The organism is uncultured Gilvimarinus sp. (assembly GCF_963972205.1).
GTDB classification, from domain to species: domain Bacteria; phylum Pseudomonadota; class Gammaproteobacteria; order Pseudomonadales; family Cellvibrionaceae; genus Gilvimarinus; species Gilvimarinus japonicus.
Genome location: NZ_CAXAUC010000013.1, coordinates 1 through 57,671 on the forward strand (window position 1 = coordinate 1; position 57,671 = coordinate 57,671).

41 protein-coding genes and 1 tRNA gene (1 of these 42 running past the window's edge) are annotated in these 57,671 nt (G+C 53.1%); 24 read left to right on the forward strand and 18 right to left on the reverse strand.

Features of this window, described 5'->3' with window-relative positions:
* Window positions 1–9: 9 nt before the first annotated feature.
* The 6 genes from AACY82_RS15205 to AACY82_RS15230 form a co-directional block, all read right to left on the reverse strand.
* The gene (locus AACY82_RS15205; protein ID WP_339617692.1) at window positions 10–315 is read right to left on the reverse strand and encodes an ATP-binding protein; all 306 of its coding nucleotides are present in this window, start codon (window positions 313–315) and stop codon (window positions 10–12) included.
* The gene (locus tag AACY82_RS15210) at window positions 312–629 is read right to left on the reverse strand and encodes an ABC-three component system middle component 5 (protein WP_339617760.1); all 318 of its coding nucleotides are present in this window, start codon (window positions 627–629) and stop codon (window positions 312–314) included. Before AACY82_RS15210 ends, AACY82_RS15205 begins: the two co-directional genes overlap by 4 nt.
* A 190-nt stretch (window positions 630–819) precedes the next feature.
* On the reverse strand, window positions 820–1,374 hold the full coding sequence (locus tag AACY82_RS15215; protein ID WP_339617693.1) for an ABC-three component system protein: 555 nt from the start codon (window positions 1,372–1,374) through the stop codon (window positions 820–822).
* Window positions 1,375–1,376: 2 nt separating this feature from the next.
* Window positions 1,377–1,646, reverse strand: a complete 270-nt coding sequence (locus tag AACY82_RS15220; protein ID WP_339617694.1) for a hypothetical protein — start codon at window positions 1,644–1,646, stop codon at window positions 1,377–1,379.
* Between the two features lie 898 nt (window positions 1,647–2,544).
* Window positions 2,545–5,148, reverse strand: coding sequence for an MMPL family transporter (locus AACY82_RS15225; protein ID WP_339617695.1), 2,604 nt, complete (start codon window positions 5,146–5,148; stop codon window positions 2,545–2,547).
* Window positions 5,149–5,276: 128 nt separating this feature from the next.
* Window positions 5,277–5,582: a SelT/SelW/SelH family protein gene (locus AACY82_RS15230; RefSeq protein WP_339617696.1), complete on the reverse strand. Its 306-nt coding sequence runs from the start codon at window positions 5,580–5,582 to the stop codon at window positions 5,277–5,279.
* Between the two features lie 173 nt (window positions 5,583–5,755).
* Between AACY82_RS15230 and AACY82_RS15235 the strand changes: the two genes are divergently transcribed.
* Together AACY82_RS15235 and ppa are read left to right on the forward strand one after the other, a co-directional pair.
* Window positions 5,756–6,586, forward strand: coding sequence for an FHA domain-containing protein (locus AACY82_RS15235; protein ID WP_339617697.1), 831 nt, complete (start codon window positions 5,756–5,758; stop codon window positions 6,584–6,586).
* Window positions 6,587–6,684: 98 nt separating this feature from the next.
* Window positions 6,685–7,215 carry an inorganic diphosphatase gene (gene ppa, locus AACY82_RS15240; protein WP_339617698.1) on the forward strand — a complete coding sequence of 177 codons (531 nt, stop codon included), beginning with the start codon at window positions 6,685–6,687 and terminating at the stop codon, window positions 7,213–7,215.
* Between the two features lie 126 nt (window positions 7,216–7,341).
* On the opposite strand, the gene AACY82_RS15245 is transcribed toward ppa, so the two are convergent.
* Window positions 7,342–8,049: a hypothetical protein gene (locus AACY82_RS15245; protein WP_339617699.1), complete on the reverse strand. Its 708-nt coding sequence runs from the start codon at window positions 8,047–8,049 to the stop codon at window positions 7,342–7,344.
* A 311-nt stretch (window positions 8,050–8,360) separates the two neighbouring features.
* Between AACY82_RS15245 and AACY82_RS15250 the strand changes: the two genes are divergently transcribed.
* Complete coding sequence (locus AACY82_RS15250) at window positions 8,361–8,582, forward strand: hypothetical protein (RefSeq protein ID WP_339617700.1); 222 nt, start codon at window positions 8,361–8,363, stop codon at window positions 8,580–8,582.
* On the opposite strand, the gene cysE is transcribed toward AACY82_RS15250, so the two are convergent.
* From cysE to AACY82_RS15270, 4 genes are read right to left on the reverse strand one after another with little or no spacing between them, the layout of a single operon-like run.
* Window positions 8,583–9,422 (reverse strand): serine O-acetyltransferase, encoded by an 840-nt coding sequence (gene cysE, locus AACY82_RS15255; protein ID WP_339617701.1) that lies wholly within the window; start codon window positions 9,420–9,422, stop codon window positions 8,583–8,585.
* A gap of 43 nt (window positions 9,423–9,465) precedes the next feature.
* A complete protein-coding gene (locus AACY82_RS15260; protein ID WP_339617702.1) occupies window positions 9,466–10,161 on the reverse strand; it encodes an HAD family phosphatase in 696 nt (231 codons plus the stop codon).
* Window positions 10,162–10,201: 40 nt separating this feature from the next.
* On the reverse strand, window positions 10,202–11,602 hold the full coding sequence (locus AACY82_RS15265; protein WP_339617703.1) for an MFS transporter: 1,401 nt from the start codon (window positions 11,600–11,602) through the stop codon (window positions 10,202–10,204).
* Between the two features lie 8 nt (window positions 11,603–11,610).
* Entirely contained in the window at window positions 11,611–12,288 is a 678-nt protein-coding gene (locus AACY82_RS15270; protein ID WP_339617704.1) for a M15 family metallopeptidase, read from the reverse strand.
* Window positions 12,289–12,553: 265 nt separating this feature from the next.
* Here AACY82_RS15270 and AACY82_RS15275 point away from each other — a divergent pair, with 265 nt between their 5' ends.
* The 5 genes from AACY82_RS15275 (at window position 12,554) to AACY82_RS15295 (ending at window position 16,558) form a co-directional block, all read left to right on the forward strand.
* A complete protein-coding gene (locus AACY82_RS15275) occupies window positions 12,554–12,832 on the forward strand; it encodes a TfoX/Sxy family protein (protein ID WP_339617705.1) in 279 nt (92 codons plus the stop codon).
* 225 nt (window positions 12,833–13,057) lie between these two features.
* Window positions 13,058–13,840 (forward strand): cyclic nucleotide-binding domain-containing protein, encoded by a 783-nt coding sequence (locus AACY82_RS15280; protein ID WP_339617706.1) that lies wholly within the window; start codon window positions 13,058–13,060, stop codon window positions 13,838–13,840.
* A gap of 402 nt (window positions 13,841–14,242) precedes the next feature.
* Window positions 14,243–15,133 (forward strand): protease HtpX, encoded by an 891-nt coding sequence (gene htpX / locus AACY82_RS15285; RefSeq protein ID WP_339617761.1) that lies wholly within the window; start codon window positions 14,243–14,245, stop codon window positions 15,131–15,133.
* A complete protein-coding gene (locus tag AACY82_RS15290) occupies window positions 15,126–16,211 on the forward strand; it encodes a trypsin-like peptidase domain-containing protein (RefSeq protein WP_339617707.1) in 1,086 nt (361 codons plus the stop codon). Before htpX ends, AACY82_RS15290 begins: the two co-directional genes overlap by 8 nt.
* Before the next feature lie 5 nt (window positions 16,212–16,216).
* Window positions 16,217–16,558, forward strand: a complete 342-nt coding sequence (locus AACY82_RS15295; protein WP_339617708.1) for a Rieske (2Fe-2S) protein — start codon at window positions 16,217–16,219, stop codon at window positions 16,556–16,558.
* On the opposite strand, the gene sfsA is transcribed toward AACY82_RS15295, so the two are convergent.
* Complete coding sequence (sfsA, locus tag AACY82_RS15300) at window positions 16,545–17,276, reverse strand: DNA/RNA nuclease SfsA (protein ID WP_339617709.1); 732 nt, start codon at window positions 17,274–17,276, stop codon at window positions 16,545–16,547. The genes AACY82_RS15295 and sfsA overlap by 14 nt on opposite strands.
* Before the next feature lie 277 nt (window positions 17,277–17,553).
* Here sfsA and dksA point away from each other — a divergent pair, with 277 nt between their 5' ends.
* The 9 genes from dksA to panB all read left to right on the forward strand — a co-directional run bounded on the left by dksA (window position 17,554) and on the right by panB (window position 27,810).
* Complete coding sequence (gene dksA, locus AACY82_RS15305; protein WP_339617710.1) at window positions 17,554–17,997, forward strand: RNA polymerase-binding protein DksA; 444 nt, start codon at window positions 17,554–17,556, stop codon at window positions 17,995–17,997.
* 97 nt (window positions 17,998–18,094) lie between these two features.
* Entirely contained in the window at window positions 18,095–18,994 is a 900-nt protein-coding gene (gluQRS, locus tag AACY82_RS15310; protein WP_339617711.1) for a tRNA glutamyl-Q(34) synthetase GluQRS, read from the forward strand.
* A gap of 15 nt (window positions 18,995–19,009) precedes the next feature.
* Window positions 19,010–19,180: a hypothetical protein gene (locus AACY82_RS15315; protein ID WP_339617712.1), complete on the forward strand. Its 171-nt coding sequence runs from the start codon at window positions 19,010–19,012 to the stop codon at window positions 19,178–19,180.
* Window positions 19,177–22,212, forward strand: a complete 3,036-nt coding sequence (locus tag AACY82_RS15320; RefSeq protein WP_339617713.1) for an ATP-binding protein — start codon at window positions 19,177–19,179, stop codon at window positions 22,210–22,212. Before AACY82_RS15315 ends, AACY82_RS15320 begins: the two co-directional genes overlap by 4 nt.
* A 7-nt stretch (window positions 22,213–22,219) precedes the next feature.
* Entirely contained in the window at window positions 22,220–23,617 is a 1,398-nt protein-coding gene (locus AACY82_RS15325; RefSeq protein ID WP_339617714.1) for a sigma-54 dependent transcriptional regulator, read from the forward strand.
* Window positions 23,618–24,414: 797 nt separating this feature from the next.
* Window positions 24,415–25,752, forward strand: a complete 1,338-nt coding sequence (gene pcnB, locus AACY82_RS15330; RefSeq protein WP_339617715.1) for a polynucleotide adenylyltransferase PcnB — start codon at window positions 24,415–24,417, stop codon at window positions 25,750–25,752.
* 13 nt (window positions 25,753–25,765) lie between these two features.
* On the forward strand, window positions 25,766–26,260 hold the full coding sequence (gene folK / locus AACY82_RS15335; protein ID WP_339617762.1) for a 2-amino-4-hydroxy-6-hydroxymethyldihydropteridine diphosphokinase: 495 nt from the start codon (window positions 25,766–25,768) through the stop codon (window positions 26,258–26,260).
* A gap of 43 nt (window positions 26,261–26,303) precedes the next feature.
* A complete protein-coding gene (locus AACY82_RS15340; protein WP_339617763.1) occupies window positions 26,304–26,978 on the forward strand; it encodes a deoxynucleoside kinase in 675 nt (224 codons plus the stop codon).
* Between the two features lie 10 nt (window positions 26,979–26,988).
* A complete protein-coding gene (gene panB / locus AACY82_RS15345) occupies window positions 26,989–27,810 on the forward strand; it encodes a 3-methyl-2-oxobutanoate hydroxymethyltransferase (protein ID WP_339617716.1) in 822 nt (273 codons plus the stop codon).
* Here panB and AACY82_RS15350 read toward each other — a convergent pair.
* Window positions 27,807–29,213 (reverse strand): hypothetical protein, encoded by a 1,407-nt coding sequence (locus AACY82_RS15350; protein WP_339617717.1) that lies wholly within the window; start codon window positions 29,211–29,213, stop codon window positions 27,807–27,809. The two genes, panB and AACY82_RS15350, sit on opposite strands and share 4 nt — an antisense overlap.
* A 47-nt stretch (window positions 29,214–29,260) precedes the next feature.
* Window positions 29,261–29,337: transfer RNA gene (locus AACY82_RS15355), tRNA-Pro, on the reverse strand.
* Window positions 29,338–30,321: 984 nt separating this feature from the next.
* Between AACY82_RS15355 and AACY82_RS15360 the strand changes: the two genes are divergently transcribed.
* Entirely contained in the window at window positions 30,322–34,563 is a 4,242-nt protein-coding gene (locus AACY82_RS15360; protein WP_339617718.1) for a CBM35 domain-containing protein, read from the forward strand.
* Between the two features lie 100 nt (window positions 34,564–34,663).
* Window positions 34,664–37,705, forward strand: coding sequence for a pectate lyase (gene pelA / locus AACY82_RS15365; protein ID WP_339617719.1), 3,042 nt, complete (start codon window positions 34,664–34,666; stop codon window positions 37,703–37,705).
* Between the two features lie 120 nt (window positions 37,706–37,825).
* On the opposite strand, the gene AACY82_RS15370 is transcribed toward pelA, so the two are convergent.
* On the reverse strand, window positions 37,826–39,013 hold the full coding sequence (locus AACY82_RS15370; protein ID WP_339617720.1) for an endonuclease/exonuclease/phosphatase family protein: 1,188 nt from the start codon (window positions 39,011–39,013) through the stop codon (window positions 37,826–37,828).
* A 329-nt stretch (window positions 39,014–39,342) separates the two neighbouring features.
* On the opposite strand from AACY82_RS15370, the gene AACY82_RS15375 reads away from it, so the two are divergent.
* Window positions 39,343–42,486, forward strand: coding sequence for a TonB-dependent receptor (locus AACY82_RS15375; protein WP_339617721.1), 3,144 nt, complete (start codon window positions 39,343–39,345; stop codon window positions 42,484–42,486).
* Between the two features lie 74 nt (window positions 42,487–42,560).
* On the opposite strand, the gene AACY82_RS15380 is transcribed toward AACY82_RS15375, so the two are convergent.
* The 3 genes from AACY82_RS15380 to AACY82_RS15390 form a co-directional block, all read right to left on the reverse strand.
* Window positions 42,561–44,234, reverse strand: coding sequence for a glycosyl hydrolase family 18 protein (locus tag AACY82_RS15380; RefSeq protein WP_339617722.1), 1,674 nt, complete (start codon window positions 44,232–44,234; stop codon window positions 42,561–42,563).
* A gap of 359 nt (window positions 44,235–44,593) precedes the next feature.
* Window positions 44,594–48,205, reverse strand: coding sequence for a di-heme oxidoredictase family protein (locus AACY82_RS15385; protein WP_339617723.1), 3,612 nt, complete (start codon window positions 48,203–48,205; stop codon window positions 44,594–44,596).
* 996 nt (window positions 48,206–49,201) lie between these two features.
* Window positions 49,202–49,741 (reverse strand): hypothetical protein, encoded by a 540-nt coding sequence (locus tag AACY82_RS15390; protein ID WP_339617724.1) that lies wholly within the window; start codon window positions 49,739–49,741, stop codon window positions 49,202–49,204.
* Here AACY82_RS15390 and AACY82_RS15395 point away from each other — a divergent pair.
* The 4 genes from AACY82_RS15395 to AACY82_RS15410 all read left to right on the forward strand — a co-directional run.
* Window positions 49,695–54,425, forward strand: a complete 4,731-nt coding sequence (locus AACY82_RS15395) for a family 16 glycosylhydrolase (RefSeq protein WP_339617725.1) — start codon at window positions 49,695–49,697, stop codon at window positions 54,423–54,425. The genes AACY82_RS15390 and AACY82_RS15395 overlap by 47 nt on opposite strands.
* A 519-nt stretch (window positions 54,426–54,944) precedes the next feature.
* Window positions 54,945–56,231, forward strand: a complete 1,287-nt coding sequence (locus AACY82_RS15400; RefSeq protein WP_339617726.1) for a 6-phosphofructokinase — start codon at window positions 54,945–54,947, stop codon at window positions 56,229–56,231.
* Window positions 56,232–56,292: 61 nt separating this feature from the next.
* Window positions 56,293–57,342, forward strand: a complete 1,050-nt coding sequence (locus tag AACY82_RS15405; RefSeq protein ID WP_339617727.1) for a class I fructose-bisphosphate aldolase — start codon at window positions 56,293–56,295, stop codon at window positions 57,340–57,342.
* Between the two features lie 300 nt (window positions 57,343–57,642).
* A protein-coding gene (locus AACY82_RS15410) for a TonB-dependent receptor (protein WP_339617728.1) crosses the window boundary here: on the forward strand, window positions 57,643–57,671 show its beginning. Its footprint extends 2,944 nt past the window's final position; only the first 29 of its 2,973 coding nucleotides appear in the window; the start codon lies at window positions 57,643–57,645; the stop codon falls past the right edge of the window.

Here is a 57,671-nt window from a genome sequence, read left to right on the forward strand (position 1 = left end):
AAAAACACATTAGCCTATGAAGCTAGTTGGCTGACACAGAGTTTTGAACACCCTCTCTGAAATATCTCTTTTAAGACAAACCTGAACGCCATTAATAAATATTTCCGCAACAACTGAGCTGCACAAAAGCTGCTCATCTGTCCAAGAAACTATCTCATATCCCAACACATAAACGAGAAAATCCATAATTGTGGACTTTCCGGTTGAGTTCCACCCGCGAATTATATTCACTCCAGGGTGGAAATCTTGGTCATATACATGATTTGAACCACGCAATACTATTAATCGACCAAGTCTTAATGTTGATTTACTCATACCAGCTCCACATCATAACGAAACTCCATTAACCCCGTTCTTGCCTTTAATCCTTTTTTTCCTTTAAATCCAATTGTTGGGAACTCGTTTACAAGCATCCTGAACCACTCCTCTTCAACAAGATCATTCTCTTTCAATCCAATTAAAATTTCGTCAGGAAGAACTATATTAGCTCGCTCCAATCTTCCCTCGCTAAAAGCTTCAAGGTCAATAAAATTCTTCGCCAATAAATTTTGTATTGCTGTAGTTTGTATGGGCTCTAGTTCATACATGATTCTTTTAATATTCGAAAGCCTTTCATATGGCTCGGGAATTTTTTTAACACTCGCTTGAACGCGGAAAGCTCAGCAGGGAAAGGTTTAATATTTTTCAACAAGCTAGGAAAAGTTGTATAAAAATCAATAATTCTATACAAATCGGTATCGATTGAAGGATGCTGCGTACTTTCAAGTATTAGCAGCAAACGATATACACAATGATTAACGTCATGAATTGGGTGGTATATTAGCATGTCTCATCCCACACCAAGTGACACTTCCCTGTAAGAAAAAAAAGCATACCAAGGATTAATTCTTTCGTTACCTCATCGTCAAACTCGATAATTGCACTATGTGCAGGCTCTATAATTCTATCAAAAACTATAGCGTCAACTTCTGACGCAGGCGCCTTCTCCCTGATTCTTGGGCGAACAAACATGTCAAAGCTAACAAGTATATGAGAGAGGATTTGCACAAACACCTTCTGTTCGGTTAGTGACATCTGCGACTTACATACCCGCCTAGCAAATCTACTCTTATACCGTATCGCGTTTCCAAGAAGATCTTCTCTGCCACCATTTTTTAGCTTGTTCTCAAGGCCAATAATTTCCCTGCATGGATGAGCCGTCACATATTCTGTGAGCTCCTCAATAATATCAACCAGCTCTTGATTTTCTTCTGCAGCTGTAAGGATTTTTTTTATAGTCTTTTCGAGTGCATTGGCTTTGGCCATAACCACATCTCCGAAGTAGTTATGGCCGTTATGACTTGCACTATCCTGATAAGAAACTCCCTTGGACATACTTAAAACCTGTTATCTCCTTGGTGCTTTGAGTCGTCACGATAGACAACTGATGGGCCTGTAGCGCCACGCTGTTTTCCTATCACTATTGCAAGTAATAAGGCCAGTCCGAATACGCCGATCACTAGAATAGCGATATAGAACATCTTATCGCTACCAAAAAGATCGATAATTTGCTGTTGAAAAAGAGCTTTTAGTAGCAAGCTGAAAAGCAGCCCTACCACACCCACAGCACCAGCAGTTTTCAATGCTAATTTCCAAATCGGATCCATCTTCTACACTCTGCTTAACACGTCAATGTTGTAATTGAATTTACTATTGTTCCTTTCAATCCTGCTATTACTACTTCATTTAATATAACCAAACCCCTATCCTTGATTAACCTTAATACAACCAACGTATAACAGCTTATTAGTGTGCGAGTTGAAAGACGCGCCCGGCAACCTAACTCATTAACAATAAACACAGCATCCGCAACGTAAGCCTTTGTTTTTAATTAAATTTTAAAACCAGTGCGAGTTATTTTTGCAATTTAAAAGTGAGCCGGCTCACAATAAACTCGCGGTTGCGCGCTTTGGTGATAAAGGAGAAGGGATAAAGGGACTTAAAGCAAAATTCCATTTAAACATTGCTCTCCGTTTTAATACGTGGCGATATTAGTAATCGCTTGTTATCCACCGATGGTAACCGATAATGATTTTCATGCCAAGCAGGGAACGCTGGTATGACGCTGTAGCCTAATAAATATAATACTCCACGGTCAGCAAGCTACGGAGTGAGGCTGTTAGATCCCCTGCAGCCAGCCGAGCGCAGACCTATTTTAGTGGGCAAGCAAACAGGACGTTTGCGCAAGCATCGCCAGGCCATGGAGAAGGTGAATGCCGGAGGCAGAGAGGCCGGCCTGGGCCGCTGCGTGTCGATGCGGCCCGCTAAAATCGGTCGGAGCGAGGGGACCCGTTAGGGCTGAGATGCCGGGGTGGCCTCTTTTGGTTACTTTTCTGGCCAAACAGAAAAGTCACTCGCCCGCCCGGCGACTGAGGGCACACAGAACAGTTACCAACCAATGTAATCGTATGGCAGGCACCCAAAGCACTCCGTAGCTAACAAAGCCACTAGATACCGGCTCAAAGCCGGTATGACGGAGAAGTCCGCGTTAGCGGCAACAACCCACTACCTTCCCCCATCCCCAACACCCGGCCCAAACGGCTTAGTCAACAAAATCAACTTAGGCAACAGGGTCAACGAGCCGAGTATCGCAGCAAACATAGCGAGCGCAGTTAACAAACCGAAGTAAATGGACGGAATAAAATTCGAGAACGCGAGAATCGAGAAACCGACAATAATAATAACAGCGGTGTAATACATCGCCCGGCCGATAGAGGCGTGAGAGCGGTGCATTGCCTCGATGTAATCGCCACAACGGGCGAGCTCATCGCGGAAACGGTATAAGTAGTGAATCGCGTGATCGACGCCAACACCGACGGTAATCGCGGCGATGGTAATGGTCATCATATCCAGCGGTACGCCGGCGAGCCCCATGCCACCTAGCACAACACCGGCGGCCAATAAGTTGGGCAGCAGGGAAATAATGGCCACGGTAAGCGAGCGGAACAGCACCAAGAACATAAACATAATGCCCAAAAACACCGCACCTAAGGTAACAATTTGCGAGCGAAACAAGCTTTGCAACATATTGTTGTACAGCACCAACATGCCGGTAAAGTGCACTTGCTCGGGGGCAAAGCCCACCTCATCGATGGCGTAGCGGCGGATTTTTTCGACCAGCTCGACCCGCTTTAAATCTTTGCTGGTTTCTTTTACCCGCAGCGTGATACGCGTTTGCTGATTGGCGTCCGAAATATAAGGCGTGACCAAGAAGCCGCGAATATCATCGGATAACATATTGCGCATCACCCCAAGCTCAAAGTTATTGAGGCGCCCACCGTTAATATCTTGTGCAACTTCGTACATGGTCGCCAGCGATTGCACTTTGCCCACTTCGGGCAGTGATTCCAGATAGCGATGCAACTGATCAATCGAGTCGAGCGACACAGTCGTAAACCACTCACTCTGCCCGCTCGACTGCCCCGCCTCATCCGCTGCGCCTTCGCCAAAAGGGTCGGCCTCGCCAAACGGGTCGTCGCCAAACGAGTCCTCGGCCGGAGCTTCGGCAAACGGATCGCCCTCACCAAATGGATCATCGCTTTCGCTTGGCTCGGCGTTGGCATTTTCACTGCTGTCAGTGGCTACCGGTTCAGGCGGCTGCGGCGCGTCGATAATAATATCTAAACTAACGGTGCCGCCCAGCTCGCGATCAATCACCGACATACCCTGATAAATCTCGGTATCCGAGTGGAAATAATCGATAAAGCGATTTTCCACTTTTAACAGCGAAATGCCGTAAGCACTCACCAAGGCGGCACATAACGCAATCGCTACCACGATACGGCCATGATGCTCTGCCATACGGGAAAAGATCATGGTGGTGGCCGCGGTTTTATCGCCGCTATCGCGCGGCTCACCTTTGGGTAACAGCATTAGGCCAGCGGGCAAGAGTAAAAACGCTAGCACTAAGGCTAGGCTGAGCCCCATGGTCATCATCCAGCCAAAGTCGATCACCGGGCGAATATCGCTCACCACCAGCGATACAAATGCCACAATAGTGGTCAGCGCGGTATAGAGACAGGGTTTGGCCATTTGGCTGGCGGTCGTCAACACCAGTTGCGCTTGCGACCAAGCGGGGTTGGCTGCGTGCAGCTCGCGGTAGCGCACCACCAAGTGGATGGTAATGGCCAGCGTCATTATCAGCAGTAATGCCACAAAATTGGATGAGATAACCGTTAGCCGCCAGTCGACCCAGCTGAGCAACCCCAGCATGATTACCACGGCCATCAAACACACAGACAAGGGCAAAATAACAAACCGAACCTGACGAAAGATCAGCGCTAACATTAAAATCACAAACACGACGATGGCGGTACCAAACACCACCAAGTCACTGCGGATAAACTCAATCATATCCGTGGTAATCATGCTCACGCCGCCGAGAAACAACTCAGCCTTATCGTCGTAGCCGGCGAGAATACCGCGAATCTCTTCGACACGTTGATGATCGCGCGCGGCCAAATCGGTGCGGTAGGCCAAAAACTCAGCGCTCACCTGCTCTAAACGCTCGGCCTCGGCATCACTCAGAGACTGTTCACGCATTTTCTCTCGCAGTGCATCGCGCTCACGGACCAGCTCAATGTAGCGATTATTGACGGTTAAGCTCAGCTGTATCGCCGTGGTCGAGCTGTCGGGCGAAAGTAGCGTATCGCGGTAAATCGGGCTGGTTAAAAACTCTTCACGGGCTTGCTCGCGATCGACCCCTTCGCTCATAAGTGTTCGGGTCGACTCTTTTTGCTCGGCCAAGCTGCGTACGGGGCTATACAGCAAAGGCACGTCTAAAATCGAGTTAATGCTGGCAACGCCCTCAACCGCCGCCAACTCATCCCGCAGAGATTTTAAGGTGCGCAGCGATTCATCCGATAACATCGGCGCTTTTGGGGTGTAGGTCACCACCAAAAAATCGCCGCTTTGGTAACGCTTGTTGATCTCGCGAAAATAGTCCAGCGAGTTATCGCTTTCCAATGTTAACGAGTCAGCCGAGGCATCAAGCTTAAAATTGGGTAATCCCAACGCGGCAAAAACCGTTAAAGCGGCCAGTACCACAATAACCAATAAAGGACGTTGAGTAATAAGATAGCGGTAAGCCGCAAAAAGCTTAGCTGACATGATTGAGTACAAACTCCTGTAACGAACAGCGACTTTTGCCGCTGTGGATAATTTGAGCAAAGCCATGGCAGACCATAACCGCTTGTTTGTATTGCGCCTTCTGGCTAGACGGCACTGTGTATGACGATTTAACGATCAGAATGCCCTAAATCTCGCTCGGGGCACACTAAATCTCGCAACCGTTGTTTAAGCTCCTTCGCCTCGGGGAAGCCGCCATCGCGCTGGCGCTCCCACACCAGTGTATCGCCCAGCCAAATCGCAAACACGCCACCATCGCCCGGGTGCAGACTTACTTCATCAATGTCATCGGGGAAGCTGCTAAGCAACTCCTGAGCTAGCCAGGCGGCGCGCAACATCCAGCGACATAGGTTACAGTAATGGATCACAATCCGTGTTTTCGCCACAGGCGGCGCCCTGAAATCATCAAAAGGCATGATAGTCACTCGCATCAATTAATAGGCACGACTCGCAACACAGCAGAGTCGCCCAAGCCGTACCGAATCTGCGCACAACCGGGTAAAAATGTTACTATGGCCGACTTCTACACGGCGTTGTACTGGCACTGTAATGGGCCCGACAACGAACCGAAACACTGTGGTAGGGAATCATGCTGAAATTACAGCGTAAGGACAAGCCCCAAGATCCAATTCTGGTGGTGGAAAAACTTTATAGCATCGGCAGCGCCAACGATAACAACTTGGTGCTCGACGAACCCGGTATCGACTCGATTCACGCGCGCTTAGTGGCCAGCGATGGCTATGTTACGCTTAAAGACAACACCAGTGCGCGGGGCTGTTTTGTCAACGGCCAGCGAGTCACTCAGAAACTGCTGCAAGCGGGCGATATTTTGCGCCTTGCGGATGTTGAGTTTGATGTGCACGATTTTGTCGCCGACCCCCAAGCGCCCGAGCAGAGCGCCCAATGTTGGCAGCTGGTTGCCGATGGCAGCTGGCTCACCGGACAAACCTTTATTATCCCCCCCGACACACGCTGCGTATTAGGCCGCAGCAGCGAGTGTGACATTACGATTGCGGGCTCTCACCTATCGCGGCGCCACGTCGAGCTCACAGTAATGGGTAGCTCGTTGCGAGTCCACGATCTAAACTCGGCCAATGGCACTTACTTAAATGATGAACTGATTGAGGACGATCTGGCCCACAACGGCGATCATCTGCGCATCGATGTCTACAGTTTTCGGGTGGTGAGCCCCGACAACGACTTAAAACGCACCCGAATCCGCACGCCTATCCCCGAAATCACCAAACCTATCGAACGTAAAAGCGCCCCCAGTGCGCCTAAACGCTGGAAGACCAAACCCACCTCACCGGGCAACCGCGACGAGCCTAAGCCAGCCTCTGCCACTGCCTGGGGTTTATGGTTAGGCATCAGCGCGCTAGCCGCCGTGGCCGCCGTGGCGGGCTTTATCTACCTGAGCTAAGTGAGTGTGGTAGAATCGCCCACCGAATTATTCGACTCTTTGAGCAGAAACCTTATTTTTAACAAACTATTTTAGCAATCTACTGTGGAAATCTGGCTATGAGCTTTGAAAAAGTCCCCGCCGGCAAAAACCTGCCGGACGACATGAATGTCATCATTGAAATCCCCATGAACGGCGAGCCGATCAAATACGAAGTGGACAAAGACAGCGACGCCATCTTTGTCGACCGCGTGCTCAGCACCTCAATGCACTACCCCTGCAACTACGGTTATGTACCTCACACCCTTTGTGGTGATGGCGACCCGGTTGATGTGCTGGTACTGATGACCCACGCCCTGATGCCCGGTTCAGTGATTCGCTGTCGCCCCGTTGGTGTTTTAAAGATGACCGACGAGTCTGGCGAAGACGCTAAAGTACTCGCCGTACCGGTGGATAAAATCACGCCACTGTACAGCGGCGTTAAAGACGTGACCGACGTACCGGAAATCACCCTGAAATCTATCGAGCATTTCTTTGAGCGCTACAAAGACCTTGAGCCCGGAAAATGGGTTAAAGTCGACGGCTGGGAAGGTGTTGAGGCCGCCCGCACCGAGATCAACGACTCAGTCGAGCGTTACAACAAGGGTTAATACAACCCCACACCATTAAGCCCGCTGGGCTTAATGGTACAAAAAAGCCGGCCCCGCAAAGGGCCGGCTTTTTTGTACCAGAGGGTTTAACCAGATAGAGGACTAACGGGCCGCAAAGCCCGCAGCTTAATCTGCCAAACTCAGTGCACTGGTATCCGGGTTAAGTGGTTTACGAGTATCGCGAATTTGCCCAAGTTCGCTGCCAACTGGCGCTAAATCCGCCTCTAAATCGGCTACCATCAACGGCAGTGGCGCACTGTGCTCTTCAGGTTTTAGCAAGTCCTCGCCCACGGCCGATAACTCCCAGTCGGCAATTTCAACGGGCACGGCGGCCGGAGCCACTCGCTCACTGGCATTTAATACATCGGCGCCAACCGGTGCCACATCAAGCTCAGGCACCGCGACCGGGGCAACCTCGGCGGCGGCGATCTCCGCATGTGTCACCAACGGCCCTTCGGACGGGCTTAAACTCAGGTTTGAGGTGTCTACAACCACCGGCGCCCGTTGTACGCGCTCGGTTACCCGCAGTAGGTTTGCGCCGACCGGGGCCAAGCTAAAGCCTCGCGCGGGTGCGGCTCGCGGTGTACTTTGAGAGCCTGCGGGTACCACACTCACGTCGGCGCCCGCTTTGGTTAACACGGCTTGATATTTTTTTGCGGTTGCCGCCTCCAAGTTACGCTTAAGCGGCACCGGCCGGCCGCAGAACAGGGCATCGACCCGATCGCTATCGACCTTGAACAACTGGGCAAGGCGCGCTTTTACCTCATCGAGTTGATGACCTAGCACAATATCGCCACGAAACACGATATCAAACTGCTGTTCGGTATCGGCCATGGGCCACCTCCGACTCTGCTAATGGGTGTTTAAACGTATCTTAACACAAGCCCGTGGCCGTGCTCGCCGTGTTAACCCGCACCAACGCTGGCTCAGAATTAAACCGCCCGTAAGGCTACGCTTTTAGTGAAAAAACGTTATGGAACACAGCTGGAGCCCGACGATCTTAGCCCCCATACTGAAGTTTCTCTGCCGAAGCGCGCATGACGCCACGCTAGCTCTGCACTCAGGTGTTAGCTGACCAGCATTAGGGTAAAAGAGACGGCTAGCCCCATGCGCACCGGTCCCGACAATGGATACGGGTGACGATAATGCAAAGAACTGCCTTAGCCAGCTTGCCGCCAGAATCGGCCAAATTCTCGGTCATGCACCGGGTAGAGAATGATATTGTCAGCATAAGCCGCAAGATTCAGCGGCTTGAACACGAGCCACGGGGTAACGCTCAGTTACTTGCGGCCTATCGTTTAATGTTACAAACGCGCACTGAAGTGCTGGCCTGTTTACTTGAAACCTTAGAGCGCGACACGCATTAGTTAGTGCTCAGACGCCTTGGGCGGGCTAACAGCCGCATCCCCCAGCGGTGAATCATCCATTCCGTGCGTCATCTCCCGGCCCGGCTCATCGCGCACGCTTTGCTTAATGACTCGCGCCGGTACCCCTACCGCTGTTTGATGCGCAGGCACATCCTCCAGCACGACACTTCCGGCACCAATACGAGCGCAATCGCCCACGTGGATATTGCCGAGTATTTTAGCGCCGGCGCTAATCAAGACACAGTGGCCAATTTTGGGGTGCCGATCCCCCTTGCTATTGCCGCTGCCGCCCAAGGTTACCGAGTGCAGCATCGAGACGTTATCGCCAACCACCGCCGTTTCGCCAATGACCACACCGGTGGCATGGTCAATCATAATACCGCTACCGATGCGCGCGCCGGGATGAATATCCATATGAAACGTTTGCGAAATTTGATTTTGCAAATACAGCGCCAACGCCCGACGATCCTGCCCCCATAGCCAATGGGCTAAACGATGCGCCTGCAGCCCATGAAACCCCTTAAAATACAGCAGTGGCATCAAAAACTGGTTGCACGCTGGATCGCGCTCACAATAGGCCTCGATATCGCGACACAGGGCCTGTTCGATACCAGGCTCTTGAATCAGCGCCTGCAAAAAAACCTCGCGGATCGACATCGCCGGTACCGCTTGGCTATCAAGCAGTGTCGCCAAGTGATAACTCACGGCGTCGGCCAAGGTATCGTGATTTAAAATACTGGCGTGATAAAAGCTCGCCAAAGCGGGTTCACAAGCGGCCAGCTCGGCGGCCTCGCGGCGAATATGCTGCCAGATTTCTGAGGGGGAAAGCGGTGTGCTCAACCGAGCCTCCGTGCATAACAAAGGTTAGGGAGCGCACATGCTCTCACAATAGCGTCAGTAATTCATCCATGTGCCGAAACAGTTTAGCGCCTTCGGCCCGCATCAAATCATCGGTACCGGCGCGAGGCAACAACGGCTCTGCCGGGCAATACCCCAACAGCGACATACCGGCTAAGCGGGCGGCGCGAGCACCACTGGGCGAATCCTCGACGACAATACACTCGCTCGGTCTTGCCCCCATTTTGCTAGCCGCGTACAAAAATAAATCTGGCGCGGGCTTGCCTTGCGCCACATCGGTCGCGCTAAAACGGTTGGCGGACGGAAAATAATCGGCTAACGCGGTGTGCGTTAAGGTCATTTGCATTTTTTCATGCCGGCCGTTAGAGGCGACACAAAAAGCTACGCCTTGCTCACGCAGCGATTGCAACACATCGCGCACCCCGGCAATAGGTGCAACGCCGGATTCAAACGCCACCAGCGTCTCCTGTTGTACTTTGGCCCAAAACTCCTTGGCAAAAGCCTCGCGCTCAAGCACCGGCCAGCTCTGGTAGGGCTCACTATCGGCCAGTAGTGCCGCCACTTGCTCGGCGCATACCGCGATGGATTTACCGCGAAAAAGCGTCAAGACCTCGGCCACGCTTACAGCAATACCAAGCGGCTGCAGGCAATCGCGCAACACCTTGGCACTAACGGTTTCGGTGTCGACTAACACCCCGTCACAATCAAAAATCACCAGCATTTATAGGCCTTTACGGTCGCGTAAAATTTCTCTAGCACGCTTACCTATCAGCCTCTTGGCGCCGCTCTGCGGAGTGTAAAAAACGCCTTTTTACTCGCGTCAAAAACAGCGGCTCACGCGCTAGTATCAGTATTATTATGCAGCAGTGCAGTAACATCGTGAGCATAAAAAAGTGTGGAATTGTAAAGTCCAGCACACCTAAAAAAACCACGGCAAAAATAGCGGCAGCCACCATAAAAAGCGCATTCAACACATTGTTAGCCGCGATAATTTGCGCGCGATACTCGGGCTTGGCCTCGGCTTGCATTAACGCTTGCAGTGGTACTGTGTACAACCCCGCCGAGCCACCCAATAAAAACACCGCTAAAACCACCGCCCAAAAACCCAGCTCGGCGGTCAGCTCAAAGATGCTCAACAATGCCTCCGTTGTTTGCGAAGATTGAAAGCTGGCCCCGGCCAACGCCAACCCGCCCCCCCCCAAACCAACCAGCAAGGCCCCCAAAGGTACCAGGGCTGGTTCAATTTTATGTTTACTTAGCTTCTCACACAGCAGCGAACCCGCCACCACCCCCACTAAAAACAGCACTAACAAAAAAGTAACCGCCGAGGCGCTTCCGCCCAGTACTTCGCGGGTAAAATTAGGTAACTGCGTGAGATAAACCGAGCCTAAAAACCAATACCAAGAAACGCCGACCAAACACCAAAACACGGTTTTATTTTGTCGTGCATAGCCCATGGTTCGAGCCATTTGGCGCAGCGGGTTAGGCTGAATAGGCGGCGCATTGGGCAGCGCTGGCGCCGGCGGAATTTTGCGGCTAAAGCGCCAACCTGCCCACGCAATTAAAATACCGCCGGCGGCCACGACCCACTGGCCAGAGCTCCACTGCATTGCCAACGTACCGGCAATCAAACCCAAAAATACCGCCAGCGAGGTCCCGGTATGAAACAGCGCATTGGCCCCGGTTAGCTCATCGCCATTCACATGCTGCGGTAATATTGCATATTTAAGTGGACTAAAGCAGGCCGACTGAATACCTGTAGCAAAAATCACCGCCAGCAACATGGCCGAACTGCCCCTGACAATCGCGATCGCACCACACACCATGACGGCAATTTCAAGCAACTTGATACGCCGCGTTACCTGCGCCTTATCGAGTCTGTCGGCGTACTGCCCAGCACTGGGCGCGAACAAAAAAAACGGGATAATTAACGCCGCCGCCACCAGGTTATTAAGCGTATCAATACTTAAACCCCAACGCTCAACACCGCCGTAGGTAAACAGCATCATCAGCGCGCTTTTGTAAAAATTATCGTTAAAAGCACCGCCAAACTGTGTCCAAAACAGCGGGTAAAAACGCCGTTGACGCAGCAGCTGAAATTGACTGTCGGTGGCAGAGCCAGTTGGTTTAAGCTGAGTTTCCTTGGGGCTCAATGATTCCATTAAGGTTCCTAAACGCACACGTAGCGTTGATAGATGGTTGGTATATTCTCAAGCACCACATCTTTAAGCTCAATATCGGCGGCAGCCAACACTCGCGCCAACCGCTCTGGGCTCAGCTGCTTAGAAAACTCTAGCGCCGTGGGCGCGTAGCTCAAGTGCCAAGGCTCCGGCGCCACCGCGCCGGCATCAACGCGGTAGGGTCTAAAAAACAAGCTGCCGGGCAAATAGTCATCGAGCCACTCATGCAATTTGGCAAAAACGCCACCACGGCAACACTCTGCTGGCGTTAGTTGCAGTTGATACTCAGCCGGCATGGCGGCACGATCAAACACATCCATGTCCGTGCCCCAGTGATGCCGCGATGTTCCGGGCAGCGCCGAAAAGCGCAAAATAGCCCAAAGCTTATCAAGGTCACTTAACGTATCCATTGCCACCGTGTCGCCAGCATCATTAAGTACCGCCCGCTCGCCCCGGGCCTTGGCGTTAAAAATTGCCAGCTGCCGCGCAAAACTGCGATAACCACTCGCGATACTCAACTCAAACCCTTGGGCTTGCGCGGCCCTAACCAACGCGCGATAGGGCTCAATCACATCGCCATGCAAATAAACGCCCTCGCTCAGCGGGGCTAACGCCGATTCATCTTGCCCCATAGCGGCGCGTTCAAGGGTGGATGCCGTTTCTGTCATAGTGTTTGCTCTTGTGGTTATCAACACTGATCCGAAACCGACACGGCTTCGTAACACTGAAAGTTGAAACTAAAAATACCAGCCGCACACGGGTTGGCGCAGAGGTCAGCGGATGCTTTAAGCGCCTAACGTGCGAAAGCTCTCAAGTTTATTGGCTAAAGTTTGCACTTATTAGCCAACTATGTAATATAACCGTAGGCTATAAATATACATTTGTTACCAGCCACAAAATATAACGATAATGTGACAACGGAGCGAAGTAAACATGGCGACCCAGCACAGTGAGTTGCTCGAACTAAAAAATTTGGGGATGGCCACCGTCAACATTCTACGGGCTATTGGTGTTAACAGTTACGAAGACCTCAAGGGTATGGGCGCCGTCAACGCTTATTGCCGAATTAAGGATCGTAACATCAACGTCTCTAAAGTGATGTTGTACGCGCTGCATGGGGCCCTGCTCGATATTCACTGGAACGACCTACCGGCCGAGCTAAAAGCCCGCCTAGTCGACGAAGCCGAGGGCAATCAAGTCGCCAGCGCTTAATCCGGCCACACCGTAACAACCTTTATTCACACGATAATGCCAGCTTAACGTAAAGCTGGCGTATTAAACCGTTTTATATGCCTAGAGAGGCTTTGCGTCGTTCAGCGGCGTTCCGACATCACCCCGCAACATAGACTTGATTCGAGTTTCCATAGTATTCTCAAGGCATAAATTATCGGCCGGCTCGACGCTGGCTATTACTGTTGCCGAGTCGTAAAAACAACCATGCATTTACCCACGAATCACACCGAAACCCTCGCCGAACTCAGCCAGCGCATTCGTGATATTGCCAGCAATGTGTTCGAAACATTAACCCCAAGCTCCGCCGAAATTACGTTAGCGCCTAGCGACGACCTATTTGCCGAGCTTAAAAGCTCGCAAGTATTTCTGTTACGCGCAGGCCAGGTACAGTGCCAAATGGCCGCAAAAACCATCGTTTGCTGTGAGCCCGGCGACTTGCTCGGCCTACCGCGTACGCTCAGTTTACCCAGCGCGGTGTTTAGCGCCACCGAAGCGATTACCGTACAGCCCATCGATCGCGATGAGTTAATTAACCATGTGTGCTCTGACGAAAGCTTACAAAAGCTCTGGAGCTACTACCTAGTTGCTCGCCTTAGCTGGTATCAGCAGGCACTGGCACTGGAGATACGCAAAGAGTTTCACCCCAATGCCGGCTTTTTATACTTTAAACAAGGGGACACCATAATTCACCAAGGCGATGAAGCCGATTTGGTGTACACCTTATTGGAAGGCCATGCCGAGGCGGTGTGCGAAGGCGTAACCGTCGGGCAAATCAATCGCGATGAGATTTTTGGCGCACTCGCGGTTTTTACCGGTCAAAAACGCATGGCCGATGTCGTTGCCACGAGCGATTGCACCGTATTAACGGTACGCAAAGAAGAATTTATAGAACTGGTCGAGCACCAACCGCATATCTGTATCGGTTTAATTGAGGAAATGGCCGATAAAATCAAAGGTCTGAACAGTCAGTTACGCAACAACCGCTAAAACAACCGCCCAGCGGATGGCGCTGGGCGCGCACCACGGCCCGACCTTTTCCCCTCTTAGCGGCACAGCCACCTGCTCTCTCGCATTAATTACACCGCTAGCATTGACCCGTTAACTTTTTTAGCAGGTTATTATTGACAAAGATAATGATAACAATTATCGTTACGCTTATCGGGTGGCGAGTTGTCGCCCCCGCTGATCGGTCAATTCTCCTGCAAGTCAATTGTCTGATCTTCTCCTCAGACCCTTCGGGGTCTTTGGGTACTTAGGTACCCATGGCTAATCACGGTTGCTTAGGCCGCCCTTTGGGCGGCCATTTTTCTCTCCCCCTATTGAATTCTTACCCGCCAACACGCATATAGTGATCTATCTGTTACGGTTTACTAGGAGATACCCGCCGTGATGCGCATTGGCTTATTTATTCTTACTAATTTAGGCGTCTTGGTTCTTGCCAGCGTTACCCTCAACTTACTGGGCGTCGGCCAAATTCTTAACGAATCTGGCACCGGGCTCGACTTAACCAACCTACTTATATTCTGCGCCGTATTTGGTTTTGCCGGATCGTTTATCTCGCTGTTTTTATCCAAGTTTATGGCCAAGCGTGGTACCGGCACTAAAATCATCACCACCCCCCGAACTCCCGATGAAAAATGGCTGGTAGCAACCGTTGCCGATCTGGCTGAGCGTGCCGGCATAGGCATGCCCGAGGTTGGAATCTTCCCGGCCAATCAGGCCAACGCCTTTGCCACCGGCTGGAACCGCAATAAATCATTAGTCGCGGTAAGCGCGGGGTTACTGCAACGCTTTGATCGCGAAGAAGCCCGCGCCGTACTTGCCCACGAAATCGGCCACGTCGCCAACGGCGATATGATCACTCTTACCCTGATCCAAGGGGTGGTAAACACCTTTGTGATGTTCTTTGCGCGAATTATTGGCTACACCGTGGATAAAGTCGTGTTTAAAACGGAGCGAGGTGTGGGCATTGGCTATTACATCGTGACTTTTGTTGCCGAGATACTGTTGGCATTTATTGCCTCAATGATTGTTATGGCATTTTCGCGCTACCGTGAATACCGCGCCGACCACGCTGGTGCAACACTGGCAAGCCGCGATGGAATGATCCGCGCATTAGAGCGTCTAAAAGCCGAAACTCAGGCCGGGGCGCCCACCCCTATGCCCAAAAGCATGCAAGCCTTTGGTATTTCCTCAGGCTGGCACAAAACCGCCGGCAAACTATTTGCCAGCCACCCACCGTTAGATGAGCGTATCGCCGCCTTAAAAAACCATGTCTAAAACGCTAGTACACATCACCGCCCTGCTAATGGGTTTAATCGGCGCCGCCTCGTGCAGCGCCGACGAGCCGCCCGCCACACCAACGCCGCCATCGGCACCAACCTTTGCCACCGACGACGAGCGCAATACCATTGAGGTGTTTGAGTTTGCCAGCCCCAGTGTGGTGTATGTTAACCGCTACCAAGTGGTGCGCGACCGGCGTTCACTCGATCTACTCTCGATTCCGCAAGGGGCCGGGACGGGCTTCGTCTGGAGCGAAGCGGGTTACATCGTCACCAACTATCATGTGGTTGAAGGCGCCCAGCAGTTATCCATTACCCTGCCCGACCAAAGCCGCTGGCCTGCAAGCGTTGCAGGCTTAGCGCCAGACAAAGACTTGGCGTTGCTCAAGGTCGAAGCCCCAAAAGAGAAGTTGCAAGCCTTGCCCATGGGCGATTCGGGAGATTTATCGGTGGGGCGTAAGGTGCTGGCCATCGGCAACCCCTTTGGCCTGGATGCCACCCTCACCACCGGTGTGGTAAGCGCATTGGGGCGCGAGATTGAGGCGCCTAACCAGCGCAAGATTCACAACGTGATTCAGACCGACGCTGCCATTAACCCCGGCAACTCGGGCGGCCCGTTGCTTAACTCAGCTGGCGAGCTAATTGGCGTAAACACCATGATTTATAGTCCCAGCGGCGCCAGCGCCGGCATCGGCTTTGCCATTCCGGTCAATATCGTCAAGCAAATTGTGCCGCAACTGATTGAATACGGCCGTTTGGTGCGCCCCGAGTTTGGTATCGAGTTTGCGCCCAGTCGTTGGGCACGCCGCGCTGGCGTCGAAGGGGTGGCTATTTTACACGCCGCACCCGGCAAGCCCGCCGCTAAAGCCGGCCTGCGTGGCGCCAAACGCGGCGCGTGGGGCACTGTCGAACTAGGTGATATTGTGATTGCCTTAAACGACACCCCCACCCGTAACCAGGATGAATTTCTCGCCCTGATAGAGTCTCACAAACCCGGGGACACACTGGAAGTGCACTATGTGCGGGATGGTACACTGCGCCAAACCCAAGTCACCCTCGCGCCACCGGAGCTTTAATCGCTGTGAGTACGAACAACCACTACCTGTGCCAATTGGCTGAGCTACCCGACAACAGCAGCCTCGGCTTTGACTTACCCGATGCAGGCATAGGCGTGTTTGCCGTGCGCCGGGGCGATCGCGTGTTTGTCTACCGCAACCTGTGCCCCCATGTGCATATTCCGCTAGAGTGGGTCGAACACGAATTTTTAACTGCTGATATGAGCCTGATTCAGTGCGCCAACCACGGCGCACTGTTTGCCATCGAAACAGGCCAGTGCATTGCAGGCCCTTGCAACGGCCAATCGCTACAGGCCATCGAGCACCAGGTAACCGATGGTGCCCTTTACGCTATTACGACTGAGTGAGCGGCGGACTAAGCGACACGGCGATCCCACGGGTTAGGGTGATATCGCTATTCTCGGGCGCAATCTCGGCGCGGTAGGCGAGCACCTCGACTCCGCGCTTAACGGCGTCGTAAAACGCGGCGGTGTAAGCCGGATCAATATGTGCCGCGGGTGCCACCTGCTCAATACCGCTGTGCTGGACACAAAAAATCAACACCGCTCGCGCACCGGACTCAGCCATAGCGGCCAGCTCGCGCAAGTGTTTGCTGCCGCGGGCGCTGACCGCATCGGGAAAATAGCCCTGCCCCTCGCCCTCTTTTAAGGTAACGTTTTTTACCTCCACGTAGCAGTCGGCATCACGGCCTGTTAGTAAAAAGTCGATACGTGAGTTTTCATCGCCGTATTTAACCTCGGCTTTAATCGTGTCGTAACCGCTCAGCTCGCCAATAATGCCTGTCTCTATGGCCTCGCGCACCAAGGCATTAGCGCGCCCGGTGTTAATACCGGCAAGGTCACCAGCGGGCGTCGTGGCTACCTCCCAAGTATTGGGATACTTGCGCGTTTTGCTGTCTGAGTGAGAAAACCAGCAGGGTGAATCTAATGCCAAGCATTCGCGCATCGAGCCGGTATTGGGACAGTGAATAGTCAATTCAGAACCGTCTTCCAGTAACACGTCGGCCAGAAAACGTTTGTAGCGGCGCAGCAACCGCCCTTGCTGCCAATTTTTGTTATCCTGCATAGTCAGCCTCGCACCCCCCAAAAAAGGCGACATTATAACGAGCAAGGGCCTAAGTTGCGGCCAAAAGCTCAATAACTGAGCAATTTTACAAAAAAAACTGGCACAGCTTTTTGGAATCTGGTAGCTTCGCTTTCCTTCCGCCACAGTGAGGCAAATTGCCATTGTGAACGAAGAGGAGACCCGCGGAGTCGGCTGAGCCGGCCCCCGTAACCTTGACACTGATCCACCGCGCACAGCGCTGCGGAATCAGCCCCAGGAGATACAGAGGCGTTGCACTATGCCCAATAATTCAGCCAAAGTCGAAAGCTACACGCTGCGCACTTTTTCGCCTTACAAAGAAAAGAAAGGCGAAGAGTATATGAACCCCCAGCAGCTGGAGCATTTTCAGAATCTGCTACTGTCGTGGCGCCGGGAGCTTATGGAAGAAGTTGACCGCACCATGAGCCACATGAAAGATGAGGCCGCCAACTTCCCCGATCCAGCCGACCGCGCCAGTCAGGAAGAAGAGTTTAGCCTTGAGCTGCGCACCCGCGATCGCGAGCGCAAACTCATTAAAAAAATTGACAGTACACTTGAGCTGATCGAAAACGAAGACTACGGTTTTTGTGATGCGTGCGGCGTCGAGATTGGTATTCGTCGTCTTGAGGCTCGCCCCACCGCGACCTTGTGTGTTGACTGCAAAACACTCGACGAAATCAAAGAGAAACAAATCGGCGGTTAACCGCCTGAGCTGGCCCCGCCCCGGTGGGGCCAGCTTGCACTTCACTTAATGCGCTAGCACTAAAAGTCGGTACACTAAGCCGACATGCCGTCACCTCATGACTTATATTGGCCGTTTTGCCCCCTCGCCCTCAGGGCCACTCCATTTTGGCTCGCTCGTGAGCGCCCTGGCCAGCTACTTAGACGCTCGCCACCACCACGGCCGCTGGCTACTGCGTATGGACGACATCGACCCGCCCCGCGAGCTTCCGGGTGCCGCCGACGACATTTTACGCACGCTTGAGCAGCACGGCTTAGAGTGGGACGGCGACGTATTATGGCAAAGCACTCGGGCAGATGCCTACCGCGGCGCATTAGCCGAGCTACAGCAAGCCGGCCTGGTTTACCCCTGCAATTGCACCCGCCGCGACATTAGCGCCAGTGGCGGCATATACAACGGCCACTGTCGCACTCACCCGCCAGACACAACCGGCCTGCAGGCGCTGCGCCTCAAGCTATATCTGTTGCCCGCCCCCTTTACTCAACTTGCGGATATGGTTCAATTTGACGACTTACTGCAGGGCCCACAGAGCCAAAATCTCGCCCAAGATGTGGGCGATGCGGTGGTCATGCGTAAAGACGGCTTGTTTGCCTATCAGCTAGCGGTAGTGATAGACGATATCGCTCAGGGCATTACCCATGTGATACGCGGCGCAGACCTACTGCCGGTCACCGCTCGTCAGCACCGCTTTTTTACGCTGCGCAATGCGACCGCACCGGTCTACGGCCATGTGCCAGTGGCGCTGGGGGCAAATGGCCGCAAATTGAGCAAACAAAACCACGCGACCGCACTGGATAACCATCAAATTCGTGAAAACCTCTGGCAGGCACTGGCCTTTCTAAGGCAAAATCCACCCGAGGCACTCGGCCGCGAATCACCCGCAACGATACTTGCTTGGGCTTGTAGCCACTGGCAACGATCGGCACTGGCAGGCATCGCCGCCCAACACACGCCCTGAATTTACGGAAACTTTATGAATAACCAGCGCCTGGTGATCTTGCTGTTGCTGATTGCCTATATATTTTCGCCCACCTTGTTCACCTGGATCGTGAACCCGGAAGGCGCTTGGTATCGCCCGTACATTATGTGGGTTTTGGTGATCGCCGTCGCTTACGCTATTCAGGCCCGCAAGAAACCCTCATGACATTTGAACTCACTCACGTCGCCCTGATCGGGCTCGCCTACCTGTTATTAATTTTTGGTATTGCCACCATTACCGAGCGCGGCTGGCTGCCTCGGGCTATTACCGAGCACCCGATTACCTACATTTTGTCGCTGGGCATCTTTGCCAGCGCCTGGGCATTTTATGGCGTCATCGACCTCGCCTTTCAGTTCGGCTATGGCGCGCTGGCCTATTACCTTGGCACCGGGGCACTATTTTTGTTTGCCCCCGTCGCGCTGGGGCCCATTACCGAGCTGGCCCGCCGCCATCAGGTACACTCGCTGGCCGACTTGCTGGTGTTTCGCTACCACAGCCACGGTATTGGAGCGCTAACCACGCTGTGTATGCTGCTGGGTATTTTGCCGTTAATGGCGCTGCAGATTCAGGCCATTGCCGACACCATGCACATCATGACAGTGAGCCGCGACCCGGCGCTGCCCATTGTTGGCACAGGCCTAACGTTTAAAGACCTTATGGCACTCGCTTACTGCGGTATGTTGGCGCTGTTCACCATCTTATTTGGCTCCAACCGCGAGCGCCATCGCGGCCTGATTACCGCTATGGCGTTCGAATCACTGCTCAAAGTATTTGCCCTTTGCGCCATTGGTTTACTCGCCGTCTACGGTGTATTTGACGGATTTGACGGACTCGATGAATGGCTCGAGCGCAACCCCGAAAACCTTGCACTGCTGCATTCGCCTATTCGCGACGGTGCTGCTCACACGCTACTGCTAGTGTTTGTCGCCACCGCCGTTACCATGCCGCATATCTTTCATATGGGCGTGGCCGAGAACCCTATTTTACGTAACACCCGTACCGTTACCTGGGCGTTTCCGCTGTTTTTACTGTTTTTGGCGCTGCCGATCTTTCCTATTTTGTGGGCCGGCTTTGAACTGTCCGTGCCTTTGCCGGCGCAGTACTTCACGCTCGGCGTGCCCATTTTATCCGGCTCGCACTCGCTGACGATTCTGGCGTTTGTCGGCGGGCTATCGGCCTCGACTGGCGCCATGGTGGTCATCACTCTGGCGCTATCGACCATGGTCATGAACCACTGGATTCTGCCCTTTTTGCGCCTGCGCCGAAAACAAGACATTTACAGCCAACTGGTGTGGCTGCGGCGAATTGTGGTCGCCACGCTCTTTTTAGGGGCCTATCTGTTTTACTGGATGCTGGATAACCGCCAGAGCTTGTTTCATCTGGCGTTGGTAGCATTTATCGAGACACTGCAATTTTTGCCGGGCATTTTTGCCATTGTATTTTGGACCCGAGGCAACCGCCGGGGCTTAATCATCGGCCTTACCGCTGGCACCGTCGTCTGGGCTACCGGCTTGCTCGTCCCGCTTATTACCGGCATCAGCACCATCGCAGTGCCTTTTGGCGATGGTGAGCTGGGCGTGGGCATGGATCACTGGAGCCAGATTACCCTCTACTCGCTGGGCCTTAACACCTTACTGTTTGTCGGCGTTTCACTGCTCACCCGACAAACCGAAGAAGAAGCCTACAGCGCCGAGCTATGCGCCGCCGACGAGTTGTCGCACCCGGTGCGCCAAGCGCTGGATGTGCACTCGGCCGACGAGTTTAAAACCCGCTTAGCAAAACCGCTGGGCAAAGTGACCGCCAGCCGCGAAGTGGACATTGCCCTAAAACAGCTCAACCTTAATGTCGCCGAGCGTCGCCCCTACGCCTTGCGGCGCTTGCGCGATCAACTAGAGGCAAACTTATCGGGCTTGATGGGGATTCACGTCGCCGGCGAGATTATGGACAACCACCTGCCCTACAAGCTGGCCGAGGCGCGCGATACCGTCGACATTAACCTAATTGAAAACCGCCTATCGCAATACCGCAGCCACCTTACCGGGATGGCGGCCGAGCTTAACAATTTGCGTCTGTATCACCGTAAAACCTTACAGGAGCTGCCCATGGCCGTGTGCTCACTGGGACGCGACAAAGAGATATTAATGTGGAACCGGGCCATGGCAAATCTGACCCAGATTCCCTCTGAGGTGGTGATAGGCTCGCACCTGGACGATCTAGCTCAGCCTTGGTGCGAGCTGCTGCTAAACTTTAGCGAGGGCGAAGACGCCCACCTGTATCGCCACGAGATCGCCCTCAACAGTCGCCCCCACTGGATCAGCCTGCACAAGGCCGCCATTGAGGGGCCGGTAACCGGGCGGCGCGCTCAAGCGGCGGCGTTTCGCAAAAGCGAATACGACCAAGTGATTTTGCTTGAGGATGTCACTGAAACCCAGCTGCTAGAGCAGGAGCTGATTCACTCCGAGCGCCTCGCCTCCGTCGGCCGGCTGGCGGCAGGTGTCGCCCACGAGATCGGCAACCCCATCACCGGCATCGCCTGTTTAAGCCAAAATTTACGCTATGAATCGGACAACCCCGAGATCCTAGAAACCGCCGAGCAGATTTTGAGCCAAACTGACCGCGTCAGTAAGATTGTGCAGTCGCTGGTGAGCTACTCCCACAGCGGGCAAAACAAAAAAAGCGCCTTCGAGGCCGTGGCCCTGCGCGAATGCGCTGCAGAGGCCATCTCACTGCTGTCGTTACAAAAAGAAAAAACTCAGGTGCATTTCGACAACTTGGTGGCAGCCAATGCCATCGTCGCCGGCGACACTCAGCAGATGATTCAGGTATTCATTAATTTGCTGTCCAATGCGCGGGATGCCAGCGAGCCCGAAGGACGTGTTATCCTAGACAGCGATGAAGATGACGACAACATCACAGTCACCGTCACGGATCAGGGTGAAGGTATCTCCCCTGAACACATCGATCAGATACTTGAACCGTTTTTCACCACCAAAGACCCCGGCGAAGGCACGGGCCTTGGGCTGGCGATGGTTTACAGTATTATCGATGACCATGGCGGTACTTTGGACGTGATCAGCCCGGTCGATACCGCGAACCACCGCGGAGCTCAACTGGTTATTAAATTGCCGCGTCACTTAGAGTCTATGTTGCCTATTGACGACATGATTCGCGGTGACGCGACCGACAAGGCCGATTGAAGTAACTATGACTAAGATTCTGGTTGTTGAAGACGAAGCAATTATCCGCACAGCGCTACGCAAACTGCTTGAGCGCAATAAGTACGAGGTGAGTGAAGCCCCCTCGGTACGTGAAGCCACCGGCAAATTTCAGCTTAGCGATTTTGAGCTGATCATCTCCGACTTGCGCCTACCCGGCGCCCCCGGCACCGATTTAATCAAGCTCGCCGGCGAGATCCCGGTGCTTATCATGACCAGCTACGCCAGCTTACGCTCTGCCGTGGATTCTATGCGCATGGGGGCGGTTGATTACATTGCCAAACCGTTTGATCACGATGAAATGGTTACCGCCGTTAAGCGCGTTATCGGTAAATCCTCCGCCGCCAAGCGGGAGCAAACCCCAAATACCGACGGCAGCAAAGTGACCGGTATGATCGGCTCCAGCGACGTTATGAAGAAGCTGTACAGCCGTATCGCCAAGGTTGCCCCCACCGATGCCACCGTGCTTATTCACGGCGAAACCGGTACCGGTAAAGAGCTGGTCGCCCGCTCCCTACACGAGCAAAGCCGGCGCCACAAAGAATTAATGATTTCGGTCAATTGCGCGGCCATCCCCGAGACCCTGATTGAGTCCGAGCTATTTGGCCACGAAAAAGGCGCCTTTACCGGTGCCGCCAGCACTCGCGAGGGCCTAGTCGCCGCCGCCGATGGTGGCACCTTGTTTTTGGATGAAATTGGCGAGCTGCCCTTGGAAGCTCAAGCGCGCCTGCTACGGGTGCTGCAAGAGGGCGAGGTGCGTCCGCTGGGTTCAGTTGAATCGCGCAAAGTCGATGTGCGGCTCGTCGCCGCCACCCACCGCGATTTACGTCAACTGGCGCAAGAGGGTAAGTTTCGCGAAGATTTGTACTTTCGCATCCATGTGATACAACTTGAAATTCCTCCACTGCGCGAGCGCGGCCGGGATATTCTGCTACTCGCCGAAGCCTTACTGACCCGCTATAGCCACCAATTTAACAAGCCTATTCTCAAGCTCTCCCCCGAGGCCATCCAGGCGATCACCACCTATACATGGCCCGGTAATGTGCGCGAGCTAGAAAACGCGATGCAGCGGGCGGTGATCTTGTGTGAGGATGAGCGCGAGATCAGCCATGAGCTGCTGGCTATCGACCTGGACCTTGTGCGCTTGGATGAAGAAGACGACAACCCTTACTTCAACGCCGGCTCCAGCCTTGCCCGCAGCAGGCCTACACACCAGGATCCCCCAGAAGATTTGTCGCTGGAAGACTACTTCCAGCGCTTTGTGCTAGAGCATCAAGACACCATGAGCGAGACCGAACTGGCCAAAAAGCTCGGAGTAAGCCGCAAATGCCTGTGGGAGCGCCGCCAGCGTTTTGGGATACCTCGCCGCAAGGCCGGCGCAAAGTAAGTAACGCATCTTCCCAGCATTAACCTTAATCCCCGCTAAAACACGCCGCAAACTGCGGCGTGTTTCACATCGGCTCTACCAACTCACCCACAGAATCGCCGCAAAATAATCATTAGCGCGCCAAAGTGAGTCAATCACAGCCGTATTGTTACCGGCGATCCCAGAGCTGTTACCCACCACAACTGTTACCCCGCCTTGCGAGCCGTAACAATAAGAGCGCAAAGCTGTAACCGTTAGAAATAACAAAATGGAATATAGGCTTGGGCGAAAAAGTTAACCTATTGTTTTTGTTGTAAATTTTACAACTGGCACGCCGAGTGCTTTATACCGCGTACATAACAACAAGAAACAATAAAAAGCGACACACTCTAATAACAACAACAAACAATAAGAAACGTAGAACGGCTTATAAAAACAATAAACAATTAGAAAATGGAAAAGTTCAATAATAACAACAAGAAATAATAATAAAGGGTAAGAACATAATAAGAACAATAGACAATAAGAAAAGAAACGAAGATTAAAAATAACAACAAATAATAATGATAAAGCTTTAAACAATAACAAAATAACGATAATAAGATATAAAGCGGAACGACTGACTAGGCACCAATGGATAGCAACTGATTTGGAATGGGCAGGGACGCAGACTAAATACAACTTGTGCCGCCCATTCTACGGGAAAGCTGATGCTTTCCCGTTTTGCTTTCTGGCCTACCCCGCAGGCCCGTGATAGACTTGAATCATACTAATTTTAGCCGCCTGCCGGCCCGAACCCCAAAGTTGCAGATTACTCCATGCTGAAAAGGCTGTTTAAACTCATCTCCCCCCGCTCTAACACCAGTACCGCCAAGCAGCCACTTGTCATCCCTCGGGATCAACACAATGTTTCCCGCAAGCTGATCAGCCACGCGGCTATCAAGGTTATGAAACAACTCGGCGACCACGGCTACGAGGCTTACTTAGTCGGTGGCGGGGTGCGCGATCTCTTACTCGGGGAACAACCCAAAGACTTTGACGTTGCCACCAACGCCAAGCCCGAACAAATTAAAGGGCTGTTTCGCAGTGCACGCATTATCGGCCGCCGCTTTAAAATCGTTCACGTTCGGTTTGGCCGCGAGATCATTGAAGTCACCACCTTTCGCGGCCACCACGAAGCCGCACGCAGTGAACACGGCATGGTATTGCGCGATAACGTATACGGCTCGGTACAATCCGATGCGGTACGGCGCGACTTTACGGTAAACGCGCTCTACTACTCCCTCGACGGCTTTGTGGTGCACGACTTTACCGGCGGGATCCACGACCTTGAAAAACGCACCTTGCGTATCATTGGCGACCCCACCACCCGCTACCAAGAAGACCCTGTTCGCATGTTAAGGGCCGTGCGCTTTGCCGCCAAACTGGGCTTTAATATTGCCCCCGAGACCGCCGCTCCGATCAGCAAACTGGCCGGGCTGCTCAGTAACATCCCACCCGCCCGCTTGTTTGAAGAAGTGCTAAAGCTCTTTTTGGCCGGCTCTGCCACCGCCACATTCCACCTATTGCGCGAGTACAAGCTGTTTGGTCAGCTGTTTCCCATGGTTGAGGCGCACCTGCAAACCGGCGACCCAATTGCGCTGGAGATGATCGAGCAGTGCATGTGCAACACCGACAAACGTATTCGCGCGGGTAAATCCATTACCCCGGCCTTTATCTACGCCGCCTTGCTTTGGCCCCCACAGCAGGCGCTATTGGGGCAGCTTATGGGCACTATGCCCAAAGGGCAGGCCTTTAACGATGCCTCGCAACAAGTTATCAGCGCGCAACTGTCTCGTATCGCCGTCCCCAAGCGGTTTCTGATCCCCATGCGCGAGATCTGGGACATGCAACACCGCCTAACTCTGCGCGGCGGCCAGCGCGCTTACACGATGCTTGAGCACCCACGGTTTCGTGCCGCTTACGATTTTGTCCTGCTGCGCGAGCAGGCGGGTGAGAAGCTCGACGGCCTCGGCAACTGGTGGACACAATTTCAAGCTGCGGACGATGAAGGCCGTGCCAAGCTGGTCAGCAGTGTAAAATCCGGCGGCCCCCGCAAATCTCGGCGGCGGCGCAATAACAATCGTAAAAGCTCTCCCTCGAAACAGCAGGATTAATGCTGTGGCTGATATGGCAAATCACTGCTGCTACATCGGCTTGGGCAGTAACCTGTGTGAGCCTATCGAGCAAATCCAGCAAGCCTTAGATGAGCTGGCGGGGCTGGCGCAGACGCAAGTTACTCGTGTTTCATCTCTGTATCGCTCGCGCGCTGTTGGCCCAGGCGAGCAGCCCGACTACATTAATGCTGTCGCCCAACTAACCACCCAGCTGGCCCCAGAGCCGCTGCTTGACGCTTTACAAGCGCTGGAACAGGTTCACGAACGCAAACGGCTGGTGCGCTGGGGACCGCGCACACTGGATCTGGATATTTTGCTGTACGATGACACCAGCATTAATACCGAGCGACTGAGCGTGCCCCACCCTTATTTAACCGAGCGTAACTTTGTCTTGTTACCGCTGCTGGAAATAGCACCCAATCTACAGCTCGCCGACGGCACCAGCATCGCCACCCTGGCGCAGCAGTGCGGCGACGAGGGTTTGATAAAACTCCCGGCGCAGCGCTAAACTGCGCTAAGTATTCACTGAGGACTCCAACGTGGTAGACGCTATGTTTGAAAAGCTGACATTGGATTTATCCGCTGTCGAGCTACCCAACTACATTGCCATCGAAGGCCCCATCGGAGTGGGCAAAACTACCTTAGCTCGCAATCTAGCGCAGCTATTTCATTACGATCTATTGCTTGAGCAGCCCGAGCAAAACCCTTTTCTTGCACGCTTTTATCAAGAGCCAAAGTCAGTGGCACTGCAAACCCAGCTGTTTTTTTTATTTCAGCGGGCCGGCCAGATTCAACAGCTGCGCCAAGACGACATGTTCAGTCCCCATCGCATCGCCGATTTTATGCTCGAAAAAGATCAGCTGTTTGCCCAAGTCACTCTGGATGATGACGAGCTGGCCATTTATCAGCAGGTCTATGAAAAACTAACACTGGACGCCCCTCGCCCCGACTTAGTGATTTACCTGCAGGCGCCCCTAGACGTTTTACAAACGCGGGTTAAACAACGCGGTAACGACTTTGAGCAACACATCAGCGACGATTATTTAAAAGTGCTTAACGAAGCCTATACAAGCTTTTTTCACTATTACGACAGCGCGCCGCTATTGATCGTAAACGCCCAAGATTTAAATCTTGCGCAAAATCGCGACCACTTTCAGCACTTGGTGGAATACATTACCACCATAAAAAGTGGCCGCCACTACTACAACCCTACGCCCGTTTTATAGAGTCATTCCCATGCCCTACTCACAAGCGCACGATTCCGCACTGGACAAAAAAGTCACCATTAACACACTGCACAAATTACGTGGCCAAGAAAAATTTGTCATGGTCTCGCTGTACGATGCACCGATGGCAGCAATGGCACAACAGTGTGGCATTGAGGCGGTTTTAATTGGCGATTCATTGGGCATGACTGTACTTGGCTACGACAGCGTCATCCCCGTCACCATGGAGCAGATGATCTACCATATCGAGGCGGTTGCCCGTGGCAACCAAAAATCGCTCATTATTGGCGACTTGCCTTTTATGACTTATGCCACCCCCGAGCAAGCGCTTACCAACGCCACCCGCGTTATGCAGGCCGGGGCACACATGATAAAAATCGAAGGCGGCCACTGGCTGGTGGATACGGTAAAAATGCTTACCGACCGCGGCATTCCGGTATGCGCACACTTGGGCTTAACACCACAGTCAGTGCATAAATTTGGCGGGTTTAGAGTACAGGGGCGCGACAGTGAAAAGGCCGAGCAAATGGTGGCAGATGCTAAAGCGCTGGCCGCCGCTGGTGCCGCACTGCTGGTACTTGAGTGTGTTCCCGCAGCACTGGGAAAAATCATTACCGAGGCGGTGGATATTCCCACAATTGGGATAGGCGCAGGCACCGATACCGATGCTCAAGTGTTGGTCATTAACGACATTTTGGGCTTAACACCGCAGCCACCTAAGTTTTCAAAAAACTTTTTACTTGAGACCGGCGACATTGCCGGCGCCTTAAAAAAATACCGCGATGACGTAAAAGCCGGAACCTTTCCGGCACCTGAGCATATGTTTGGTTAACCGCTTGGGTACTCGCGCTGGATAAACGCCTTTATTTGTTGCGCTTTATCGGGCTGCTCCAGCGGCCCGTTCAACAGCTCGGCCAAACGTTTATAAGCGGCCGGGATACCTTTATCGCCACGATAATGCTTGTGAGCATTGACCAATAATCCCGCCAACTGGTGCGGCGTTAAGCATTTGCGCAAGTGCGACTCTAGCGTCAATGTGGTGGCCAGCTTTGCCGGGCGGTAAGTAGGCACCTTGCTCAGCGTTTCAGACACTAGCTTCGCTGCCTCGCGCTTAGCATTGTCTGCCAATAATAAGCCAAGTAAATAATCCGTATGGGCGCACAAGGCTTTAGCGCCATCGGCTGTATCAACCTTTAGCAACAGCTCATGATATTGACGGTGCAACGCCAAATCGTCCCGATACAAGTTAAGCAACTCGCGCAACTGATCGCGAGCGCGCTCTAAATCACCGTGGCGCTGCAATACAAACACCGCCCCTAGGCCTTGTGCGCGTATAAAATCGGTTTCATCCAGCTTGGGCTGATGAAACTCAACCTCAACGCCGACCTCATCGCGAAACTGATACAAGGCATAACCGAGCAACGCATAACATACCAACGAGCTGTAAGTCGTGGCTCCTAAAACCCACGATAGTTGCCAGGCTGGCGGCACCATCGGTTGCACAAACTGCACCGCCGTATTTACCGCTGCGGCAAGTATCAGGAGTAACACCCACAACAACCAATAATAAACACCGATACCAGACATCACGCCCACAATAGCGAATGGGCTTATAGCGCGCAGCAGAGATTTCTCCTGAGCGAGAATCATGGTAACGGCGGGAAACGCAAACAGCAGAAAGGCAATTAGCGGGTAGACCACAAAAGGAAGGTACCTAACCGGCAAGTAACCGGCCGTAAAGCCATAATACACGGCCACCACCAATGCCACTTGCACCACGTAAACTGCAATGGCTTTTAATAATAAATAATGCGAATCACTTTTTATCAGACACAGCAGTCCCGGCGGCCAACGCTTACCTTCGGCCCTTTCCGCAAGCACCGCAAAAAAATATTTAACGCACATCAATTGAAAGATAAATGCAAAAAGTAACGCGGCAAGGCCGCCACCGAGCATAGCAGCACCCGCCACACCAACTAGCATCACTAGCAACCCATTGATATGCAATGGGTACAATAGCAAGTAAGGTAAAACGTGCCAAAAGGGTTTGGCAAACGCAGGGTCGTCGGTCGCCGTTAATTCACTAAAGCACAACAAACACCGTGGGCCACTGCGCCCCCACAAAGGGTTGTGACCATCGGGGATACAGCGTTCACTAAAATGCGCCTCGCAGTGGTGGCAGCACCATGCTGCACGAGCACCTTTATCAAAATCACACCGTGCTCGAATATCCATTACGTTCATCCACTGAAACCGGGGAAGGTAGAAAATTGTCAGATTGATGGTCGGAGCGAGAGGATTCGAACCTCCGACCCCCTCGTCCCGAACGAGGTGCGCTACCAGACTGCGCTACGCTCCGCCGCCGAGAGCTTCGCGACACCGGAAGCTTCAACCAAGGCGGTTTAAATTATAGCGCACCGAAAAAATCAATGTAAATGCCTCGAGACAGAGGCGCTGGTAACATCGCAGAGAACACTGCGCACCTAAAAAACGATTCACGGCAACAAAAAAACCGACGCCTTGGGGGAAGCGTCGGTAAAAAGACCATTCTAGGAGTAACATAAAGGAAAGATCCTGTCGGCCTGAGCCGAGCCGCTGGCCGAATGCGGGTATGATTCAGCCTTTGGTACTGTAAGTATTGACCAGCATTGAAAAAATTCCAGTTTCCAGGACGCATTACTTAAACCAATTGGAGATAGCGAACATCCGAGGCAGATGATATAGCTATATTCGCTCGCAACCAGTGACACCTGAACGCGCGCAGCCCTCCAGTGCATAAAATGCCTACAACAAAATAATTCAGCCCCCCTTAATAAGTTCAAGTAGCGTTTGATTACGTTATGCCCTCACACATTGCCGTAGCACCCGCTTTCCAACCTGACAGACCAACTGCCAGACCAATTATTGTCACATTTACCATTTGGCCAATAAAGTTTTTTACAGCACTGTTCCGGTCACAACAAAAGAGACTTCTTGCGCCAAAAAGCTCAAAAACAGTCGTTTATTGCCAATTCGTGACCGAATTGGCTTTACACAAGCTGATACAGCTACTACATTGCCTTACCAATCAGGCATTACCAATGCCGGATTGATTGTCCGACCATTGATGGATCATTGGCGACAGATGACTCACTCCTCAGATATACAGGTACGTCAACAATATAAAAAGCACCAGAAGTCAGTCAGGTTGCGCCACAGCGGACTGTTGCAAAACAGAGGATGTGCCAGCCCTGTCGAGAGTGCTTTTACCAGTCCGCCCATAACAATGGCAATGTAGCGATTGGTCGGTAGAGGTAATGCCCTAATTGCGACGCATCCATAAATTTAATAATAGGATTGTCCAATGAAAAATGTACTGCAAAAAACACTTGTCCCCTGTACGTTGGCACTCGCCGTCGCGGGTGTCTGCGCCAATGCCCAAGCAGCCGACGGGTACGCCACGTTAAACGGTGGTACCACCGGTGGCGCCGGCGGTAGCGTAGTTTACGCAACTACCGGCACCGAAATTCACGCCGCTTTGTGTAATCGCGCCGCAAGCGATACCCCCATCATTATTCACGTCGAAGGCACCATCAATCACGGCAACACCAGTAAAGTATCTGGCGATAGCTGTAACACCGCCGACGATAAAATTGAAATCAAAGAAGTCAGCAACGTCTCTATTATCGGTGTGGGTAACGGGGCATTGTTCGACGAGCTCGGCATTCACTTGCGCAGCTCAGAAAATATCATTCTGCAAAACTTGCATGTGCGCAACGTAAAGAAATCCGGCTCGCCTACCTCTAACGGCGGTGACGCCATTGGTATGGAAAGCGATGTTTACAACGTCTGGGCCGATCACCTGACGCTCGAAGCATCAGGCGGCGAAGACGGCGGCTACGACGCGCTGTTTGATATGAAAGCCGACACTAAATACGTCACCCTGTCTTACAGTACATTGCGCAACTCAGGACGCGGCGGATTGGTGGGCTCCAGCGATGGCGACACCAACAACGGTCCGGTGACGTTTCACCACAACCTGTACGAGAATATCGACTCGCGTACCCCTTTGCTGCGCGGGGCAACAGCTCACGCTTACAACAACTACTACATCGGCTTGCAAAAATCGGGGATGAACCCACGGGTTGGCGGTCAAATCAAAGCCGACCACAACTACTTCTTAGACTCGAAAGATCCGCTGGGTACCTTCTACACCAACGATATGGGCTCATGGGATGTGAGCGGCAATATCTGGGACAATATCACTTGGTCCTCTGACGGTGACGACAACCACCCTGCCGGCTCTGCTGGCAGCGATCCGGTATCGACCACCAGTATCAGCATCCCTTACAGCTACAGCTTGGATGACGCGACCTGTGTACCACAAATCGTACTGGCAACCGCGGGTGCCAATACTGGTCTTGCGGTATCCAATGGCAGCTGTGAAGTGACCAGCAGCTCCAGCTCATCCAGCGTGCCATCGTCCAGTAGCTCAAGCTCCTCTGAGGATAACTCGTCAAGCTCCAGCACTTCTTCAAATCCGGGCGAGCCAGGCACCAACCTATCGATTGGCGCCGGCTCTGACGGCTCCAGCAAAGACTCAAGCAGCTACGGCAATGTCCGCGACGGCGACACCTCCAGCTACTGGCAACCTAACGGTACCTCGGGCGAGCGCATTTCTATTAAATGGGACAGCGCCACGACCTTTAACAGCGTGATTATTCGCGAGCTAAACAACGCCACCAGCGCTTGGCAGCTGGTGAACGATGATACCGGTGCAGTACTCGCCTCTGGCAATAGCTTGGGCAATGAGGCGGTCATTAATTTTAATGACACAACCGCCACCAAAGTAAACCTACTGATAGACAGCGCCAGCAGTGCTCCGCAGATTGCTGAGTTTGAAGTGTATAACGGCTCGGGACCGATCAGTAGTTCATCGTCATCCTCTTCTGCCGCCGGCAGCGTTGACTTAGGCGTAACAACTTCAGGCTCGGACGCTTATTTAAATTGGAATGTCAGTAATATCAACAACTACAACCAAGAGGTGTACCGCGATACTGACCCAGACCCCGCAGGCCGTTTGCGCATTGCCAGTGGTGTTGCCGGCAACAGCTACACCGACAGCAATCTAGCCGATGGGACTTACTATTATTGGATTAAAGTGACCGACAACAACAATGTCGTTACTAACTCCAATGGCGACAATGCGGTTATTAGCACCGCATCTTCTACCTTAACGCTGGAAGAGTCCGACGGCTTTTGTAACGTCGAAGGTACTATTGATAACAACCACTCGGGCTATGAAGGTAGCGGTTTTGCCAACACCGAAAACACCCAAGGCAGCGGCATTAACTGGTCGGTTAACGTGCCAACATCAGGCACCTACCAACTAAATTGGCGCTACGCTAACGGCAGCAACAATCGCCCGGGCAATGTGTTGGTGAATGGCTCCAACCAAGCTTATGTGGATTTAAACCCCACCAGCGCTTGGGATGACTTCACCGGTTCAGGCACGGTCTCTGTCTCCCTCGATGCGGGATACAATGAGTTGCGCTTAGAAGCCACTACCAGCTCTGGCTTGGCAAACATTGATAGCTTAAGCATCACCGGCGCTGCACCTTCCGCCGGCGACTGTAACGGCGGCTCAACCTCCAGCTCCAGCAGCGAGCAAAGCTCTTCCGTCTCAAGCAGCTCATCGAGCGAGCCGGTTGAACTGGGCAATAACTTAGGCTCTGACGCCGACGGCAGTAGCAAAGGCAGTGGCACCAGCTATGGCAATGTCGTTGATGGCAACACCAGCTCTTACTGGCAGCCTGGCTCAGCCAGCAATGAGACAATCTCGGTTAAAGGTTTATCCGGCTCGTTTAATACCGTTATTGTTCGCGAGCTAAACAATGCAACCACCAGCTGGTCGTTGCTGAACCACGATACCGGCGACATCCTCGCTACCGGCGGCGGCCTCGGCAGCTATGCGGTCATCAACGGCTTCGGCGATATATCGGCCAGCAAAGTCAGCCTAGAGTTACACTCGGCAACCACGGCGCCACAAATCGCTGAGATTGAAGTTTATAACGCCTCGGGCACAGTCAGCAGCTCAAGCAGTTCGGTGGTTAGTTCAAGCTCGTCTAGCGAGGCAAACTCTAGCAATTCATCAGAGAGTTCGAGCTCTTCTGTGACACCGCCCCCCAACACTAACCTCTCACAGGACTGTGTTGCCATCGCCACTGATCCAAACGTCAACTGGCGCGCCACATCACTGCAAACCGATCAAGAGATTGTCGAGTGTCTGTCAAACTCTCTCGGCCGCGCGGTGGGTTACGGGGAAAACGCGCTGGGCGGTTACGACCCTAACGGCAACAGCCAGCTAACCATCATCACCAAAAACAGCAACACCTCTGTTGAACAACAGATTGTCGATGCGGTAACCGGCGATGATTACAACTGGATTGTGTTTGACAAGTTTGACTTTGCCAACACCACCGAGATCAGCATGCACCGCGTGCAGTGTAGTAACCCTGATGTTCTGTCGCAGCTAAACACGACGGAACAAAAGTGTATTAACTACACCGAGTGGTGCGATGATAACGGCGTATCGGGTGAAGAGGCTTGTTTGGCTGAGTTTTACAACGAGGCTCTGAACGAAAGCTCTCTGCCGATTCGCAACATCGTGGTTGGCTCTAACACCACCCTTGATGGTCGCATGAGCGAAGGCTTCTTCCGCTTTAACGGCTTTGCAATCGGTAAAGACAGCTCAGGTCAGCCAACGCAAACGGCCAACAGCGTTATTCTGACGCACCTGTCGTTTATCGGTGCCGGTCACACGGAAGATCACGACCTTGACCCGGACATGATTCGCAACACCGGTGCATCACACGATATCTGGATTCACAAAAACACGTTCGACACCACCGGCGACGCCGCCTTTGATGTCAAAGTGGGCGCTTATGACATCACCATGTCATTCAATAAGCTGCTAAATGTGAAGCGGGCATCGTTGCACGGCTCCAGTGACAGTCGCGAAATCAACTCGCAGATTACCACTACCATGCACGACAACTTGTTTGTCACCGATGATGCGCACTACGACAGTTTAGGCAACACAGGTCGTCGTGTTCCGTTAATCCGTCGCGGCACCTCGCACATGTTCAACAACGCCTTTGTCAACTACCGCAAAGACGTCTTTAGCGTACGCGTCGGTGCTCAGCTGTTTTGGCAAGACAACATGTTTGTGAATAACAGCATTCACCAAGAGAAAGATGATGTGCAAGACGCGCTTGACGAGATCGCCGAAAACTTGCTGCGTGATACTCGCGACGGTGACTTCCAGAACGAAGGTAGCTACTTATGGTTCTCGGATGGCGCCTGTAACTTAGACTTCAGCACTGAGACGGCACTAACGCACAACGCCGGCAGCACTGGTGACTTAAGCCAAAACTACAACAGCGCCTCACAGAGCATGATGAATGAGCATCAACTGCCAGCAGGACAAGAGTTGGTCGACTACCTCAGCGCTACCGCCGGTAAGCACGGACAGGTTCCGTTTAACTCGCCACTTGGGTATGACGCTGACTATGTACTGGGCTTAGGTAAAGTTTCCTGCCAGTAACATTCGCTCAATGAAATATCGATGAAGCATTAAACCCACCCGCCGCCAGCGGGTGGGTTTTTTTTCTTCCAAAAATCAATCGGCAATAAGAGAAATAACAATGAATACACACAAAAAGCCCACTCTTTTCGGGATGGGGCTGGTTCTGGCTCTATCCGGGGCCACCAGTCTGCATGCTCAAACAGACACCAATCTCTCGCTCGGTGCCGGCGCTGATGGCTCCTCGAAACAAAGCGGTAGCAGTTACGGCAACGTCACCGATGGCAACACCGCCAGTTACTGGGCGCCCGATAGCGCCACCGGCCGTATTTCCGTCAAATGGTCAGAGGCCACCAGCATTGCCCGCGCAGTCATCGTTGAGGCTTCGGGACATGAAGGCAACATTGCTTCTTGGCAGCTGGTAAATCACCAAAACGGCGATGTTTTGGCACAGGGCTCAGGCGCCGGCAGCATTAATTTTGCTCCGGTCAGTTTGACGAAAATCAACTTTGAAATTCTCAGCAGTAGTGGCGCACCCGCCGTCGCCGAGTTTGAAACCTATGCCAATGGCGCCGAAGAAGACACCGCCAGCGTCAACCTCGCGGCCAGTGTTAACGGCGACGACGTCACCCTGAACTGGGATGTGAGCAATATCAATATCGCCAGTCAATCGGTCTACCGGGATACAGATTCCAATCCCCAGGGGCGCACTCGTATCGCCGCCGGTGTCAGTGGCAGTCGCTATACCGATTATGACCTTAACGATGGCACCTACTATTACTGGATAAAAATTAACAGTAGCGATGGCAATATTTATAACTCCAACGGCGACGACGCCGAGATCGCAACCACCAGCACGGCCTTAATTGTGCAAGAAGACAACGGCTTTTGCTCGGTAGAGGGAAGCATCGACAGTAACCACAGTGGTTTTGGCGGCAGTGGTTTTGCCAACAGCGACAATAAATCTGGTGCCGGCATCACCTATAGCATCAACGCCGATTATGCCCACAACGCCCTACTGGATATTCGCTACGCCGCCACCAGCAATCGTCCAGCGGATATCGAGGTCAATGGCACCGTTGTTGGCACCGCCTACCTGCCCGCGACCGGAGCTTGGGACAGCTGGAACAGTGAGAGCCTCACAGTGCCGCTAGAGGCCGGCGAAAACCGCGTCCGCCTAATCGCCCAAACCGCGAACGGCTTGCCCAATATCGATTCGATGACGGCCGTGGGCGACAACCTGAGCGCGGGCTCGTGTGGCGCTGTGGTGGTGATGGACTGCAACGATGTCACCGACCAACCGGTGATTACCGTCGCTCAGGATGGCAGCGCTCAGTACAGCAGTGTGCAGGCCGCCGTAAACAGTGTATCGCGCTCCAACTCTCAGCCCACCCAGATTCGTATCAAACCCGGCACCTACTACGAGAAACTGCTCATCGACCGGCCCAACCTAAGTCTGTGCGGCGAAGCCGGCAAGACCGAGTCTACGGTATTAACCTACGACGACACTGCCGACACCTCCGATGGTAACGGCGGCACCTTAGGCACGTCGGGCAGCACCAGTATTTCCATCACCGCCGACGACGTCTCGGTCGAAAACCTCACCATGGAAAACAGCCACGGTGCGGGTATCCAGGCGGTTGCGGTACGTATTGCGGCAGACCGGGTGCAATTTCGCAACACTCGTTTTCTGGGCAACCAAGACACCCTCTATGTCCACAGTGGCTCACAATATTTTAAAAATTGTTATGTCGAAGGCACCGTGGACTACATTTTTGGCGGCGCCACAGCGGTGTTTGATCACTGCCAGATTCACAGCGTGGGCGGCGGCACCGCCATCACCGCCCCCAGTACCGATGCAGATCGCCCCTACGGCATTGTCTTTCTCGGCGGTGAGGTAACGGCGGCGTCTTCGGTCAGCGCTGACAGCGTCGCGCTGGGCAGAAACTGGCGGCCCTATGGCGCCAGCACTTACTTAAACGTCGCACTGGGTGCACATATTTTGCCGCAAGGCTGGCGCGCCATGGGTAGCAACAACCTTACTACCGCGCGCTTTGCCGAATATCAAAACACCGGCGCCGGTGCCGACACCTCGCAGCGTGTGTCCGAGTCCCGCCAGCTGTCGTACGCCGAGGCGGAAAACTACACCGTGGACAATATGTTTGAGTCTTGGGTCCCGAGCTTTAGCGGCCACGTCGCCAGCGCACCAGTGTTGTCTCAGCAAGGTAACCCTGTGCACGAGCGCTTTAACCGCTACCTAAGTGAGTGGAGCCTAAGTTCCAATCAGGCCAACATTATTCTCTCACATCAGTACGACAATGGCGGCTGGCCCAAAAACCAAGAGTACGATAGCAACGGTAACGGCGGCAATGGTTCCGCGACTATCGACAATGGCGCCACCACACTAGAAATGAGCTATATGGCAGAGATGTACAAGCGCACCGGCAACACCGCCTACCGCGACTCGGCCAGAGCGGCGATGGACTTCTTGTTGCAAATGCAATATCCCTCCGGTGGCTGGCCGCAGCTTTATCCCCTCAGGGGCGGCTACTCAGATCACGTGACTTTTAACGATGATGCCATGACCCGCGTGCTAACCGTTCTCTACCACGCCGAAAAAGGCGCTGCGCCTTTTGATAGCGATATTTTTAACAGCGGTGATCGCGCACAATTCAAAACCGCGCTCGATAAAGGGGTGGAATACATCCTCAATGCGCAGTGGGAGCAAAATGGCGTTTTGACTGTGTGGTGTGCGCAGCACGGTGCCACGGATTATCAGCCAAAAGCCGCCCGCGCCTACGAGTTAAAATCGCTCAGCGGCAGTGAGTCGGTAGAAATTATCGCTTTTTTGATGACACAACCACAGACGCCTCAAATCAAATCTGCCATTGACGCCGCACTGGCCTGGTACCGCAGCCCCAATACCATTCATCAAGATTACCAATACGATAAATCCAGCGAGGAAAAAATTATTTACTCCCCGGGCGATCGAATGTGGTATCGCTTTTACAACCTGTACGACAATCAGGGCTTTTTTAGTGATCGCGACGGCGGCACCTACTACGACATTATGGACATCTCCGAGGAACGTCGCGAAGGCTACAGCTGGGGTGGCAGTTATGGCGAGAAAATCATTTCTTATGCCGAGAGCGTAGGTTATTAAATAGGCCGGCCCCGAGCGATAGCCGGGGCCAACAAATTCAATGCCCAACGTTTTCTTACGGGTTGCAGGATAGGATGCCAGCACCCCGGTTTTATTTATCGAAACCGCTATCGCGCAATATTAGTCAAACGAAATATCCACCCACACTAACCGGTGATCTGAACTACTTTTACGATCCTCCACCAAATACTGCAGCGGCTCATCTTTTGCAGGCCAAAACACCCCGCTACCGCCCACCTTAAGCGAGCTTGACGGCAATACATAATCGGCCCGCATCCCCCAACTAGCGGTATGATTCGCACTAAATTTGTTATCCGGCCGGGCTTCTCGCGCGCCAGTACTGGTGGGCATAGGGTCTTGTACGCGCGCAAGGGCCAACAGCCTAGCGATCGCGTCACGGCGGCCATCACCCTCCACCGCCGAGGCGTTTAAATCGCCCAGTAAAACAAAATCACGGGACATATCGAGCGCGCCCCGCCCGCCTTGGTCATCGTAAAGATACTCGCCGGCGCCGCTGAGGTAATCGATCCACAACCTCAGTTCATCATGATTGCGCGCACCGTTGCGATCCTCCGGCCCATCAAACACTGGGGGCGTTGGGTGGCTCGCCAAAATATGCAGCGTTTGGCCGCCTATCTGTACTGGCACATCCCAGTGTGACTTGGACGACAAGCGCAATAGCGGCCACACTGCATCGGTATAATAAGGCGTGCCATCGGGGTTTTTCGGTCGAGCCGCATCTGGCATATCGGCCCACAAAAACTGCCGGAAGCTTCTCACTGAATCTTCATCAATAGGATAACGGCTCAACAACACCATGCCATAATGGCCGGGATAAAAACCAAACCCGTAGGTATCAGCCGGGGCCGTAATTTTTCCATCACCATCTATATCTTGCGGCAATAATACACCCGTATTGACCTGACCACGATAATGATACGGGTAAGTAATAGGCTCGGCATCTTGATGCGCCACAGCCAAGTAATGCTTTTGCAACAACGCCAGAGAATCTTCCGCTTCACCGGCTTGCGCGGTGTTATCAAACTCATTTAACAACACAATATCCGGCCGCACGCGCTGAATAATCTCGGCTATATGATGAATTTGAGTGTTGCTAGCCGATTGCAGCTCACGAACTAAAATTGAGCCTTTGAAGTTTTCCGACTCAGATTCGTAATTGCGCGCCTCCATGCTGACATTAAAAGTCGCCACACGGAGTGTGGTGGGGTTGGTGACCACTTTTTCTTTACTTTTAGCGCACCCGGTGATCGCGACACTCATACCAATCAAGACTCCTAATATTGCCATTTTTATTCCGTGCACTCTCACTCGACGCCCCTTATGACCGACTTAAAAGCATAAATTTCGCCGAGCCTATCATAACCTTTATGACCAACCTGTGACCTGTCACGCCCATGTCTTGATTTTGTCACAGCGCCGTCACAGAAGTTTCGCATATTTTCGCTAGAGTCCTCGGGCCAATGTAACAACAACTCTAATAACCTCCCCGCGCAATAACACGACAAAGACTCGTGTGGCGCTAGTCAGCCATCGCGCGGGAGGCACGTGCACAACAAATACGGCGCGTGAATGCATTGCTCAATCGACCATGGAGTAACCTAACGGGAATAAAAGCCATGAACAACCAGTTAACACGAAATACCTTAGTACTTGCGATTGCCGCGGTTATGGGGACCGCGCTACCGGCTATTGCACAAGAAACCAGCTCCGCCATCCAAGGCCAAGTTGTCGATGCCAGCGGGCAACCGCTGAATAATGCCAACATCACCATCACCCACACGCCGTCCAATAGCCAAAGCGACCTAACCACTACCGACTCCGGTCGTTTTAACGCGCGCGGCTTGCGCGTCGGCGGCCCCTATACCGTAAAGGTAGCCTCAGACGAAGGTACTCAAACGGTACAGGATGTGTACTTATCGCTGGGGGACGCCTATCAACTAGAAATTGTGGTCGGTGATGCCGCCACAGAAGAAATCTTAGTGGTCGGCAACCTGCAAGAGCAAAACTTTGCTGCGGTTGGCCCTAACACCACGTTTAGCTTGCACGATCTAGAAACGGCGCCGGCCATCAACCGCGACTTAAAAGATGTCGTACGCCTCGATCCGCGTATTTATATCGACGAAGCCTTCAAAGACTCCATTCAGTGTGCCGGTGCCAACCCGCGGTTTAACAGCTTAACCGTAGACGGCGTGCGCATGAACGATAATTTCGGTTTAAACAGCAACGGCTACCCCACCGAGCGGATGCCTTTCTCCTACGATGCCATCGAGCAAGTGGCGGTAGAGCTTGCGCCGTTTGATGTACAGTACGGCGGCTTTAGCGCCTGTAACATCAATGCTGTGACTAAATCTGGCGACAACGAATTTCACGGTTCGGTCTTTTACGATTACACCGACGACTCAATGGCGGGCGACTCGCTTGAAGGCGACAGCATCGATATCGCGCCTTTCGATGAACAGCGCTATGGTTTAAGCGTAGGCGGCCCCATTATTCAAGACAAATTATTCTTTTTTGCCGCTTACGAAAAACTAGAAGGTGTTGACACCTTTGATCGCGGCACCGCCGATGCCAACGTGGCCACCCCCGTTAACGGTGTATCCGCCGCGCAAATCGCCGAAATCGAACGTATCGCCAACGATGTGTACGGCTATAACCCGGGCAGTTTCCCGTCAAGTTTGCCGGTCGATGACGAAAAGCTATTGGTTAAAGTCGACTGGAACATCACCAACTCGCAGCGCGCTTCATTAACTTACAACTACAACGACGGCTATTCCATCGCGCAATCCGACGGCGATTCTGACGAGCTGGAGTTTTCTAATCACTATTACGAGCGCGGCGCCGAGCTCACCTCGTATGTTGGCCAACTGTTCTCCGACTGGAGTGATGCTTTCTCTACCGAAGTAAAAATTGGCTACCAAGAGTTGGACAACCGCCAGTTATCCCTAGGCGGCACCGATTTTGGTGAAGTACAAATCACCACAGAGAACGATCACGACAATGATGGCAATTTATCCCGAGCCACTGTTTACATGGGCTCTGACGATTCCCGTCACGCCAATAAACTTAAATACGATTCACTCAACCTAAAGTTTGCCGGTAGCTATCGTCTGGACCTGCAAACCTTTACCTTCGGCTATGAGCGCGAATCGTTTGATGTGTTCAACATGTTTATTCAGGAGTCGGAAGGCGAATACCGCTTTAGCTCTATCGCCGATTTTGAAGCAGGAACCCCCAGCCTGATCACTTACGAGAACGCAGCAGGCAGCAATATTAAGGGCGATGCCGCAGCGCAATTTGAATACGCGGTGAATACCTTGTATTTACAAGACGAGATTTTCCTTGATGGTGGTGATCTTAAAATTGTTGCCGGCCTGCGTTATGACTACTACGAGAGCGACGATAAACCAACGCAAAACTTAGACATATTAGCAAGCTACCTGATCGACAATCGCCAAAACCTAGACGAAGCCGACTTACTGCAACCGCGCTTGGGCTTTAACTGGAACCTAACCGATTACTTTGAAGTTCACGGTGGCGTAGGTCTGTACTCTGGCGGCAATCCCAACGTATGGATCTCCAACAGCTACTCCAACGACGGCGTTACCCAAATTGAAGTGCAAGACGACTCCGGCGAGTCGATTCTGGACATGCCGTATACCGGCGAAGGTCGGCCGATCTACGATATCCCGCAAGAGTTGTACGACCAAGTCGCTAACAACCAAGGCGCTAACGGCGGTGTAAATTTATTAGACCCTGATTTCGAAGTGCCGTCAGTCTGGAAATACGCCCTGGGTGCCAGCTACGAGTTTTCCGGCAACCTAGTTTTATCCGGTGACATTCTCTACAGTCAACACCAAGATTCAGCAATTATCTCTGACATCTCACGCGTACAAACCGGCACGGCCATTGATGGTCGCCCCACGTACGGCAGCATCGATGGTCGCAGCCAAGACTTTATGCTGACCAATGTCGACGGCGATGCAGGCGACGCTTTGACTATCTCGGTTGGCGCCAGTAAGTACTTTGATTTTGGTTTAGAGTTAGCCGCCGGCTACGCTTACAGCGACGCGGAAGACGTTAACCCCATGACCAGTTCAGTGGCGTTTTCGAACTACACCAGTGTAGCCACCGCCGACCCGGAAAATCCAGGCCCGGCCACCTCTAACTACAATATCCCCCACCGCTTTACCACCAAAATCGCCTATGAACATGCCTTTTTTGGTGACTTCGATACCCGCGTCACGCTGTTTGGCTCGGCCAACGAAGGTCGTCCTTACAGCTACACTTTTGATCAGGGCTTTATGTTTGGCGACTCTACCGGGTTTATCTCGCGGCACCTTTTGTATGTGCCCACCGAAAACGACGCCAGCGTCGTCTATGGCGATAACTTTGATGTAGAAAGTTTCAACCAGTGGATTGCTGACGAGGGGCTAGACCGCGGAGAGATTATGGAGCGGAATGAACTGAACAGCGATTGGTGGGTTAAATTTGATTTAAAAGTCGAACAAGAACTACCGGGCATTATGGATGGCCACCGCTCGTCTATCTACATGGTGGTTGAAAATCTCGGCAACCTCCTCAACGATGACTGGGGCGTGCAGTACGAGGCAAGCTTCCCACGGGCACAAACCGCTGTGGATGCCACCATGGATGACCAAGGCCGTTACGTCTACGAAGAGTTTCGTGACCCGGCTGGCCCCACTCGTGTCGGTAGCCCCTCATTGTGGGAACTGCGCGTTGGCTTTCGTTACGATTTTTAATAACCAATAGCAACCGGACTAAAAAACCAAAAGGGCCGGATCATTGATCCGGCCCTTCTTCTTGCTTAACTCACTTACAAATTATCGAGATACTGGCGATGCTCAGTGGAAAACTCAAAGTTATTGAATTTATCCCAGTTGATCGACCACGTCATCACGCCGCGTAAATCACTCCACCCAGTGGTGGTGTGCGGTTGATAGGTGCCGCAGCCTTGTAGCTTGATTAGACAATCGAGCGCCGATTGCACCTCCCTGACGGTGGTAAAACCGCCACCGGCATTGCTATTGGCCGGCAAACCCAGCAGCACTTGATCTTCACGCAACGGCGGAAAGAAGTCATTAGTCCCGGCAATGGTAAAGCCCGTTAATAACATATCCACCATCGCCACATGGAAGTCAGCCACGCCCATACTGTGATACTGATCATCCAAGCCGGTAATGGGGCCCGAGTTATAATTTTGTACTTGTAGCCAGTTTAGCTCATCACGCATGGCGTAAATCACCGGCAAATAAGCCCCGGCGCGGGTATCACAACCCGAGCATGTACCACCGTAAAAGCTGTAACCCAGCTGCACAAAGAATGTCTCTGGCGCCATGGTCAGCATAAAGTCACTACCATAATGCGATGTCAAATCTTGCAAGGCACCAATCAGGTTAGTAATTACCGGCGTGGTTGGGTTGCGGAAATCGTCATCGCCACTTTCTAAATACAAAGAGTGACCTTCAAAATCCACATCCAAACCGTCAAACCCGTATTCATCAATAATACTGATCATCGAGTTAACAAAGTTAGTCCGCGCGCTTGCGGTTTCTAACTGCACCTGGCCGTTGGCACCACCAATACTGATAATGACTTTTTTACCGGCGGCTTGTTTCGCCGCAATGCCATCTCGAAACGCCTGTTCGTCAAACGCGGGGTCGAGCACAAAACCAATGTCGCCCGGCGCGTTACCGGTAGGCTCGGCAAACGAGACATTAATGGCATCAAACGCGTCAGACACATTAGCAATGGGAATCACCCCCGAGCCATTGTCAAAGTTGTGCCAGTAGCCAGAGATAATCCGATCACTGTTGCCCACCGAGCTATTTGAGGAGCTACTGGAAGAGCTGGTTGACGACGAGCTACTGGATGAACTCGAACTAGACGATGAACTGGTAGCGCAGCTACCCGTCAACTGCCAAGCATCCTGCCAATGGGCACCGGTGCCCGGAGCGTAGGCCCACGCGGCATTTGAAGAGCACCAACCGGCAATATTACAGCGGTACTCGTTACCCACATTTTGCACCAGCTGATTGGCACTGTAAGCCGTGCCCGACACGTAGGCAGGCGAGCTGCAAACACCTCCGACCGAGCTGGACGAGCTGCTGACACTGGATGAACTGCTAGAGCTAATGGAACTGCTTGAGCTACTAACACTGCTCGACGAGCTGCTCGAACTACTCGAGCCAACATCGCAAGCGCCTAGGGACGCCCACACGTCCCATTGCGCGGAGTGCGTTAAGGGGTCGTCGCCTTGCGTCCACCATTTGGCTTTAAACAAAGTGGCATCGCGCACCGCGGTGACGTCAGCGGTATAAACATCGCCACTGTTCCAGTTTGCGACGTTGCTGCAATCGGCCGCGTGGGTATTGGCCACAAAAAGTGCAGCGCCAATGACACCACTGACATTTACCCAGCGGCGAACCTGTGCTTTAGGCTGTTTATTGATGGCGTGGCTATCTATTGTTTTAGGTCGTGATAATTGCATAAGTCATGCTCCAAAAAATGAATGGATGCATGTAAGCAATCACTATCTGGCCGCAGGGCGAACCTGCTAATGCCGTCCGTGGATCGTTATTAATATCTAAGTATGGGCGATCATTGCCACATACATCTTACGGACATCCAGGCGGATCTATAAATATGTTTACGGAGTGCTTAACACACTTTTATATGCGCATTAATTATAAGCGTTACCGTTGGGGTTTTTAGACGAGCGGTCGAGCCAACAACCGCCAGTGAACAACAAAAAACCCCGAACCATAAATGATCCGGGGTTTAAAGAACGCTCGTTAGGCGGGGCAATCCTTTGCCCCAAGTAATGCAGCTTACCATCAGCCGCCGATATTACAGTGAGCGCAAGAAGGCTAGCACATCGTCTTTTTGCGATTGCGATAGGCCTTCATAGCCTTGACGTGAGGCTTCACCCTCACCGCCGTGCCAGCGGATCGCTTCATCGATGCTACGTGCGCGGCCATCGTGCAAATAGCTGTGCACTGGCGTACACACTTGCTGACCTTGTGGTGCGTTAGTCGTGCCACCGGTAACACAAGCCGCTAAACCTAAGCCCCACAAGGGTGTGGTGCGCCACTCACTGCCGGTGGCATCGCCTTCACCAAGGTTATCGGCCAGGCCTGGGCCCATGTCATGCAGCAACAAGTCGGTGTATGGCTGAATCGCCTGGCTGCGTAACTCGGCCAACGGATGGAATTGGCTCGTTTGATAAGACGGCGTGTGACAATCAGCACAACCAATCGATTCAAACAAGTTTTCACCGTTTATAACCGCAGCATCGTTGTAGTTGCGCTGTGCACGCACCCCCAGTAGCGAGACGTACTTAACCACATTATCAACGTGCGAATCGGCAAGCTCCGAGCCCGACGAACCACAGTTAGCCTGCGCGCTGCCACAATCCGGATTGGGGAACAGTGAAGTCATCACGCCCATATCGGTATTAAAGGCACCGGCGACTTGGTCTTTCACGCTTACTTTAGCGGCTTTCCAACCAAAGCGGCCCAAACGCGTCGCGCCCGTTGCCGGGTCGGCAACGCGGTTAGCGCGACCAGAGATACCATCGCCATTGGCGTCGTTAGGATCTTCCTGCGCCAGTACATCGGACTCAGAAATCGCCTCAAGCAAGCCCATCCCCACTAACTGCGGAGCAATGCGCGCCGAGAAAGTCTCGGGTGTTACTCCGGTAAACTGGAAGTTAGGCGAACGCAAACCGTTTTGCTCAGTCCACGAAGAAATAGCCACCTGACCTTCACTACCGGCACCGCCGTTTGCCTCTGGCTGCAATACACGGCCTAACTGCGGATGCGGATTACCATTGGCATCACCCACTTTGAACACCCACTTGTCTAAGTGCTCGCCTACTGGATTAGCGGCAGCGCGACCATTGCGTACGTGACAGCCAGTGCAGCTTGAGTTAACAAACAGCGGACCAGCACGGCCAATAGCAGGGTTAAAGGCGGGGTTGTCTATCGGGTTTTCATCGTGCAAGCCATCAACAAACGAGCTGTGCAGCACACGACGACCCAACATAAACGGTTGCGCGTTATCGTAACCAATGTTGGTTGCCATCTGTAAAAACAGATTATCAGGCTCGTTAGAACTCATGGCGTGCACGGTGGTGTGACCGCCCAACCACGCTTTCTCGGGGATTTTCACAGAGTCTTTAACCCCACCGGCCGGTGTCGCACCGCCCACTTCCCAGGGCACAAGACCTTCACCCACAATGTACAGGTAGGTAGAGCCATAATAAGCCGAGCGACCATTGGGCACACTGTGATCCAAAAACTGACTCAGCTCAAACTCCATTTTGTCGCCGATCTGAATCGCACGCCCCTCGCGGCAGTTAAAGCTGCGCTCTTTGTAGTAGTGCGTATCGTCGATCACCTCCATGGTGCCGTTATCGCAAAACTCTGCCACTGTGCCGACCCCGCGATAGAACCAGCGGTTTTCAGCTTCCGTATCATTCAGTTTAAATTGCGTCACCACATTCATTCGAATGGTATCACCGCCTTTGGCCACGTAATCAACGATCTCAATGGCGGCGGTGCGGTCTTCCCAATAATGGGTGAGATAATGCTCGTACGCCTGAAAGTGATCTTCTTTCGCGTGACGATCACGGCCGCGATCGGAAAAACGCGTTACCAAAGCATCGCCACGGTCAAACTGAATCACAGGTTCCAGCGGCGTACCACTGTTGTAAAGGGGCGTAACCGGCCCACCCGCTGGCGTGCTAGAGCTGCTCGATGAATTGTTAGTGCTGCTGGAGCTGCTAGAGCTGGATGAACTACTGGTGCTGCTTGATGAGTTGTTAGAGCCACCCACTGTATAGTCGCGCCATGGCAGACTCTGACCCGCGCCATTGGTGATTACGGTAAAGCTTACACTCACCACATCACCGCTGTTTAAGCCCGGGATATCATAGCTCCACTGCCCTGCGGCTTCGTTCATGCGCACGTTATTCTGCGCGCTGCCGTTAATGCTGTAGTGAATGTCCACCGTATCACCTTGGCTCACGGTAGCTCGCAAGGTTTGGCCGTTGATCATGCTTAAGCAGCCATCATCACAATTACCGCTGGCACTTGATGAACTGGATGCAACCGAACTTGAGCTGGAACTTACCGCGGGCTCGAGGTGAAGCCAATCGAGGTTCATACCGGCCGAGGTAACATCCAAACGCACCGTATAGTTACCCGCTTGGGCGACCGAAATCGACCCGGCATCTTGCTCTTGCCACGCTTGCCATCCGCCCGTCGCCGGTACATTGCCACTTACCGAGCCGCCAGCGACGGAAATGCTGTATGCCCCGCCGCCGGTGTCAGAGGCTACCCGAGCGCCAATGTCGTAGGTGCCGGCACCGAGCGCAACGTTGTACTCCAGCCACTCTCCGGCCTCCATCCAGCCAACGTTGTAACCTCCACCATTAGCTTCGATGTCGACATCGTCCGAACGGTAGGCCGTGCCGTTATTACCCGCTGAGGTATCGTAAAAAGCGTCATAATCTTCTGCTTCAATACGTACAGGTACCGCACTGGTGCTGCCGCTTGCCGAGACACCAAACAATTCAAACTCAGACAACTGTAATATGTTGCCCGAGTTATTGCTCATGTCTAAGCGGTAATAGCGGTAGGCGGTCGTGTTGCTAAAAGCAAACTCACGAGTTTGGTGGCGATTGGCAAAGTCTTCGTTAATGCGCGCATCAATCGCCGTCCAGTTATTGCCATCGTTCGAGCCCTGCAGGGTCCAGCTGGCGGGATCACGCTCTGGGCTATCGTTAGCCGAGCTGATTGAGTAGCGCTTCACCACGTAGGGTTCCGCCATTTCATATTGCAGCCAACTGGCATTATGAAAGGTCAAATACTTAGTGTTGACGTTATTATCCACGGCATCGCCATGGCCTTCGCCCGCTGGCGAGTCGGCGTACTGCGAGCTGATCATACCGCCAAGATTGGTCAGCTCGACTTCACTGCCCTGGCTAACTGGCGCGCCGTACACTTCCATCTCCCAAATGGAGTAGCCCCAATTGTTACCCGCACTGCGGCTTACGCCATGCATACGTACGTAACGGTAATTGCCCGAGACGGGCACGGTGTCGGTTCTGTCGCCAAAAGCGCCGCCCGAGCGGGTAGCGATCGTTGACCAGGTATTGCCGTCGTTAGAACCCTGAATTTCGTACTCGTTGGCGTTGGCCGCCTCCCAGTAAATAATAACTTCAGACAGCGCAAAGCTGTCGCCTAAATCGAGCGTAAGCGACGATGGATCGACTTGAGCGGTAGAGGCCCAGCGAGTGTTGCCGTCGCCATCAATAGCGGCGCTAGCCGGCAGGTCTTGGGTACTAGCGCTAGCCGTTGCCGAGCCCGATAGGTTGCTTATCTGAGCGTAGGCGCCGGTGCTGGCGGCCATAATCAGTGCCGCAAGGGCACCTCGAGAAAACGTTTTGGCTATCATGTAGCACTCCTCATTATTAGCGTTTTGTGAGGTTGAGTAAGTGTGTCGCTGCACGGCTTCCGTTATCGATAATACCGCTGACCTCCTATCAGACACTTGATCGATCTGGCGCAGTGCTGGAGCTCGGCGACTATCCAAGCGCAATACTCAGAGTGATGCTTAGTTCCAGTGCTTGCACTCTATGCCTGCACCGTCAAGGTGTCTTCCCACTAACCACCGAGCGCTAATGTGAGAAGTCACTCTTTCCCACATTCCGTCACAGTAAGCTGACACACTTAACCGCAGCCCAGTAGTGGCGCCGCCTTGAAGAGCGAACCCAGAAAATAAAAAGCGCAGAAAAATTTGTAGCTTCTTTTAAAAACGATAAACGGATCACTTAAACAAAAATTAAATTAATGCGCCAAACTCTGTAAAAAAGACGCCTTTTAGGCAAAATTTTGCACCATATTGGCATCAGAATTATTAAAGCTACTGCCTTTACTTTTATCTCTATCGCCCTTGCATGCACCTAAATAACGCACCAGAAAATCATCAGATACTGCTCCCTGCCCGAGCCCAAAATAGCGATTCGACACTCACAACAGGTTAGCGCTCACACGTAAAAGCCAAGCTCTCTGGCAACGCTAGTTATCCCCCAAACGACTCCCCCGCATCGGGTAATGCCGCAGTAACACGCTGATAAGCGCAGTCGGTCAATGCACCGATGGGCTTGTCTCACACCAACGTGCCAGCGTCTTATCAACCGCCTAACGGCTGTCACTGTTTGTATAACTTCAAGTGACACAGGTCATGTTCGCAACGCCGGCAAAGTGGGACGACACCCTCTTAACGTCCGCGGCACCATGGCAATGTGGCAACATCTACGATGCAGCAACTGAATAACAATTAAAGACTAAGGCAGCCCTCCCGATAGAGCTTGCCCAGCTAAAAACCATAACAACTAAACAACCTAGCAGCACCAGTATCGCCTAACACAGTCTCAGCGCACGCACCCCATCACCGGGTCATGCCGCGTTGAATTAACACTAATAAAAAGTGACGTAAAAACGAGGCCATCATGATAAAAAACCTAATTCTATTGCCAACCGTGAGCGTTATGGCGCTCACCCTAAGCGCCTGTGGCGGCTCCGATGGAGGCGGCGATAACAGCTCCTCCAGTGTTGCCAGCTCGGTCAGCTCATCGGTATCGTCCAGCTCCTCTGTCAATCCAGCACCGCCAAGCTCCTCTAGCTCGGCCGACAGCTCAAGCGAGTCGAGCTCATCGGTAAGCTCTAGCGAAAGCAGTTCAAGCGAATCGTCGGATAGCAGCATTTCATCCAGCAGCTCCAGCGTCAGCAGCGTCAGCAGCGTCAGCAGCGTCAGCAGCGTCAGCAGCGTCAGCAGTTCATCGTCCACCGCTAACTCATCAAGCTCAAGCTCGTCCTCTGTTGCCAGCTCAAGCTCGTCTTCTGTTACCAGCTCCAGCTCGTCCGCAGCCGCACAGTGGAATATGGTGTGGAGCGATGAGTTTGAAGGCAGCAGTATCGATAGCAGCAAGTGGGCCCACGAGGTTAACTGCTGGGGCGGCGGCAACAACGAACAGCAGTGCTACACCGACCGCGCCGACAACAGCTACGTCCAAGACGGCAAGCTGTTCATAGTCGCGCGCCAAGAAAGCTTTAGCGGACCGGCGGTTAACAACGAAGACCCCAGCTACGATCCCGCCGACACCTCGGCCACCATGCCCTACACCTCGGCGCGCTTACGCACCCGCGATAAAGCCGACTGGACCTATGGCCGCATGGAAATTAACGCCAAGCTGCCGCAAGGTGACGGCTTATGGCCCGCCATTTGGATGCTGCCAACAGACTCGAAATATGGCGGCTGGCCGCTCAGCGGCGAGATCGACATTATGGAAGCCGTTAACCCCAATGCCGGCGGCGCCAATGAAGTGTATGGCACCCTGCACTATGGCCGCGTGTGGCCCAACAACTTAAACACTGGCAGCGATTACAGCCCTCCAGCCAACGTCTGGGACGAGTTTCACACTTACGCGGTTGAGTGGGAGCAAGGGGAAATCCGCTGGTACGTGGACGATGTGCACTTTGCCACTCACACCCAAGACGATTGGTTTACCTATTACTGGGGCGGCCAGGAGCAAGGCTTCCAGCTGGGCACTGACGATGCACCGTTTGACCAGAACTTTCATATGTTGCTTAACGTAGCGGTTGGCGGTAACTGGCCCGGCGCGCCGGACGGCAGTGCCAGCTTCCCGCAAACTATGGAAGTCGATTATGTTCGCGTTTACGAGTGTTCGGCCAACCCAACCACTGGCAAAGGTTGCGCCACTATCGACCCAAGCGCCAAAGATGTCGCGGGCGTTGCGCCACCGACAGCAGAAAGCTACGACCTTTATAACGGTGGCGCCACCAGCTTTACCTTTAGCACCGTCGACGGTGAAGTTACCAACACTTTGGTACCGGGCTTTTACGACAACAACACCGGCAATGTCATCAGCGATCCGCAGGGAATGGACGCCAACGGTAATACCGTATGGGATATTGAGTTTAATGGCCCTGGTAATGCTTTTTTAACAACTGGGGACATGAGCGCCTATCCCGAGGTCAATGACGGCCTAAAATTTACCAATGTGGCCGAATACGGTGAGCTGCGCTTTAAAATGCTGGTGGAGGCAATCGACCCGGCCACCGAACTGCACATTAAGCTCGACAGTGGTTGGCCCAATGTTAGCTTCCACACCATCGACACCCCTGCGGTGGGCGAATGGACCGAGGTAGCGGTTGCCATCAACGAGCTGTCACCCAACAATATCGAAACCGGCGAGGCAAATTTAGGCCAGCTAATCAACGCGTTTGTGATTGAGGCCTCGGGCGGTACCGCCCATGTGCAATTGGCCGACATTCAACTCGGTTGCTTAAGCCCGTGCGGTGTTGATCCGGTGCTGGCGGCGGTTAGCGACACATTAACCGATCAGTTCACCATCTTTAAAAACGGCGTACCCGGTGCCAATTGGGACTTTGGTGTCGGCAGTTGGGACAACAACTCAGGCCACGTGACCGCGCAAACAGCGACTGACCCAGATCGCGGTGATGTACTAGATATTCTCTTTGATACCAGCGGCAACAATGGTTTAGCGTTTATTCAATCCACCACGCCCAAAAATGGTCGTGCTTTTGCTACCAACGGCAAACTGCGCTTTGACATTAACGTACTGGACTATGGCACCAACACTAACGGCATTGTGGTAAAAGCCGAAAGTGGCCCAGGCGTAGGCACCGGTGATTATGTTATCGACCGGGTCCCCACGGGTACTTGGACGACGCTGACAATTGATATCGCTGACTTATTGTCCGCACCGGGCAACAGCGGCTTCAACATCGATGCGTTTAACACACCGTTTGTGATTTTGCCCGCATGGGATGATCAGGCCGGCGTACACATCCAAATCGATAATGTCGAATGGATCGACGGCGACGGCTCAAGCGAAACCACTGTGGATGCCATCACCGATAGCTTTGACATCTATGCCGATGGTGCACCGAGTTCGGCTCAAGGCCTAAACATTGGCATTTGGGATAACGACACAGGCCACATCACCGTCAACACCGTAGCCGATGTCGACCGAGGCGATGTACTGCAGTTGGATTATAGTGACAGCGCCAATAATGGTGTGGCTTTTCTGCACTTCACTGACCTAAAAAACCTGAGCGCTTTTGCCAGTGAAGGCCAGCTTGTTTTTGACCTCAAAGTGCTCGATTTTGGCAGCAACACCAGCGGGTTGATTGTCAAAGCCGAGAGCGGCGCCAACATGGGCTCAGGCGACTATCAAATCTCCACACCCCTGGTAAATGTCTGGACTACCTACACCATTGATATCGCCGACTTAGTAGCGGCCGGACCGCAAGCGGGCTTCACGCTCGACTCCATCAATACCCCTTTTGTCTTTTTACCTGCCTGGGGCGATCAAGCGGGCGTCAGTGTGCAGCTAGACAACATTCGCTGGCTACTTAATGGCGGCTCTTCCAGCAGCGCTAGCAGCTCTTCGAGTTCGTCAAGCTCAGTCAGTTCTAGCTCAGTTAGCTCAAGCTCTGAATCCAGCGCCAGCAGCTCATCGAGCGTCGGTGGTGGTACTGGCGGCGGCACGGGCGCTGGCATTGACACCAGTGGCAGCGCACCTACGAGCTTGGCCGCTGGCTGGGAGCTGGTATGGAACGACGAGTTTAACGGCGCCAGCATTGACAGCGATCGCTGGGAGCATGAAGTTAACTGTTGGGGCGGCGGTAACAACGAAGCCCAGTGCTACACCGACAGCGCCGACAACAGCTACGTGGCTGACAGCCTGCTACACATATCGGCCATCTACGAAGGTGCGGGTATGGTCTGTGGCCCCTCGCTCAACCAAGAGGACCCCGGCTACCCCGGCGCCAACGCCTGTAAAGACTACTCATCGGCCCGCCTGCGCACCCGCGGCAAAGCCGACTGGACCTACGGTCGGATGGAGATTCGTGCCCGGGTACCACAAGGCGTGGGCGTCTGGCCCGCGATCTGGATGCTGCCGAGCGATACCAGCACTTACGGCGGTTGGCCGCACAGTGGCGAGCTGGATATTTTTGAAGCCTTCCAGCCCGGCGTAGCGGGACCGGCCCCCACTGGCGCCGAGAACGAAATGCACGGCACCTTGCACTATGGCTATTCATGGCCCTGGAACCAGTACAGTGGTGCAGCCTACGAGCCACCAACCAATATCTGGGATGACTTCTACACCTACACCGTAGAATGGGAAGAAGGCGAAATTCGCTGGTACGTAAACGACGTACTGTTTGCCCGCAACAGCGGCAACTGGTTTATCTATTACTGGGGCGGCCAAGAGATCGGCTATCAAGTGGGCACCGAAGCTCAGCCGTTTGATAACCCATTCCATATGATTTTGAATGTCGCACTGGGCAACGGTCAGTATATTGACTTGCCGGAGTTTACCGACACCAGAACCATGGAAGTCGATTATGTGCGGGTTTACGAGTGCTCATTAGACCCTGTGAGTGGCAAAGGCTGTGAAACGCCAACCGCTAACGCTGGTGTTACCCCAACTAATATTGCGGGCCACGTACCGCCGCCAGACACCCGTGAAGAGCTTTACTTGTTCCAGGACGGCCTGAAAACATTAACCCTAGCGGGCAACGAGGGTGATGTGCAAGCGAGCTTTACGCCGCAACTTTACCCGGACGCCGCAACGGTAATCTCTAACCCTGAAGCGGCTGGCCCCAACAGCGAAACCGTATGGGATATTGAGTTTACCGGCGCTCCCGCTTCGGCCTTTTTAACCTCCGACGGCGGCTTAAATTTTGGCGACAACCTACACAGCCGCGCCAAAAACTTAGGCGAGCTGCGCTTTGACTTGCGGGTGCTGGATATCGAGCCGGGTACATCGCTGTTGATTAAAATCGATAGCGTATACCCAAAAGTCAGTTATCACGAGATCGAAATTCCGGCCGATGTTGGCGCCGGGGCACAATGGTCCGAGGTAGCCGTGCGCTTGTGGTCGCTACAGCCCAACACTAACGAAGGCTACGCCTCACCGGTTGACTACACCAGTATCAACAATGCGTTTGTCATTGAAGCCTCTGGCGGCACCGCCCACGTACAGCTCAACAACATTCGTCTTACTTGTTTAGACGACGCTGTCGCCAACTGTGATATTACGCCCATCGAACCGGCCGAAGAGATCACCGAGGATATGGACATCTTTGTTGACAACCTAGCAGCGGACTGGAGCAACCCAGGCTTCGAGGTTTATCAACAAGGCGGGCAGGTAATCACCATTGATGCCACAGCGACAGACCCTGACAAGGGCACTGTGATTGAAGTGGAGTTTACCGACACCGGATTTGGTACCTTCTATATCCGGGACAGCTCTGCCAAAGACCTTAGCGCTTTCACCAGTGGTAATTTGGTGTTTGATCTTAAGGTGGTGAGCAACACCGGTAACACCAATGGCTTCGTCGTCAAAGCAGACTGCGGTTACCCCTGCGTTGGCACAGAAGTGTCCGTCCCACTGCCGGCGGACAACGAGTGGCACCCTATTTCCGTGCCCATCTCCGACATCAACCAAGGCGGCTTTGACATAACAAAGGTCGACGTGCCTTTCTCACTGTGGCCCATAGCAGGCGAGCAGAACGTTACCTTCCAGGTGGACAACATCCGCTGGGAACTGGCTGACTAACGTTTATACTTGCCGCGTAAAAGGCCGCTAGAGCTTCCTCTAGCGGCCTTTTTTATTACAGCCTTTACGCCGATTGGCCACGCAGGCCAGCCGTGTCTGAGTCTTTACCCAAGCCGCCTGCTCTAGGTTTCTTTCAAACGAGGGTATCGTTGTCATCTCAGGCAAGCGCGCCACTCTCACTTATAAAAAAACACCCGATTGCTTGTTTCCGCCGCGCACAGCAACCCGCGGATTAGCTTTATTTGCGCCACAAAGCCTGCCATTGCGAGCGCCCTTTAAAACCGGCGGTATGACCACTTAACTCGCAACGGGCTGATCTTTTTAAAGGTGGCTCACGCTAAAAACCAAGCGATTAATCAGCACTAGCTAGTATATTCGGCCAATAAAAAATGACAGCGGTGTCATTTCTGTAAGGCCAAAAACACCACAAAAACCAAACAAAAGCCTTACCAATTAACCTTGCCCGGTATGACCAACAAATGATTTAATACAACTTTACGGTTAAAGGAGCTAAAAACAATGGCGAATGCATTCTATGGCCAATCTGGCGGCGTTACTGCGGTTATCAACGCAACGGCCGCCGGAATCATCGAGACCGCGCGCCAACACCCCACCGTATTTGACAAGGTGTATGCCGGCCGCGACGGTATTCTCGGCGCACTGCACGAAAACTTAGTTGATATCAGTGAAGAATCGGTCGATACCCTAGAGCAGTTACTGCATACGCCGGGCGGCGCCTTCGGCTCCTGTCGCCACAAACTGCAAAACCCCAATGTTAATCACGATGAATACCAGCGCATTATCGAGGTGTTTCGCGCCCACGATATTCGCTACTTCTTTTATAACGGCGGCGGCGACTCACAAGACACCACTCGCAAGCTGGCGCACGTTGCCGAGCTAATGGGCTACGACCTAACGTGTATTGGGGTGCCCAAAACCATCGATAACGACCTGCCGGCCACGGACAACAGCCCGGGCTTTGGCTCGGTCGCCAAGTATGTGGCGGTATCGGCATTAGAGGCCTCTTTCGATATCGCCTCGATGCATAAAACCTCCACTAAAGTGTTTGTGATGGAGGTAATGGGACGCCGCTCGGGCTGGATTGCCGCCGCCGCGGGCCTTGCCTGCGACGAGCGCGAGCTGGGGCCAGACGTTATCTTGGTGCCCGAAATCAGCTTCGACAAAGAGGCGTTTTTAGAGCGCGTGAAACAGACCGTGGCCAAAAAAGGGTTTTGCGTTGTAATCACCGCCGAGGGTATTCGCCAAGCCACCGGCGAGCTGCTGGCCTCGGCCGACAACGAAGATCCGTTTGGTCACACCCAGTTTGGCGGCGTCGCGCCGCTTCTGGTGGATTTTATTAAAGAGCGCTTTAACTACAAATGCCACTGGAGTGTGTGCGACTACCTGCAACGCGCCGCGCGTCACCTGGCATCGCAAACCGATGTCGAGCAATCCTACGCCGTGGGCAAAGCGGCCGTCGAGTACGCCGTTGCCGGACTGCAATCGGTGATGCCCGCCATTGTCCGCACGCAATCAGTGCCTTATCAGTGGGACATCAAACCGGTGCATATCTCTGAGGTCGCCAGTGGCGAAAAAAACATGCCCCGCCACTTTATGAGCAAAGACGGTTTTAGCGTCACCCAGGCGGGGCTCGATTATTTTGCCCCGCTCATTTTTGGCGAGGCCTACCCGCCCTATCGCAACGGTTTGCCCGAATATCGCAAGTGCCGCAATCGTTTAATACCGCGCAAGCTACCCGAATATTTTGGCCGCAAAGACGGCGCAAAAGAAACAGAGCCAGCCTAACAATAGAGCAATAGCATAGTGAACTTACGACTTTTCAAGGACCCCTTTAAGGAACACCACCATGACTGATATCGCGCGCCTACTCGGCGATCAAGCCGATTACCTGCTGGGCCACCAGTGCCAAACGATACCTGCCGACACCCTGATTACCCCCAAGCCCGACTACGTCGGTGCTACTTTTAGCGCCACCGACCGGCCACCGCAGGTACTGCGCAATTTTCAAAGTATCTTAAACGCCGGGCGACTGGGCGGTACGGGCTATATGTCTATTCTGCCGGTAGACCAAGGTATTGAGCACTCGGCCGCCGCCAGCTTCGCGCCAAACCCGGCTTACTTTGATCCCAAAAACATCGTCGAGTTGGCCCTAGAGGGCGGCTGTAACGCGGTGGCATCGACCCTCGGTGTGCTCGGGGCGGTATCGCGCCACTACGCCCACCGAATTCCGTTTGTGGTGAAACTCAACCACAACGATGCCTTAATTCACCCCACCTCTTACGATCAACGCATGTTTGGCAGTGTGCGCCAAGCCTACGACATGGGCGCCGCCGCCGTGGGCGCTACCGTATATTTTGGCTCCGAGAGCTCGCGCCGCCAGCTAGAAGAGATCTCGGCCGCATTCGCCGAAGCGCACAAGCTAGGTATGGTGACCATTTTGTGGTGCTACTTGCGCAACAGCGCCTTCAAAACAGACAGTGACGACCACCATGTATCAGCCGATTTGTCAGGTCAGGCCAACTATCTGGGTGTGACCATCGAGGCAGACATCATCAAACAAAAAATGCCCGAAACCAACGGCGGCTTTAACGCGGTTAACGTGGGCAAAACCCACGAGCGGGTGTACAACAACCTCACCTCGGATCACCCGATCGACTTAACCCGCTACCAGGTTGCCAACTGCTATATGGGCCGGATTGGCCTGATCAACTCCGGCGGCGCATCCGGGGCTAACGATTTATCCCAAGCGGTACGCACCGCCGTCATCAACAAGCGCGCCGGCGGCATGGGCTTAATCAGTGGCCGCAAAGCATTCCAAAAACCCTTCGCCGAGGGCGTTCAGCTGCTACATTCCATTCAGGACGTCTATTTAGATCAAACGGTCGATCTCGCGTAAAACCAAGCTCGTCCGCACAACCGGATGTAGGGCTCTCCACATCCACACAAAACGCCCACAAGGCGCACACACGCGGGGCGCGGCCGTCATACCATGGCGGCAGCGCCCCGCGCCATTAACATTTTTAACACCCACAACATGCCCAGGCCACGCGGCCAAAAGCACCCGCCGCGCCAAAGGTAAGACCAAAAATTAAAATGGTAAAACCAAATATTGAACTTTGATGATTTATATGCAAACATTAGCTATAAATTGGTAATACCATAAATTTCTAATAATCTATAAAAACGGAGTACACTCATGCCGAAGTACCGACTACTCTCAGTGTT

Excerpts from the sequence above, each read along its gene's own strand:
- AACY82_RS15205 (WP_339617692.1), bottom strand. The coding sequence starts at position 315 with ATGAGTAAATCAACATTAAGACTTGGTCGATTAATAGTATTGCGTGGT.
- AACY82_RS15215 (WP_339617693.1), bottom strand. The coding sequence starts at position 1,374 with ATGTCCAAGGGAGTTTCTTATCAGGATAGTGCAAGTCATAACGGCCAT.
- AACY82_RS15220 (WP_339617694.1), bottom strand. The coding sequence starts at position 1,646 with ATGGATCCGATTTGGAAATTAGCATTGAAAACTGCTGGTGCTGTGGGT.
- AACY82_RS15225 (WP_339617695.1), bottom strand. The coding sequence starts at position 5,148 with ATGTCAGCTAAGCTTTTTGCGGCTTACCGCTATCTTATTACTCAACGT.
- AACY82_RS15230 (WP_339617696.1), bottom strand. The coding sequence starts at position 5,582 with ATGCCTTTTGATGATTTCAGGGCGCCGCCTGTGGCGAAAACACGGATT.
- AACY82_RS15235 (WP_339617697.1), top strand. The coding sequence starts at position 5,756 with ATGCTGAAATTACAGCGTAAGGACAAGCCCCAAGATCCAATTCTGGTG.
- ppa (WP_339617698.1), top strand. The coding sequence starts at position 6,685 with ATGAGCTTTGAAAAAGTCCCCGCCGGCAAAAACCTGCCGGACGACATG.
- AACY82_RS15245 (WP_339617699.1), bottom strand. The coding sequence starts at position 8,049 with ATGGCCGATACCGAACAGCAGTTTGATATCGTGTTTCGTGGCGATATT.
- AACY82_RS15250 (WP_339617700.1), top strand. The coding sequence starts at position 8,361 with ATGCAAAGAACTGCCTTAGCCAGCTTGCCGCCAGAATCGGCCAAATTC.
- AACY82_RS15260 (WP_339617702.1), bottom strand. The coding sequence starts at position 10,161 with ATGCTGGTGATTTTTGATTGTGACGGGGTGTTAGTCGACACCGAAACC.
- AACY82_RS15265 (WP_339617703.1), bottom strand. The coding sequence starts at position 11,602 with ATGGAATCATTGAGCCCCAAGGAAACTCAGCTTAAACCAACTGGCTCT.
- AACY82_RS15270 (WP_339617704.1), bottom strand. The coding sequence starts at position 12,288 with ATGACAGAAACGGCATCCACCCTTGAACGCGCCGCTATGGGGCAAGAT.
- AACY82_RS15275 (WP_339617705.1), top strand. The coding sequence starts at position 12,554 with ATGGCGACCCAGCACAGTGAGTTGCTCGAACTAAAAAATTTGGGGATG.
- AACY82_RS15280 (WP_339617706.1), top strand. The coding sequence starts at position 13,058 with ATGCATTTACCCACGAATCACACCGAAACCCTCGCCGAACTCAGCCAG.
- htpX (WP_339617761.1), top strand. The coding sequence starts at position 14,243 with ATGCGCATTGGCTTATTTATTCTTACTAATTTAGGCGTCTTGGTTCTT.
- AACY82_RS15290 (WP_339617707.1), top strand. The coding sequence starts at position 15,126 with ATGTCTAAAACGCTAGTACACATCACCGCCCTGCTAATGGGTTTAATC.
- sfsA (WP_339617709.1), bottom strand. The coding sequence starts at position 17,276 with ATGCAGGATAACAAAAATTGGCAGCAAGGGCGGTTGCTGCGCCGCTAC.
- dksA (WP_339617710.1), top strand. The coding sequence starts at position 17,554 with ATGCCCAATAATTCAGCCAAAGTCGAAAGCTACACGCTGCGCACTTTT.
- gluQRS (WP_339617711.1), top strand. The coding sequence starts at position 18,095 with ATGACTTATATTGGCCGTTTTGCCCCCTCGCCCTCAGGGCCACTCCAT.
- AACY82_RS15315 (WP_339617712.1), top strand. The coding sequence starts at position 19,010 with ATGAATAACCAGCGCCTGGTGATCTTGCTGTTGCTGATTGCCTATATA.
- AACY82_RS15320 (WP_339617713.1), top strand. The coding sequence starts at position 19,177 with ATGACATTTGAACTCACTCACGTCGCCCTGATCGGGCTCGCCTACCTG.
- AACY82_RS15325 (WP_339617714.1), top strand. The coding sequence starts at position 22,220 with ATGACTAAGATTCTGGTTGTTGAAGACGAAGCAATTATCCGCACAGCG.
- pcnB (WP_339617715.1), top strand. The coding sequence starts at position 24,415 with ATGCTGAAAAGGCTGTTTAAACTCATCTCCCCCCGCTCTAACACCAGT.
- folK (WP_339617762.1), top strand. The coding sequence starts at position 25,766 with ATGGCAAATCACTGCTGCTACATCGGCTTGGGCAGTAACCTGTGTGAG.
- AACY82_RS15340 (WP_339617763.1), top strand. The coding sequence starts at position 26,304 with ATGTTTGAAAAGCTGACATTGGATTTATCCGCTGTCGAGCTACCCAAC.
- panB (WP_339617716.1), top strand. The coding sequence starts at position 26,989 with ATGCCCTACTCACAAGCGCACGATTCCGCACTGGACAAAAAAGTCACC.
- AACY82_RS15350 (WP_339617717.1), bottom strand. The coding sequence starts at position 29,213 with ATGGATATTCGAGCACGGTGTGATTTTGATAAAGGTGCTCGTGCAGCA.
- AACY82_RS15360 (WP_339617718.1), top strand. The coding sequence starts at position 30,322 with ATGAAAAATGTACTGCAAAAAACACTTGTCCCCTGTACGTTGGCACTC.
- pelA (WP_339617719.1), top strand. The coding sequence starts at position 34,664 with ATGAATACACACAAAAAGCCCACTCTTTTCGGGATGGGGCTGGTTCTG.
- AACY82_RS15370 (WP_339617720.1), bottom strand. The coding sequence starts at position 39,013 with ATGGCAATATTAGGAGTCTTGATTGGTATGAGTGTCGCGATCACCGGG.
- AACY82_RS15375 (WP_339617721.1), top strand. The coding sequence starts at position 39,343 with ATGAACAACCAGTTAACACGAAATACCTTAGTACTTGCGATTGCCGCG.
- AACY82_RS15380 (WP_339617722.1), bottom strand. The coding sequence starts at position 44,234 with ATGCAATTATCACGACCTAAAACAATAGATAGCCACGCCATCAATAAA.
- AACY82_RS15385 (WP_339617723.1), bottom strand. The coding sequence starts at position 48,205 with ATGATAGCCAAAACGTTTTCTCGAGGTGCCCTTGCGGCACTGATTATG.
- AACY82_RS15395 (WP_339617725.1), top strand. The coding sequence starts at position 49,695 with ATGGTGTGGAGCGATGAGTTTGAAGGCAGCAGTATCGATAGCAGCAAG.
- AACY82_RS15400 (WP_339617726.1), top strand. The coding sequence starts at position 54,945 with ATGGCGAATGCATTCTATGGCCAATCTGGCGGCGTTACTGCGGTTATC.
- AACY82_RS15405 (WP_339617727.1), top strand. The coding sequence starts at position 56,293 with ATGACTGATATCGCGCGCCTACTCGGCGATCAAGCCGATTACCTGCTG.